The 47,495-nt window shown below is 27.3% G+C and carries 55 protein-coding genes, 1 pseudogene and 1 other annotated feature; of the genes and pseudogenes, 45 read left to right on the top strand and 11 right to left on the bottom strand.

From position 1 onward, the window contains the following. The 6 genes from ACQPVP_RS15585 to ACQPVP_RS15560 all read left to right on the top strand — a co-directional run. Window positions 1–189: hypothetical protein (locus tag ACQPVP_RS15585; protein ID WP_430851488.1), on the top strand; the 189-nt coding region annotated here is incomplete at its 5' end. Further along, window positions 176–1,294 (top strand): sensor histidine kinase, encoded by a 1,119-nt coding sequence (locus tag ACQPVP_RS15580; protein ID WP_430851486.1) that lies wholly within the window; start codon window positions 176–178, stop codon window positions 1,292–1,294. The genes ACQPVP_RS15585 and ACQPVP_RS15580, both read left to right, overlap by 14 nt. Before the next feature lie 8 nt (window positions 1,295–1,302). Then, entirely contained in the window at window positions 1,303–1,941 is a 639-nt protein-coding gene (locus ACQPVP_RS15575; protein WP_430851484.1) for a response regulator transcription factor, read from the top strand. Window positions 1,942–2,037: 96 nt separating this feature from the next. After that, complete coding sequence (locus tag ACQPVP_RS15570; protein ID WP_430851482.1) at window positions 2,038–2,973, top strand: ABC transporter ATP-binding protein; 936 nt, start codon at window positions 2,038–2,040, stop codon at window positions 2,971–2,973. Window positions 2,974–2,987: 14 nt separating this feature from the next. Then, on the top strand, window positions 2,988–4,151 hold the full coding sequence (locus tag ACQPVP_RS15565) for an ABC transporter permease (RefSeq protein ID WP_430851480.1): 1,164 nt from the start codon (window positions 2,988–2,990) through the stop codon (window positions 4,149–4,151). Beyond that, a complete protein-coding gene (locus ACQPVP_RS15560) occupies window positions 4,126–5,271 on the top strand; it encodes an ABC transporter permease (RefSeq protein ID WP_430851478.1) in 1,146 nt (381 codons plus the stop codon). The genes ACQPVP_RS15565 and ACQPVP_RS15560 overlap by 26 nt, the downstream gene beginning before the upstream one ends. A 142-nt stretch (window positions 5,272–5,413) precedes the next feature. Here the strand turns inward: ACQPVP_RS15560 and ACQPVP_RS15555 are convergent, their stop codons facing one another. Then, window positions 5,414–6,874: a flotillin family protein gene (locus ACQPVP_RS15555; protein WP_430841324.1), complete on the bottom strand. Its 1,461-nt coding sequence runs from the start codon at window positions 6,872–6,874 to the stop codon at window positions 5,414–5,416. Between the two features lie 197 nt (window positions 6,875–7,071). On the opposite strand from ACQPVP_RS15555, the gene ACQPVP_RS15550 reads away from it, so the two are divergent. From ACQPVP_RS15550 to ACQPVP_RS15540, 3 genes are all read left to right on the top strand, one after another. Continuing rightward, entirely contained in the window at window positions 7,072–7,245 is a 174-nt protein-coding gene (locus tag ACQPVP_RS15550; RefSeq protein WP_430841323.1) for a DUF6019 family protein, read from the top strand. 6 nt (window positions 7,246–7,251) lie between these two features. Further along, window positions 7,252–7,845, top strand: a complete 594-nt coding sequence (gene lepB / locus ACQPVP_RS15545) for a signal peptidase I (protein WP_430851476.1) — start codon at window positions 7,252–7,254, stop codon at window positions 7,843–7,845. A 150-nt stretch (window positions 7,846–7,995) separates the two neighbouring features. After that, complete coding sequence (locus ACQPVP_RS15540; RefSeq protein WP_430851474.1) at window positions 7,996–8,787, top strand: lipid II flippase Amj family protein; 792 nt, start codon at window positions 7,996–7,998, stop codon at window positions 8,785–8,787. Between the two features lie 43 nt (window positions 8,788–8,830). On the opposite strand, the gene ACQPVP_RS15535 is transcribed toward ACQPVP_RS15540, so the two are convergent. Next, entirely contained in the window at window positions 8,831–10,141 is a 1,311-nt protein-coding gene (locus tag ACQPVP_RS15535; protein WP_430851472.1) for an aspartate kinase, read from the bottom strand. A gap of 138 nt (window positions 10,142–10,279) precedes the next feature. Between ACQPVP_RS15535 and ACQPVP_RS15530 the strand changes: the two genes are divergently transcribed. The 4 genes from ACQPVP_RS15530 to ACQPVP_RS15515 all read left to right on the top strand — a co-directional run bounded on the left by ACQPVP_RS15530 (window position 10,280) and on the right by ACQPVP_RS15515 (window position 20,479). Beyond that, window positions 10,280–11,191, top strand: coding sequence for a M15 family metallopeptidase (locus tag ACQPVP_RS15530; RefSeq protein WP_430841317.1), 912 nt, complete (start codon window positions 10,280–10,282; stop codon window positions 11,189–11,191). 207 nt (window positions 11,192–11,398) lie between these two features. Beyond that, window positions 11,399–13,519: an anaerobic ribonucleoside-triphosphate reductase gene (nrdD, locus tag ACQPVP_RS15525; protein WP_430851470.1), complete on the top strand. Its 2,121-nt coding sequence runs from the start codon at window positions 11,399–11,401 to the stop codon at window positions 13,517–13,519. A gap of 11 nt (window positions 13,520–13,530) precedes the next feature. After that, window positions 13,531–14,031 (top strand): anaerobic ribonucleoside-triphosphate reductase activating protein, encoded by a 501-nt coding sequence (nrdG, locus tag ACQPVP_RS15520; protein ID WP_430851468.1) that lies wholly within the window; start codon window positions 13,531–13,533, stop codon window positions 14,029–14,031. 598 nt (window positions 14,032–14,629) lie between these two features. Next, window positions 14,630–20,479, top strand: coding sequence for a 5'-nucleotidase C-terminal domain-containing protein (locus tag ACQPVP_RS15515; RefSeq protein WP_430851466.1), 5,850 nt, complete (start codon window positions 14,630–14,632; stop codon window positions 20,477–20,479). Between the two features lie 121 nt (window positions 20,480–20,600). On the opposite strand, the gene ytaF is transcribed toward ACQPVP_RS15515, so the two are convergent. Next, entirely contained in the window at window positions 20,601–21,224 is a 624-nt protein-coding gene (ytaF, locus tag ACQPVP_RS15510) for a sporulation membrane protein YtaF (RefSeq protein WP_430851464.1), read from the bottom strand. Between the two features lie 158 nt (window positions 21,225–21,382). Between ytaF and ACQPVP_RS15505 the strand changes: the two genes are divergently transcribed. The 5 genes from ACQPVP_RS15505 to ACQPVP_RS15485 all read left to right on the top strand — a co-directional run bounded on the left by ACQPVP_RS15505 (window position 21,383) and on the right by ACQPVP_RS15485 (window position 25,477). Further along, window positions 21,383–21,652, top strand: coding sequence for a DUF1292 domain-containing protein (locus tag ACQPVP_RS15505; protein WP_430841311.1), 270 nt, complete (start codon window positions 21,383–21,385; stop codon window positions 21,650–21,652). Between the two features lie 12 nt (window positions 21,653–21,664). Next, window positions 21,665–22,063: a hypothetical protein gene (locus ACQPVP_RS15500; protein ID WP_430841310.1), complete on the top strand. Its 399-nt coding sequence runs from the start codon at window positions 21,665–21,667 to the stop codon at window positions 22,061–22,063. An 846-nt stretch (window positions 22,064–22,909) separates the two neighbouring features. Further along, window positions 22,910–23,101, top strand: a complete 192-nt coding sequence (locus ACQPVP_RS15495) for a DUF896 domain-containing protein (RefSeq protein WP_430841309.1) — start codon at window positions 22,910–22,912, stop codon at window positions 23,099–23,101. Window positions 23,102–23,114: 13 nt separating this feature from the next. Next, window positions 23,115–24,023, top strand: coding sequence for an HPr(Ser) kinase/phosphatase (gene hprK / locus ACQPVP_RS15490; RefSeq protein ID WP_430851462.1), 909 nt, complete (start codon window positions 23,115–23,117; stop codon window positions 24,021–24,023). A 56-nt stretch (window positions 24,024–24,079) separates the two neighbouring features. Beyond that, entirely contained in the window at window positions 24,080–25,477 is a 1,398-nt protein-coding gene (locus tag ACQPVP_RS15485; protein WP_430851460.1) for an aminopeptidase, read from the top strand. A gap of 130 nt (window positions 25,478–25,607) precedes the next feature. Here the strand turns inward: ACQPVP_RS15485 and ACQPVP_RS15480 are convergent, their stop codons facing one another. Both ACQPVP_RS15480 and ACQPVP_RS15475 read right to left on the bottom strand, forming a co-directional pair. After that, entirely contained in the window at window positions 25,608–25,853 is a 246-nt protein-coding gene (locus ACQPVP_RS15480) for a spore coat protein (protein ID WP_430851458.1), read from the bottom strand. A 15-nt stretch (window positions 25,854–25,868) separates the two neighbouring features. Beyond that, window positions 25,869–26,042: a hypothetical protein gene (locus tag ACQPVP_RS15475; RefSeq protein ID WP_430851456.1), complete on the bottom strand. Its 174-nt coding sequence runs from the start codon at window positions 26,040–26,042 to the stop codon at window positions 25,869–25,871. A 108-nt stretch (window positions 26,043–26,150) separates the two neighbouring features. Continuing rightward, window positions 26,151–26,372: a binding site (T-box leader), on the top strand. A gap of 171 nt (window positions 26,373–26,543) precedes the next feature. On the opposite strand from ACQPVP_RS15475, the gene aspS reads away from it, so the two are divergent. The 6 genes from aspS to ACQPVP_RS15445 all read left to right on the top strand — a co-directional run bounded on the left by aspS (window position 26,544) and on the right by ACQPVP_RS15445 (window position 30,872). Then, entirely contained in the window at window positions 26,544–27,830 is a 1,287-nt protein-coding gene (gene aspS / locus ACQPVP_RS15470) for an aspartate--tRNA(Asn) ligase (protein ID WP_430851455.1), read from the top strand. Between the two features lie 178 nt (window positions 27,831–28,008). Beyond that, window positions 28,009–28,185 (top strand): hypothetical protein, encoded by a 177-nt coding sequence (locus ACQPVP_RS15465; RefSeq protein WP_430851453.1) that lies wholly within the window; start codon window positions 28,009–28,011, stop codon window positions 28,183–28,185. Window positions 28,186–28,251: 66 nt separating this feature from the next. After that, complete coding sequence (locus ACQPVP_RS15460; protein WP_430851451.1) at window positions 28,252–28,365, top strand: RNA polymerase sigma factor; 114 nt, start codon at window positions 28,252–28,254, stop codon at window positions 28,363–28,365. 16 nt (window positions 28,366–28,381) lie between these two features. After that, window positions 28,382–28,555: a zf-HC2 domain-containing protein gene (locus ACQPVP_RS15455; RefSeq protein ID WP_430851449.1), complete on the top strand. Its 174-nt coding sequence runs from the start codon at window positions 28,382–28,384 to the stop codon at window positions 28,553–28,555. Between the two features lie 481 nt (window positions 28,556–29,036). Continuing rightward, on the top strand, window positions 29,037–29,558 hold the full coding sequence (locus ACQPVP_RS15450; protein WP_430851447.1) for a GNAT family N-acetyltransferase: 522 nt from the start codon (window positions 29,037–29,039) through the stop codon (window positions 29,556–29,558). 102 nt (window positions 29,559–29,660) lie between these two features. Further along, window positions 29,661–30,872 (top strand): MFS transporter, encoded by a 1,212-nt coding sequence (locus tag ACQPVP_RS15445; protein ID WP_430851445.1) that lies wholly within the window; start codon window positions 29,661–29,663, stop codon window positions 30,870–30,872. A gap of 79 nt (window positions 30,873–30,951) precedes the next feature. On the opposite strand, the gene ACQPVP_RS15440 is transcribed toward ACQPVP_RS15445, so the two are convergent. After that, complete coding sequence (locus ACQPVP_RS15440) at window positions 30,952–31,824, bottom strand: LysR family transcriptional regulator (protein WP_430851443.1); 873 nt, start codon at window positions 31,822–31,824, stop codon at window positions 30,952–30,954. Between the two features lie 247 nt (window positions 31,825–32,071). Between ACQPVP_RS15440 and ACQPVP_RS15435 the strand changes: the two genes are divergently transcribed. Next, window positions 32,072–35,008: a glycoside hydrolase family 3 N-terminal domain-containing protein gene (locus ACQPVP_RS15435; RefSeq protein ID WP_430851441.1), complete on the top strand. Its 2,937-nt coding sequence runs from the start codon at window positions 32,072–32,074 to the stop codon at window positions 35,006–35,008. 62 nt (window positions 35,009–35,070) lie between these two features. On the opposite strand, the pseudogene ACQPVP_RS15430 reads toward ACQPVP_RS15435, so the two are convergent. From ACQPVP_RS15430 to ACQPVP_RS15415, 4 genes and pseudogenes are all read right to left on the bottom strand, one after another. Then, window positions 35,071–35,454: pseudogene (locus ACQPVP_RS15430) on the bottom strand (manganese catalase family protein); the annotation flags it as partial. 22 nt (window positions 35,455–35,476) lie between these two features. Beyond that, window positions 35,477–37,009: a recombinase family protein gene (locus ACQPVP_RS15425; protein WP_430851439.1), complete on the bottom strand. Its 1,533-nt coding sequence runs from the start codon at window positions 37,007–37,009 to the stop codon at window positions 35,477–35,479. Between the two features lie 27 nt (window positions 37,010–37,036). Further along, window positions 37,037–37,495, bottom strand: coding sequence for an ImmA/IrrE family metallo-endopeptidase (locus ACQPVP_RS15420; RefSeq protein WP_430851437.1), 459 nt, complete (start codon window positions 37,493–37,495; stop codon window positions 37,037–37,039). A 19-nt stretch (window positions 37,496–37,514) separates the two neighbouring features. Next, window positions 37,515–38,042 carry a helix-turn-helix domain-containing protein gene (locus tag ACQPVP_RS15415; protein WP_430851435.1) on the bottom strand — a complete coding sequence of 176 codons (528 nt, stop codon included), beginning with the start codon at window positions 38,040–38,042 and terminating at the stop codon, window positions 37,515–37,517. Between the two features lie 166 nt (window positions 38,043–38,208). On the opposite strand from ACQPVP_RS15415, the gene ACQPVP_RS15410 reads away from it, so the two are divergent. The 6 genes from ACQPVP_RS15410 to ACQPVP_RS15385 all read left to right on the top strand — a co-directional run bounded on the left by ACQPVP_RS15410 (window position 38,209) and on the right by ACQPVP_RS15385 (window position 40,074). After that, window positions 38,209–38,451, top strand: coding sequence for a DUF739 family protein (locus ACQPVP_RS15410; protein WP_430851433.1), 243 nt, complete (start codon window positions 38,209–38,211; stop codon window positions 38,449–38,451). Between the two features lie 71 nt (window positions 38,452–38,522). Then, window positions 38,523–38,726, top strand: a complete 204-nt coding sequence (locus ACQPVP_RS15405; RefSeq protein ID WP_430851431.1) for a hypothetical protein — start codon at window positions 38,523–38,525, stop codon at window positions 38,724–38,726. A 105-nt stretch (window positions 38,727–38,831) separates the two neighbouring features. Continuing rightward, window positions 38,832–39,029, top strand: coding sequence for a hypothetical protein (locus tag ACQPVP_RS15400; RefSeq protein WP_430851429.1), 198 nt, complete (start codon window positions 38,832–38,834; stop codon window positions 39,027–39,029). A gap of 20 nt (window positions 39,030–39,049) precedes the next feature. Further along, the gene (locus ACQPVP_RS15395; RefSeq protein ID WP_430851427.1) at window positions 39,050–39,232 is read left to right on the top strand and encodes a hypothetical protein; all 183 of its coding nucleotides are present in this window, start codon (window positions 39,050–39,052) and stop codon (window positions 39,230–39,232) included. Between the two features lie 163 nt (window positions 39,233–39,395). Further along, the gene (locus ACQPVP_RS15390; RefSeq protein ID WP_430851425.1) at window positions 39,396–39,818 is read left to right on the top strand and encodes a hypothetical protein; all 423 of its coding nucleotides are present in this window, start codon (window positions 39,396–39,398) and stop codon (window positions 39,816–39,818) included. Continuing rightward, window positions 39,811–40,074, top strand: a complete 264-nt coding sequence (locus ACQPVP_RS15385; RefSeq protein ID WP_430851423.1) for a hypothetical protein — start codon at window positions 39,811–39,813, stop codon at window positions 40,072–40,074. Before ACQPVP_RS15390 ends, ACQPVP_RS15385 begins: the two co-directional genes overlap by 8 nt. Here the strand turns inward: ACQPVP_RS15385 and ACQPVP_RS15380 are convergent. Continuing rightward, window positions 40,063–40,248, bottom strand: coding sequence for a hypothetical protein (locus ACQPVP_RS15380; RefSeq protein ID WP_430851421.1), 186 nt, complete (start codon window positions 40,246–40,248; stop codon window positions 40,063–40,065). The genes ACQPVP_RS15385 and ACQPVP_RS15380 overlap by 12 nt on opposite strands. Window positions 40,249–40,331: 83 nt before the next feature. On the opposite strand from ACQPVP_RS15380, the gene ACQPVP_RS15375 reads away from it, so the two are divergent. From ACQPVP_RS15375 to ACQPVP_RS15310, 14 genes are all read left to right on the top strand, one after another. After that, complete coding sequence (locus ACQPVP_RS15375; protein ID WP_430851419.1) at window positions 40,332–40,487, top strand: hypothetical protein; 156 nt, start codon at window positions 40,332–40,334, stop codon at window positions 40,485–40,487. Window positions 40,488–40,491: 4 nt separating this feature from the next. Continuing rightward, complete coding sequence (locus ACQPVP_RS15370) at window positions 40,492–40,653, top strand: DUF6906 family protein (RefSeq protein WP_430851417.1); 162 nt, start codon at window positions 40,492–40,494, stop codon at window positions 40,651–40,653. A 351-nt stretch (window positions 40,654–41,004) separates the two neighbouring features. After that, window positions 41,005–41,856 carry a rolling circle replication-associated protein gene (locus ACQPVP_RS15365; protein WP_430851415.1) on the top strand — a complete coding sequence of 284 codons (852 nt, stop codon included), beginning with the start codon at window positions 41,005–41,007 and terminating at the stop codon, window positions 41,854–41,856. An 11-nt stretch (window positions 41,857–41,867) separates the two neighbouring features. After that, window positions 41,868–42,167 (top strand): hypothetical protein, encoded by a 300-nt coding sequence (locus ACQPVP_RS15360; protein ID WP_430851413.1) that lies wholly within the window; start codon window positions 41,868–41,870, stop codon window positions 42,165–42,167. A gap of 20 nt (window positions 42,168–42,187) precedes the next feature. Next, window positions 42,188–42,703 carry a Holliday junction resolvase RecU gene (locus ACQPVP_RS15355; RefSeq protein WP_430851411.1) on the top strand — a complete coding sequence of 172 codons (516 nt, stop codon included), beginning with the start codon at window positions 42,188–42,190 and terminating at the stop codon, window positions 42,701–42,703. Between the two features lie 233 nt (window positions 42,704–42,936). After that, window positions 42,937–43,119, top strand: coding sequence for a PspC domain-containing protein (locus ACQPVP_RS15350; RefSeq protein ID WP_430851409.1), 183 nt, complete (start codon window positions 42,937–42,939; stop codon window positions 43,117–43,119). Window positions 43,120–43,245: 126 nt separating this feature from the next. Beyond that, entirely contained in the window at window positions 43,246–43,452 is a 207-nt protein-coding gene (locus ACQPVP_RS15345) for a hypothetical protein (protein WP_430851407.1), read from the top strand. Window positions 43,453–43,498: 46 nt separating this feature from the next. Next, a complete protein-coding gene (locus ACQPVP_RS15340) occupies window positions 43,499–44,257 on the top strand; it encodes a ParA family protein (protein WP_430851405.1) in 759 nt (252 codons plus the stop codon). Window positions 44,258–44,325: 68 nt separating this feature from the next. After that, window positions 44,326–45,492, top strand: a complete 1,167-nt coding sequence (locus ACQPVP_RS15335; protein WP_430851403.1) for a ParB/RepB/Spo0J family partition protein — start codon at window positions 44,326–44,328, stop codon at window positions 45,490–45,492. Window positions 45,493–45,641: 149 nt separating this feature from the next. After that, window positions 45,642–45,782 carry a hypothetical protein gene (locus ACQPVP_RS15330; protein WP_430851401.1) on the top strand — a complete coding sequence of 47 codons (141 nt, stop codon included), beginning with the start codon at window positions 45,642–45,644 and terminating at the stop codon, window positions 45,780–45,782. Between the two features lie 49 nt (window positions 45,783–45,831). Then, entirely contained in the window at window positions 45,832–46,014 is a 183-nt protein-coding gene (locus ACQPVP_RS15325) for a hypothetical protein (RefSeq protein ID WP_430851399.1), read from the top strand. A gap of 29 nt (window positions 46,015–46,043) precedes the next feature. Then, window positions 46,044–46,319, top strand: coding sequence for a hypothetical protein (locus ACQPVP_RS15320; protein WP_430851398.1), 276 nt, complete (start codon window positions 46,044–46,046; stop codon window positions 46,317–46,319). Between the two features lie 83 nt (window positions 46,320–46,402). Further along, window positions 46,403–46,603: a hypothetical protein gene (locus ACQPVP_RS15315; protein WP_430851396.1), complete on the top strand. Its 201-nt coding sequence runs from the start codon at window positions 46,403–46,405 to the stop codon at window positions 46,601–46,603. Beyond that, entirely contained in the window at window positions 46,596–47,183 is a 588-nt protein-coding gene (locus ACQPVP_RS15310; protein WP_430851395.1) for a hypothetical protein, read from the top strand. Before ACQPVP_RS15315 ends, ACQPVP_RS15310 begins: the two co-directional genes overlap by 8 nt. The last annotated feature ends 312 nt before the right edge of the window (window positions 47,184–47,495 follow it).

Below are 47,495 nucleotides of genomic sequence, written 5' to 3'. Positions count from 1 at the left end.
AATCTTAAATTTTATCCACAACTAATAATAGAAAAACCCTCTGTTTTTAAACAGGGGGTTTTTCAACAAACTGAAAAAACTCCCTCAGGGAGTTTTTTTAAAATTAATTATTTAAGTAATTTTGAACAAATTATATCAAAAATGTTTCATTTTTCATTCTTAATTATTGGTGGGGGTGTTAATAATTAAAAGTTATAATTTATTTATATTACTTAAGTTAATAATAAGTATTTATATAGCGTGGACAAGTATAGAAAATGATAGTACTAACTATATAGTGGTTATATTTATTCTACTATATATTATAGCTATATTTATTAAAGGTATGGTTAGAAAATATAATATATTATTCAAATTATTTTCTATAATTGAAGCTGTTATTGCTATTATATTTGCTACTAATTATTTAAGCTTAGCATCATTATTGATTAGTATTTTAATAGTAGAATTTTCCATAAAAGAAATAAAAAATAAATATATAGGATTATTTTTATCTGTTCTGCCATTAATTTTTCTATTAAAAGATAATAACTTTATAGATGCTGCAATAATTTTAGTAATTATGATCATTTTTATATCTATTTATGAAGCTCAATTAAATAAACTTAAAAAATTAGATGAAATACAAGAAGAGCAAAGAAGGATAATATATAGTTTACAGAAAAAGTTAGTTGATGAACATGATATACAAGAGCAAATTCTTTATACAGCAAGATTAGAAGAAAGAAATAAAATTTCTGCAAGACTTCATGATAAAATAGGTCATACTATTTCTGGTACATTACTCCAATTAGAAGCAAGTAAATTTATTTTAGAAAATGATAAAGAAAAAGGGATTTCTATGTTAAATTCTTGTACAGAAAATCTAAGGAATGGTATGGAAGAAATAAGGATGACTTTAAGAAATATAAAACCAAAGGAAGAAGAATTAGGCATTAATAGGATTAAAAAAATATTGGATGAAAAAATAAAAGATACTAATATAAAAGGAAAAGTAGTATATAGTGGTGATTTAGAGAATGTTAGTACAGGCCTATGGATAGTATTTATACATATTATAACTGAGCTAACCACAAATTCTATCAAATATTCAAATGGAGATTTAATAGAAGTTAAAATAGAAATATTAAATAAGATTATAAAGTTAGAGGTTAAAGATAATGGATTAGGATGCAAAAAAGTTAAAAAGAGTATAGGCTTAAGGAATATTGAAGAAAGTGTAAGTAATCTAAAGGGTAAATTAATAATTGATAGTGATGATGGTTTTAAAGTTATTGTTTTAATTCCATATTAGGAGGAAATATGAGTATAAAATTAGTAATTGCTGATGATGATGCTTTAATTAGAGAAAGTTTAAAAATTATTTTATCTTATGATAAAGAAATAGAAGTTGTAGATACATTTGAAAATGGTAAGGACTTAGTTGGATTTTTATTAAAAAAAAATATTGATATAGCTTTAGTAGATGTTAGAATGCCTCTATTAAATGGTGTAAAAGCAACTTTGGAAATATCAAAAAATACAAATACAAAGGTAATAATTTTAACTACCTTCGATGAAGATGAGTACATAAGAGAAGGAATAAAAAATGGTGCTAAAGGATATTTATTAAAAAATACTAACCCAGATAAAATAATAGAAACTATAAAGCTTGTAAATAAAGGTATAGCTGTTATACAAGAAGAAATATTAAGCAAGATTAGTAGTAATCTTATGGCATCAGTAAATAGAAAAGAACAGCTTGATAAAAGCCTTTTTACAGAAAGGGAATTAGACGTAATGGAGGCAATTTCAGAAGGATTAAACAATAAGGAAATAGGGAAAAAACTATTTATTTCAGAGGGAACAGTTAAAAATTATATAACATCTATATTACAAAAAACAGATTTAACTCATAGAACTCAAATTGCAATTTATTATATAAAAAAGATGGATATGTAATATATGACTATTGTCATATATAAAAGATGACCTTTGCTAGATTTCTAGTAGAGGTTTTTTTTATATAATAAAATTAGTAAAAATGGAGGGTATATTATGAAAGTTATAGAAATTAAAGATTTAGTAAAAAAGTATGATGACAACATTGCTGTAGACAATATTAGTTTATCTATAGAAGAAGGAGAGATATACGGAATCTTAGGACCAAATGGAGCAGGTAAAAGTACAGCTATTAGTTTAATTTGCTCATTACTATTTCCTAATTCAGGAGAAATTAAAATATTAGGACAAGATATAAGAAAAAATTTGAAAAGTATAAAAAGGAATATAGGATTAGTTCCACAAAACATTGCACTTTATAGAAATTTTACAGCTTATGAAAATGTTAAGTTCTTTGGAGAGTTATATGGGTTAAGAGGAAAAAAGCTTAATGAAGCAATTGATAATGCTTTAGAATTTACAGAGCTTTTGGATGTTAAAAAGAAAAAGGCAGAAGAATTTTCAGGAGGTATGTTAAGAAGATTAAATATAGCTTGTGCAATAGTTCATAGTCCTAAAATATTAATTATGGATGAACCAACAGTAGGAATAGATCCACAATCAAGAAATAATATTATGCAAGCAGTTAAAAAGTTGAATAAAAAAGGAGTAACTATAATTTATACTACTCACTATATGGAAGAGGCAGAAAGCTTATGTACAAAAATTGCAATAGTAGATAACGGGAAAATTATAGTTGAGGGGACTAAAGATGAATTAAAAGATATAGTTAGTGATAAAAAGATACTTAATATTGGCGTAGATAATATTTATAATGTTAATTTAGAATTATTAAGAAATGTTGAAGGAGTTATAGATATCTCTATTGATAATAATAATGTTGTGATTACTTCTTCTAAGGATGTAAATAACTTAAGTAAGATAATTAAAGAAATATCGAATGAAGATTTAAAAATAAATGATTTAGCCTTTAAAGAAATAACATTAGAAACAGTATTTTTATCATTAACAGGAAAAAAAATAAGAGATTAGAGGGAGAGGTTATTATGATTGCAATTATAAAAGCAACTATATTAAATTGTATTAGAGATAAAAAAAATCTTATTTTCATGATATTTTTTCCTTTATTTCTTGTATTTATAATAGGAAGCACCTTATCTTCTTATTTTGATAATATGAATAGCAATGTAGCTATAGAAAATTTACTAATTTATTATATTGATGAAAGTGACAGTAAAACTAGTGAAGTTTTTAATACCTTTATTAATATAGTTAAAGAAAGTAAGGATATTGGTAATGTAGAATTAAAAGAAATAACTGATATTGATGAAGGAAAAAAAGAAGTAAGAACTAATAGAGCAATATTATTACATTTAAAAGATAATACTATAGAAATGTATTCTAATGATAACGTACCGATAAGATCATCTATTGTTTTTCAAATATTAGAAAGCATTTCTGATAGATATAATGCAATATCAGAGGTCTATACTATTAATCCATTAAAATCAGAAGAAATAATTAAATATGAGAATAATGAAAATTTCATTGAAGAAGAGGATATACCTTATGATCAAAGTCCAAGTTCTATGGACTATTATGGAGTTGCAGAAATAGGACTTATGATGTTTTATTTCATTAATTATCCTCTTTTTAATTTAAAACAGGATAAAAGAGAGAATATTAAAGATAGGATAAAGCTATCTGGAATATCCACCCGAAGATATTATTTATCATCTTTTATGGGTTTCTTTATATTTTCTTATGGAGTTTCTTTAATAACTTATATCTTAAGCAAAATATTGTTTAATGTTAATTATGGAGATAATTTATTTATAATGCCACTAGCAATGATACCTTTTTTAATTCTTGTAAATGGATTAGGAACTATGATGCCTATGATATTTAAGGATGATAAAGTATCAGTAACAATATTACAGAATATAATTATTCCAGTTTTATGTTTTTTAGGTGGCGGATATATTGCATTATATGGAGAGATGGATGGAGTATTTAATTTAGTAACTAAGATATCACCATTAAGATGGTTTAATAGTAGTATTTTTAGATATATATACTCTGGGGACAAGAGTTTATTAATAAGTTGGCTTATATTTGGAGTCATTGCTTTAGTTGTTATATTAATATTAATTTATATAATAACAAGAAGGGAGGATAAGTGTAGTGAAAAATATATTAGTATTAATTAAGAATAATTTACGAGTTGATATCTTAAAAGATCCTTTTAGATTTTTAATTGGGTTACTTGCTCCTGTATTGATTCTTTATATCATGCTTATGATAATTAACACAAATTCTGGTTATATAAATATAGGAGTAATAGATAATGATAATAGTAAAACTAGTAATCTTATTATAGATTCTTTAAAAAGTAAAGCTGGATATAATGTAAATGAAATTAAGAAAGAAGATAGTAAGAACTTATTTTCAGAAAAGTCTATAAATGTAGCTATAGAAATTAAAGATGGATTTGAAAATGAAGTTATTAATGGCGATGTAAGTAAAATAAAGGTTACCGCTATTAAAGATGACGGAATTGGAAATTTAATTAAAGATCTTCTTAATATGGAGATGATTAATATTAGAGAAATTGCATTAGCAAGCAATAATAATGAAGAAGTATACTATAAATCTATAGATAATTATAATAATAGTATTTATGTTAATATAAATAAAGAAAGTTTAAATGATTTACATTCATATTATACTTCAAGCCAAATTTTCATTGGTTTTCTAATTATGTTTATGTTAATAAGGGGAATGAGGACAGCCTATAGAATTTTTGATGAAAAAGATGAAAATATTTATATGAGAATATTTATGGCGCCAGTTAGGACTTCAGAGTATTATTTAGCCGGAATAATAAGTGGCTATATATCTATTTTAATTCAAGCAGCATTAGGAATTATAAGTATAAATATTCTTAATGTACAAACAGGATTAAAAAATATAGAGTTATTTATAATCCTTGCATTAGTAGGATTAGTTTCAATAAGTCTTGCTTTATGTTGTAGTTCTTTTGCAAAAAATAAATCAGAAGCTGCTAATATATTTAATTTTGCAAATATTTTACTTCCTATGCTTGGAGGGGCTTTTGTTCCAATTGAAATAATGCCACCTTTAGTGGAAAAAATATCTTATTTTACTCCTGTAAGGTGGGCAATGCAATCTATATCAGATATCCAACAAGGACATGATTTTAGTGGAACGTATAAATATTTATTTATACTATTCTTATTTTCAGTAACCTTTTTTGTTATAGCTGCTTATAGAACAGTAAAAGAAGAAAAGAAAATAATGATAAACTAGGGTACTACTATAATTAATAATTAAAAATAAATAATGAATAATTGAGGAAAAAACTCCTTAGAAAGGAGTTTTTAAAATAAAATCTTGATGTAATTTAAAAAAAAAATTACATCAAGATTTGGTAATGTACACTTACTAAATATTAATTGTCTACATTGGTGCTTTCAGCATCAATTATATCAGCTTTAGGCTCTAATGTATTTGAAGCTGACTCTTTATTTACAAAATCGTTTATTACTTTGGATAAATCAACTCCTGTTAAGTCTTTTAATACTTCAAAACCATTAGCAGCTACATCGGTTACTATTTTAGAAACCTTTGAAGCACCTTGATTTCCACCATTATCTATAACAGTTAATTTGTCTATTTGATCTAATGGGCTTGCAATTTCCTTCATTACATCTGGTAATCTATTTACTATCATTTCAACTATTGCAGCTTCTCCATATTTAGCCATAGCTTCTGCTAATTTATCTTTAGCCTCTGCTTCTGCAAGACCTCTTGCTTTAATAGCTTCTGCTTCTGCTAATCCCTTCGCTCTTATAGCCGCTGCATCTGCTTCTGCTTGTATTTTTTTAGCCTCCGCTTCTGCAATTGCTTTAACTTTTATGGTTTCAGCTTCAGCCTCTGCTAGCTTTATAGCTTGTATTTTATTAGCTTCAGCAGCAACTTCTACTTCATATTTTTTAGCATCTGCTGGCTTTTTTACTTCAGCTATTAATTTTTTTTCCACAACTATAGCTTCTTTTTCAGCAAGTGCTGCTTGTTGTTCTGCTAATAATGCATTATTTTCAGCCTCTTGTAATTTATAAGCAACGTCAGCATTAGCCTTTGCCTTATCTTGTTCTGCTCTAAAGGATTCTAACTTTAATTTTTTATCTCTTTCACTTTGAGCAATTTCAGTTTCTGCTTCAAGTTTTGCTTTTTGACCTTCTCTTGTTGCTACTGCAGTTTTTATTTCAGTATCTCTTTTTCTTTCAGCTTCTGCTATGTCAGCTTCAGATTTAGCAGCTGCAATTTGTGGCTTGGCTCTATTTTCTAAGTAGCCTCCTTGAGTACTAATTTTTAATATTGTATAAGAAATTAATACTAAACCCATTGAACCAAGTTCATTTCTAATATCATCTTCAATTCTTTGCTCAAAGGATGCTCTATCTTCATTAATTTGCTCTACAGTCAATGTAGATACTATTCCTCTAAGTTTACCTTCTAATATTTGTTCAACAATTGTTCTTATTACATTAACTGTATTTTTTTCACCACCACTACAAAATTGCTCAACGGCTTTTAGTACATTTTCAGTATCATTTTTAACTTTAATAACGGCAGTACCAACAATATTAACAAATATACCTTGTTTTGCTGGAGCTTCATTTACGTCTGTTGTCATTGATATATTTTCTAGTGAAATTGTAGAAGAGGTTTCTAGAATAGGAATCATTAAACCCCCTCTACCTAATAAAACTCTTTTTTTCAATCCTGTGATTACCATAGCTTTATCAGCAGGCACCCTTCTCCAAAATGAAAGAAAGAGTATTATTACTATAAGTACTAAGATTATTATAGGTAGTACATTGATTATTTTGTCTAGCAAATCACTCATTATTATTTACCTCCTAAATTTTAATATATACAGTAATATTTTAACATAAAATTACAGTAAAAGTAAAAGATATAAATGCTAATTTTTTTATATTATGATATAATTATTGTAAATTAATGGATAAGACAAAATAAAAAAGAAATATCAAGTATTATTTAGATGATATTAAAAATGAATAAAGATTAGGGGGAATAAGTATGGATATAATTCTTGTTTTATTGTATTTAACAGTGCCTATTTTTATATTATATTTTATAATTAAATTTGCAGTGAAAAATGCAATGAAAGAAAGTTTAGAAGAATTAGAAAAAAGCATTAAGAAATCTGTAAAAGTAGTTTTAAATGAAAGAGACTTTGATAGAGAGGAGTAAATTTTTATGGGGAATAGAGTATTAAGAGAGTTTAGAAGTATTGCTATAACAATAACAGGAAGTATAATACTATTGTCATTAATTAATACAAAGGTTTTTGCAATGGCAAAGGTTCAGCAAAAATCTATGGAAAATACACTTTATAGTGATGAGAAGCTTTTAGTAGATAAGATAAGCTATAATTTTACTGACCCTAAGAGAGGATATATAATTATCTTTCTAAAAGATGAAGAAAAAGGTAATATTTTAGAAGAAAGTTATACGTATTTAAAGGAGGTTATTTCATTAAATAATATTACAGATAGTAGAATTAGATATGTTAAAAGAGTAATAGGTATACCAGGAGATGAAATTAATATAGAATATGGTAATGTATATGTAAATGGAGAAATGTTATATGAAGATTATATAAAAGGGGAAACTTATAGTAGAGATATAAAATTTCCATTAATAGTGAGAGAAAATGAATTATTTGTATTAGGTGATAATAGAGAAGTAAGCAAAGATAGTAGAGATTTTGGAACTATTAAAATAGAGCAAGTAGAAGGACGAGCGATATTTAGAGTTTCATCCTTAGAAAGATTTGGGGTGTTAAAATAGATAAAAAATGCATCTTTTAACTTTATATAATTCATAAATTATTGCAAATATATTACGATTTGTAAACTATATTTAAGTAGTCAAATTATTTAGGTATAATTAGTATTACTATATTTTTGAATATAAATGAAAATTTATAAAGGAGTTTATATGGATAAACAAATTGTAATAGTATTAATACTAAATTTTATAATTTCAATAATTGGAACTCTTGCTTATTCTGTAAGGTTAGTAGGTGTTAGAACAGGTAAAATAGCTGTAACCTTCGCTGTTTTTAATGTTCTTATGTTAGTATCTAGAACAGCTGTTACTTTTCAAAGCCCGTTACTAACTAAATTTGTTGAAAGTAATTCTAGTAGCAATGATTTAATAAGAATTTTTAATTTAATTATAGTAATATCAGGTATAGCTTCTGTTGTAGGAGCCTTTCTAATACCTACATTTCAAAAAATGTTTAGTAAAGCTGTAAATCATTTTTCTATTGAAAGATCAATACCAAAGTTAATTCTTCATAGTTTCTCAAAAACTGGTGTTAAATATATTAGGAATAGTATAGCAATTCCAGTAAAAGAAAGCTTAACGAGTATTAATTTTAAAAATCTTCCTAAAAGGATTCTATTTTATAATTTTATATCAGTAGCTATAATTACCGCTGGAGCTTTTGCACCAATATATGCTGGAAGTATAGCACCTGAGCTTAGAGCAACTTGCTTATCACTTTCACCAATTATTAATGGTACTGCAACTATATTAACTTCAATTTTTATTGATCCACATTTGTCTATAATGACTGATGATGTTATTGATGGAAAGTGTAGTGAAGAAGAATTTAGAGGATGTGTAATTGCAATGGTTGGTAGTAAGGTTGTTGGAACATTTATGGCATTATTTATTTTTGTTCCAGCTTCATATTTAATAGCCTTTGTAGCAAATTACATATAATTAAAAATAGAGTACTGAAAAATTTTCAGTACTCTATTTTTAATTATATAAATGCATTATATATTGAATTTATTCCTTTTTCAAAATCATCATTTTCAATACCAATTAGAATATTTATTTCACTAGAACCTTGATCTATCATTCTAATATTAATATCTGCTTCGCTTAATGAATTAAAAACTTTAGCAGCAATACCTTTATTAGAAGACATACCATTACCTACAGTAGCAATAAGAGCCATGTTAGGATGTACAACAATAGAATCAGGATTACATGTCCTCTTTATCTCTTCTACTAGAATTTCAATTTTATTTTTTAGTTGAGCATCAGAAATAACTACACAAACTGTATCTATACCAGAAGGCATGTTTTCAAAGGAAATACAGTTTTGCTCTAATATAGATAATACTTTTCTACAGAAACCAAGTTCTGAGTTCATCATAGCTTTTTCTATGGAAATAACAGTGAAATCTTTTTTTCCTGCAATTCCTTTAATAGGATTCTTGAAATCAGGTTCCATATCTTTAACAATTAAAGTTCCTGGATCCAGTGGCATATTAGTATTTTTAATATTAATAGGTATTCCTGCATTTCTCACTGGAAAAACAGATTCTTCATGTAAAACAGAAGCACCCATATAGGAAAGTTCTCTTAACTCTCTATAAGTAATTTTTCTGATTTGCATGGGATTTTCAACTATTCTGGGATCAGCCATTAGAAATCCAGAAACATCTGTCCAGTTTTCATATAGGTCAGCATTTATACTAGCTGAAACTAATGCTCCAGTAATATCAGATCCACCTCTAGAGAAAGTAATTATATTACCAGTAGGATCAGAGCCATAAAATCCAGGAATAACAGCTTTTTTACCATCAATAAGAACTTTCTTTAGTGCTGAATATGTAGCATCAGTATCTATGCAACCATATTTATTAAATAAAATAACCTCTTTAGCATCTATAAACTCAAAATCAAGATAATCTGCAAGAATAATACCATTCAGATATTCGCCCCTACTTGCAGCATAGTCTTTAGATGCACCATTCTCTAAGTCTGATTTTATCTTATTTAAATAAGAATCAATATTTAAAGAAAGGTTAAGTTCTAATACTATATCCTTATATCTATTAGCTATTAGATTAAACACATCATCTAATGGAATACTAGATTCTATATGTGCTTGGCAAAGATATAAAAGGTCTGTGATTTTAAAATCCTTAGGATTTCTCTTTCCCGGTGCTGAAGGAACAACTATTTTTCTGCCATCATTGGCTAAAATAATTTCCTTTACCTTTCTAAATTGACTAGCATCAGCTAAAGAACTCCCCCCAAATTTTGTTACAATCATATTCAATTTTAAGCCCCCTTAAAAAATATATTTACTATATATTAGCAATAATTTTAAAAAATCTCAAATATAAATTTAAAATTATTTGAGTAGGATAAATTTTTTTAGGAATAATAAAATATAAATTTATATGTAGGTGATAATATGAGATATAAAGGATTTGTTATATTTACATTGTTTTTATTTAATATAATAACTATTAAACCTAAGGCTATAGATGAAAAAGATTCCTTATACATAGATAATTGTAAAAGGGATTTATTAGTTTTGATGATGGCTTATAGTGATGAGATAAGAGATATAGAGGTATCTGAAGATAACTACATATATCTGGTATTAAATAATAACAAAAAGATAATATATGATGATAAAAAAGAAAAAAACAAAAATGCAAAAATATTGGATGCAGATATTCAAGATACATTAGAAGATATATATCCTTTAGATAGTATAAACTCTGTATTAGAAGGAATGGATCCAGGGAGAGGAAGGTCATATACATTCCTTAATAGTATTTATGGAGGTAATCAAAATGAAATAGAGAAAAATCTAGACTTTTTCTCAACATATTGTGGAAATATAATGTTTAATAAAAAAGCTAAAGCAGGTGAAGCCTTAAAAAACGCTTTAAATGAAGCAAAAGAATTAGCAGATAAGGATAATAGAGTTAATAATTATATTTTCCCTATAAGTGGCAGTTATAATTATAGAGTTATTCAAGATACAGGAAGACTAAGCCCTCATGCTTATGGAATAGCCATTGATTTAAATAGAAATGATTCAGATTATTGGAAGTGGGTGGATAAATCTAAGGGAAGTAAAAGAATAGAGGAATATCCTAAGGAGTTAGTAAAAGTATTTGAGAATAATGGATTTATATGGGGAGGAAAGTGGGAGCATTTTGATATTTTACATTTTGAATATAGACCTGAAATCATACTAAAAAGTAAATTTTTTGGTGATACATCAAAGTCTAACAACAAGAAGTGGTATGAAGGCGCACCTTTAAATGATGAAATAGAAAATATAATAAATATTATAAATAGTAAACTATAATTTATTATAAAAAAGTAATTTTAAAAATTAGATATAGCTATAAAACAAAAGTAAATTAAGATAAGTGTAAATTCATAAAGATTCTTCAAGAAAATCACAGGTTGAAAAAATGCAAATAAAAAATTTTTGTTGTATAATTTAGAAATGCAATTATGAAGATATATTATAATTCAATTTTTAAAATTATTAAGGGGAGTGGATAAGTTAATGAAGGTTATAAAGAGAGATGGAAGTATTGTGGATTTTGATAAGGGAAAAATAAGATCAGCTATTACAAAAGCTATGAAAAATGGAAGTGGAATTTATTTAGGTGACATTGCAAAACTTATAGCCAATGATGCTGAAAAATATTTTAGTAAAGAAGGAGAAACTCCGACAATACATAAAATTGAATCATATGTTTATGATAGATTAGTTCATTATGGGCAAGCAGTTACTGCAAAATCGTATGAAGGATATAGAGCAGTACAAGAATTTAAAAGAAATACGAATACCACAGATAAAAGTATTTTAAGTCTTTTAAATAAAACTAATGAAGATGTAATTAAGGAGAATTCAAATAAAAATTCTGCTATAGCTGCAACTCAAAGAGATTTAATAGCTGGTGAAGTATCTAAAGATATATCTAGAAGAAGATTAATCCCAGCACATATAGTTCAAGCTCATGACGAGGGAATAATTCACTGGCATGATATGGATTATACACTTTCCCCAATTTTTAATTGTTGTTTGATTAACCTTGAAGATATGCTTGAAAATGGAACTGTTATTAATGATAAATTAGTAGAATCCCCAAAATCATTTGGAACAGCTTGTACGGTTACAACACAAATAATAGCTCAGGTTTCAAGTAACCAATATGGTGGACAAAGTATAACAGTAAAACATTTAGCAAAATATTTAAAAATTACAGAAGAAAAGGCATTTAGACATTATTTAGAGCTTTTAGGAGATGAAAATTTAGCAAAAAAACTTGCTTATGATATCAAAATGAAAGAGCTTAAAGATGGTGTTCAAACTATTAGATACCAATTATCTACTTTACAAACAACTAATGGCCAATCCCCCTTCTCAACTATTTATTTAGAAATAGAAGAAGGTCATCCTTATGAAGAAGAAATGGCTTTAATTTGTGAAGAAATGATAAAGCAAAGATTAGAGGGAATGAAAAATTATAAAGGACAAGAAATTGGAGAAGCTTTTCCAAAACTTGTATACTTACTAGATGAGCATAATTGTTTAGAAGGCGGAAAATACGATTATATAACTAAGTTAGCAGCAAAATGTACTGCAAGAAGATTAGTTCCTGATTATCAATCAGCAAAGATAATGAGACAAAACTATGAAGGAAATGCATTTCCACCAATGGGATGTAGATCTCATTTATCACCATGGAAAGATGGAAATGAAAATTATAAATGGTACGGCAGATTCAATCAAGGAGTAGTAAGCTTAAATTTACCACAAATAGCTATTATAGCAGATGGTGATATGGAGTTATTCTGGGATATGTTAAATCAAAGATTAGAGTTATGTAAGGAAGCATTATTAACTAGACATAATATGCTTTTAGGAACTTATTCAGACGTTTCACCTATACATTGGCAACATGGTGCTATTGCTAGGTTAGAGAAGGGTGAAAAGATTGATAAGTTATTAAAGGGTGGTTATTCAACTTTATCATTAGGATATGTTGGTATTCATGAAATGGTTCAAGCAATGATTGGAGAATCTCATACTAGCGAAAATGGTGAAAAGTTTGCTTTAGAAGTTATGAATCACATGAATGATAAATGTCAAGAATGGAAAGAACAAACAGGATTAGGATTTAGCTTATATGGTACACCTGCAGAAAATTTAATATATAGATTCTGTAAACTAGATAAAGCAAGATTTGGAATAATACCAAATGTAACTGATAAATTATATTATACTAATTCTTATCATGTTCATGTTTGTGAAGAAATAGATGCCTTTAGTAAATTAAAATTTGAATCTCAATTCCATGGTATTAGTTTAGGTGGATGTATATCTTATGTAGAAGTGCCTGATATGAGTAAGAATTTAGATGCTGTTGAACAAATAATTAATTTTATATATCATAATATTCAATATGCAGAAATTAATACAAAGCCAGATATATGTTATAAATGTGGATATACTGGAGAAATTAAACTTGATGATGATTTAACTTGGTATTGTCCATCTTGTGGAAATAGAGATGAATCAGAAATGCAAGTTATGAGAAGAACCTGTGGATATATAGGTACGAATTTTTGGAATAAAGGTAGAACTGCAGAAATAGGAGATAGAGTATTACATTTATAAGGATGATTTAAATGAATTATGCAAAAATTAGAAAATTTGATGTAAGTAATGGACCAGGAGTTAGAACAACCTTATTTGTTAGTGGATGCACTAACAATTGTGAAGGATGCTTTAATAAAGATTTACAAGACTTTAATTATGGTGAAATATGGAATGAAGAAGTGGAAAATGATTTTATAAAACAAGTAAAAAGTCCTAACATAGTTGGAGTTAATATTTTAGGTGGAGAACCCATGGACCAAATCAAAGATAATGTATTATATAATTTATTAAAAAGAATAAAAGAGGAAACTAATAAAAGTATATGGATATGGTCAGGGTATCTTTATGAAGATATTATAGCTAATAAAGAAAGAAGCAATATTCTATCTTATGCAGATGTTTTGGTAGATGGAAGATTTGAACTAGATAAAAGAAATATTTCTTTGAAATATAGAGGTTCAAGCAATCAAAGGGTTATTGATATAGCTAAAAGTAAAAAATATAATAAAGTTATGGAAATTGAGATATAATATTAATGATTGGTAAAAGAATTTAATTAATAATGTAAAAGTATTTATATAATTTGTTTTTGAAAACTCCTAAGGGAGTTTTCTTTATTTCAAATTTAAAATATATAACTGTACACAAATATAAAATAATTGGATTATATATATGATTTTGTAATTTTATACAAAAAATAAAAGATATTGTAGCAAATAATACAGAATATTATAGTAACTGGGCATATAGTTCTACAGATACTAAAATGCAAAACCACCAGCTGAGCTGGTGGATTTTTATTTTTTCTAAGAAATTATAAAAATTTATTGTTTTAAAATAAATAAAAGTAGAAGTGTTTAACAAACACTACTTGTTTTTACATAATTTTCAATATTTAAGTGTTAAAATGAAGTTGATAAGATCAATTAGTTTAAATATTTCTTAATAGTTTTAACAAAAATAAAACCTTAAATTAACATATTTAATAATTATTAACTGAAATATAACTTATAAATCAACTTTTTATTGATAAAATTAGATTATAAAGTATTAAGGAGGTGTAAGGATAGAATTTAATTAATATTTATTATGAGTTATTAATATTTACTAAGCTTAAGGGGGAAAAAAATGAAAAAGCTTTTAAAAAGAAAATTGTTAAGCGGATTTTTAGCATTTGCTATGATGCTAGGATTAATAACAGTTCCTGTTAAGGAAGTTAAAGCTGAAGTAGCTACTTATGTTGTAATAAGTGAAGTATATGGAGGTGGAGGTAATGGTGGTGCAACTTATAAAAATGATTTTATAGAGTTATATAATCCAACAGATACCGATATTAATTTAACAGGATGGAAAGTTCAGTATTCAGCTAAAGCAGGCGGTTTTAGTGATCAAAATAATACTGAAATAAATGGTGTAATTAAGGGAAATGGATACTTCTTAATACAAGAAGCAAAAGGTTCTAATGGTAATGTTGATCTACCAACACCTGATGTAATTGGAAATATAGCAATGAGTGGTACTGACTGTAAAGTAAGACTTATTGATAATAATGGTAATGTAATAGATTTGGTTGGAATTGGAACAGCTAACGAAGCAGAAGGTAATAAAACTGCTAAAGGAATGAGTAACAGTAAAAGTGTCCAACGTAAAGATAATGATGGCAAAGATAATGGAATTACTAATGGATGGGATACTAATAATAACGAAGAGGATTTTTATTCTAAGGAGCCAACACCTAGAAATTCAGAATATTCAAGTGAAAGTGTAGAGCTAATTTCTTTAAAGGCTGATGAGAATATTAACTTAGAAGTTAGTGAAGTTAAACTTTTATTAGTTTCATATGAGCCAGAAAATACCACTGAAAAAGATGTGAAGTTTGAAAGTTTAAATGAAGAAATAGCAACTGTTGATAATGACGGTAATGTTACTGGTATTAAAGAAGGAGAAACTACAATAAAGGTAACATCAACTGCAAAAGAAAATATATCTGCAGAAATTAAGATAACTGTAGATAAGGCAGTAGATAAAAAAGGTCCTGAAATAACTAATATTTACCCAGCATCTGGACAAAATATCGGAAGTTTAAGGAAACCTGAAATTAAAGCAACTATAGTTGATGAATCAGGGGTTAATAAGGATTCTTTAAAATTATATTTAGATGGTAATCTTGTGATTTCTGAAATCAAAGATGATGTAATTACCTATCAAGTTGATAAAGAATTAGAAGATGGAAAACATACAATTAAAGTTGAAATTCAAGATCTTTTAGGAAATTTAGCAGAAAAAGAATGGAGATTTACTGTAGGAGAGGTAACTAAGAATTTGTATTTTGGTCAGTTACATTCTCATACTAACTTATCAGATGGAACAGGAACTGTAGATGAAGCATATCAATATGCAGAAAATATTGCAAATGTTGACTTTTTAGCAATAACAGACCATTCAAATTGGTTTGATAATGATACAAAGGCTAATATTACAGATGGATCAGCTAGTACAAAATGGAATACTGGAAAAGCTGCAGCAGATAAATATACTAAAAATGGTGAATTTGTTGCAATTTATGGATATGAAATGACTTGGTCTGGATCTACAGGTGGATATGGACACATAAATACTTTTAATACTGAAGGTTTTGAAACTAGAAGTAATAGTAAAATGGATTTACAATCTTACTACAATGTATTAAAAACACAATCTCAATCATTAGCACAATTTAATCATCCTGGAAAAACATTTGGAGATTTTAGTGATTTTGCATATTATGATGAAGCTATAGATAATGTAATTAATTTAATTGAAGTAGGAAATGGAGAAGGAGAAATTGGAAGTTCTGGGTATTTTCAATCTTATGAATATTATACTAGAGCACTAGATAAAGGATGGCATTTAGCCCCAACTAATAACCAAGATAATCATAAAGGAAAATGGGGAAATGCAAATACAGGAAGAACTGTTATAGAGGCTTCTGAGCTTACAAGGGAATCAATTTATGATGCAATAAGAGAAAAGAGAGTTTATGCAACAGAAGATGAAAATCTAAAAATTTCTTATGAAGTAAATGGAAATACTATGGGTTCAATATTACCTGATACTGATAATTTGAATTTTGAAGTTAATATTGAAGATATAGATGAAGGCGATAATATAAAGAATATATCTATTATAGGTGATGGTGGAAAAGTAATACAATCTATAGATAATGTTAATTCTAATAATAAGGAATGGAAATTCTCTTTGGATGAATCAACTAGCTCATATTATTATGTAAGAGTAGAACAAGTAGATAAAGATATAGCTGTAACTGCACCAGTATGGGTTGGAGAAAAAGAAAACTTCGGAATTTCTACAGTTGATAAAGATAGAGATGTTATCTTATCTGGAGAAACATTTAATATTAATACTAATATTTATAACAATGAAGGAAATTCAGTAAATAACATTAAAGTTGAATATTTCAAAAATGCTGAAGAAGAATCTTTTAAATCAGATACAATTGAATCAATAGAAGCAGGTAAAACATTTACTGCAGAGTTACCATATAGTTTTGATAAACCTGGTGATTATTCATTTACAGTAAAGGTATCTGCAACAATAAATGGAGTTTTGAAGGAATTTAAATCTTCAATTACCATAGAGGTACTTGGCGAAAATGAAGTATCAAAAGTTGTTATAGATGGATCACATCAAAATCAATATGTTACTGGTGATTATAAAGATAAAATTACTACTTTAACTGCGTTAATGGGACAAAATAATATAAAGGCGATAATTAATACTGAAAAATTAACTGATAAAGTATTGGAAGGTGCTTCATTATTAATTTTGTCAGATCCACAGAGTGTAGAAAAGAATGATTACGGATTATCTCCTCAAAAGTATAGTGAAGATGAATTAGATGCTATTGCTAGATTTGCTAAAAATGGAGGCAATATAATAATCACTTCCAAGGCAGATTATGGTGATGCTAAAGATGATTATGGAAATGCAGCACAAGGAAATGCTGTTCTTAATGCAATTGGATCGAAAATTAGGTTTAACGATGATCAAGCTACTGATGATGTTAATAATGGTGGACAGTCATATAGGTTATACTTTAATAATTATAATACTGAAAATTCATGGTTAACTGGAATTGATACTAGCAAAAATTATAGCTTTTATAGTGGTTCTACATTAATAATACCACAGGATATGTCAAATATAGATGTGTTAGTAAAAGGCCATGAAACTACCTATGGAAATGATGCTGATAATCAAGGGGATAATGAAGTAGTAGAAAAAGGCGATGTGGCGGCTTTAGCAGTAGAAACCTTAAGTAATGGTACAAAAGTATTTGTTTCAGGTGCAACATTCTTCTCAAATTTTGAAATGGATGGATTAGATTATTCTAATTATCAAATAACAGAAAAGCTTATAAAGGAATTAGCTCCTTTACCAGAAATACCTGTAAGTAAAATTGAAGATGCGAGAATAGATGCAGATAATAATAATATTCCAGATAAATTTGGCGAAACAGTAGTTGTAGAAGGGTATGTAACATCAGCTTCTAATACTGCAGCACCTGGAAATTCATTCTTTGACGTAATATATATTCAAGATGACACAGCAGGTTTAACAGTATTTGGAGTTTCTGGTTTAGATATTAAGCTTGGACAAAAGGTTAGAATTAAAGGAAAGGTTTCATCTTATTTAAATGATGCGCAAATATCAATAAAGAATGAAAATACAGATGTAAAAATAATAGATGAAAATATAAAATTAAAAGCTCCAATTAAACTTTCTACTAATGATAGTATGTTAGAGGAAAAAGAAGGTCTTTTAGTTAGTGTAGAAGGAAAGGTTACTAGAATTGAAGGACAAAATATTTTTGTGGATGATGGTTCTGGAGAATCAAGAGTATATGTTGAGGGATATGTAAGAAGTAGCGAAAACCCTGGAGTAAATGATGAGTGGAAATCTAGAGTTAGTGTTGGAGATACTATTTCAGCAATAGGACTTGCATCAGAAGATCCAGAAGGACATAGATTAAGAGTTAGAGATTCAGCAGAAATAGTATTATTAAATGATAAAGATTTAGAAATTACATTATTCCATACAAATGATAGTCATGGAAGAGTTATAAAAGATAGTAGTATTATTGGTATAGATGTAATATCTGCAATAAAGAAAAGCACAGCAAATTCACTTCTTTTAGATGCAGGGGATACACTTCATGGATTACCATTTGCAACCTTAAATAAGGGTGAAGATATTGTTTCTTTAATGAAGTTAGCAGGATATGATGCTATGGCACCTGGAAACCATGACTTTAATTATGGATATGAAAGGTTATTGGAATTAAGAGATATAGCAGCTCAAGGTGATAATGAATTTTCTATAATTTCATCAAATGTAATGAAAGGAAATGAATCTTTACTTGATTCTAATATAATAAAGGAAGTTCAAGGAGTTAAGATTGGTATATTTGGATTATCAACACCAGAAACTGCTTATAAGACTAATCCAAATAATGTTATAGGAATTGATTTTACTGATCCAGTTGAATCTGCTAAAAAGCAAGTTGAAGAATTAAAGAAAAATGGTGCAGATATAATAGTTGCATTAGCTCATATCGGTATAGATGAATCTAGCGAAGTAGTATCTACTATGGTTGCAGATCAAGTTGATGGAATAGATGTAATAATAGATGGACATAGTCATAGTGAATTATCAGAAGGAATTACTACTGAAAATGGAACTTTAATCGCAAGTACTGGTGAATATGAAAATAATTTAGGAAAAGTAGTACTTACTATTGATAAGGATTCAAATAAGATAGTTAATAAAGTAGCTAGTTTAATTTCAAAATCTGAAACTACTGAAATTCAAGCTGATGAGGCAGTAACAAATAAAATTACAGAAATAAACAATGAACAAAGTGATATTTTATCTAAGGTTGTTGGTAATTCTAAAGTTCATTTAGAGGGATCTAGGGAATTCTCAAGAACTCAAGAAACAAACCTTGGAAATTTAATAACTGATGCAATGTTAAATGAAACAGGAGCAGAAATTGCTATTACTAATGGTGGAGGAATTCGTGACAGTATAGATGAAGGAGAAATTACCAAAGGTGAAATTATAAAAGTTCTACCATTTGGAAACTATATAGTAACAAAAGCTTTAACAGGAGCACAAATTAAAGAAGTTTTAGAACATGGAGTTAAGGCTTATCCATCAACTGCAGGACACTTCCCTCAGGTTGCCGGAATAAACTTTGTATTTGATGAAACAAAAGAAGCTGGAAGTAGGATAGTTGGGATTACCATAAATGGAAAGCCTATAGAAATGGATAAAATATATGTAGTTGCAACTAATGATTTTATGGCAGCTGGAGGAGATGAATATCCTCATTTTGCTAATGTTCCTACAATAAATGAATATAAGTCATTAGAAGAAGCTTTAGAAACTTATATTAATAAATTAGGGGATATAGATTATTCTATTCAAGGAAGAATTAAAGTAGCTAAGAATACAGCACCAAACATAGTTGCTAATGATGTAATTATAAATGTTAGTGATAAATTCGATCCGTTAAAAGATGTAACAGCAATTGATAATGAAGATGGGGATATAACTAGTTGGATTAAACTTATTGAAAATACTGTTGATTTAGAGAAAGCTGGGGAGTATAAACTTGTTTATGAAGTGGCAGATAGTCAAAATGAAGTAACTAGATTAGAAGTAAAAGTTACTGTAAAAGAATCTCAAGAAATTGAGAAGCCAGATGATAATAAACCAGGTGAAATCAAACCAGATACTTCAAATCCAAGTGATGATAAAACAGAAGAATCTAAGCAGGAATCAGGGAATAATGATAAATTACCAGCAACAGGAGGAAATAATCCAATTTATTTATTCTTAATATCTATGATAATAATAGGAGCTGGTACAAATTTAGCTGTAAAGAGAAAAAATAAAGAAGTAATAAATAAATAATAAAAAAGGTGTAGGGATTTTTATAATTATAAGGTCCTTACACCTTTTTTACTATTTAAAAATTTTAAAAAAGTTAAATTTGCAGATAAATTTAAAATGCATAGATATAATTAATTATTTACTAAAATACTCTTAAGAAAGCTAAAATAATCAACATTAACCCTGATAACCATGAAAGGTTTAAATTTGTACTTTCAACAAATTTCCTTCCAATATATGAACCTAGCAAAATAAGTGTTAAACCTATAAAAATTGAAAAAATAAATACTTGAATATAATTAATTGTTAAGAGACTACTACCAAAACCTACAGCTAAACTATCTAAGGATAAGGCAAAAGCTAAGTACATTGCTTCTTTTGAAGTCAATATATTAGATTTGTCAAAGTCAGCTTTAGTTTCATCAGCATAGACTTGTAGCACAAAATTAAAATCAAATAATTTAAATTTAAAAGGAGATAATTTTTTGGATTTTTTATTAATATACGATTTTAATAATCCCTCAAATAATCTATATATTCCCAACAAAAATAATATAATAAAGCTAATAATTTTTGCTATGTTCAATGAAATGTAACCTTTAATCAAGCCTCCAACTATTAAAGAAATTCCAAGCATGGTAGATGAAATTATGTCTACTATCAATGCGGAACTAAATGGTATTTTGATTTTACTTGTCCCATATGAAATACTTGCTAGGAATGAATCTATTGATACAGATAAAACTAATAATAATGTTTCTAGCATAAATAATCCTCTGAAAATACATTGATACTTTATAATATTGAAATAAAGACATAAAGTTACATTAAATAATTTTATATATAAAAAAATACTTAAAGTACTAGAAAAAAATATGTTTTATATATAAAATATAATGGACAATTAACATGAAGGAGAATAATATGGATAAAAAGGATTTAAATATAAGTGAAGAAGAAAAGGTAATAATGAGCTTTTTAGATGAAAATGGGGAAAAAGTTGATTTTGAAGCAGTAGCAAAGGTTTACTTAAAAGAAGTAGAATATTTACTTTTAGCACCAGTGGATGAAGAAAGTGAAGATGTATACGTATTTAGAGTAGATGAAGTTGATGGAAAAGAAGAACTAAATTTAGTTGAAGATGATAAAGAATTCCTTGCTGTAAAAAAGGAATATAAAAAACTATTATATTAATTGGAGGTTATTATGGAGAGCAATAAAATAATAGAAATACTAGAAGAAAATAATTTAACTGAAATTGAAGAATTAAAAAATGAAGATGGAGTTTGTCTTGTTAAATTTTTCTTAGATTTTGATGAAGATGTATTAAGTGCTGCAAGAAGCTATTCAAATGAAGAAAGTGATTATGAAGAGGAAAGCAACGAGTGGTATAAGGAATACTTTATTCCATACCTTTATGATTATGGAAATGATGAAGTTGTTGATATAATTGAAGAAATAGTTGAGGAGTTAGATATTGCTGGAGAAGTTATGGCTTTTCAAATGAATTCAACTAGTTATGAATTTATGCAGTTTATGGCTTTATTTACTGATGAAGACCAAGATTTAACTATAGAAGACGTAGCAAAAGAATATATATGTTAAAAATTCACTTTTTATAAAAAACATTCTATTGCATTAGTATAAAACTATGATATAATAAAATCATAATAAATCCTGAGATGTGCGCTTAGCTTATAATATTCAACCTACATAGAATATACGGGATTTGCAACAACTAAGAGTATGTCGGGCTCCAGTAATTCGCATTAATGTGGCAGGAGAGGACAGATAGTTTAGTGAGCTTAACCCACCTGCGAGGAGCAGGTATGAATATATAGGTGACCGGCATGTTGGGAATATATATGTATTTAATACCTCAAGATATGAGGTATTTTTTTATTAAAAAAATAATGATAGAATTTTTAAAAGTGATTAATAGAAAGAGCATACATAATAAGAGAATAGTAAAGTGATTAAGCAACCTTTTTTAATTGGTTGCTATATAAGTTTTTTCTTGAATATCTATTATAGATACTTTTTTGGGATTTGCTAATTAACTTGTCCAAGTCTTGAGAAATATATATAATTATTCTATTACTAGGAGAAAGGTATCTTAATAAAAAATTAAGTAGAGCCTTTTTAAACAATATTTTCTTTTTATATTTTTTTGTCATATCAAACACCACCATCTATTTACAAAATATTTCTTCTTGTAACAATATTATACCAAAAAGTGTAAATATGTAAAACAAAACTGTAAAACAAAAAACTACAAAATATAGTAAATTTTTACTTGAAAAAATTGTATTTTGTTGAAATAAGAAAAAAAGTCTTATTTTAAGAGATGGTGTAAATAATTACAGATGTCGAAATTATATAAGTTGATATTAGATAAAAATGAAGGTAAAATATATAGAAAGAGTGATTTTAAGAAAGGATGAACTAAAGATGGATTATGAAAATATGAAAATTGATGATGTAATTAAGAGAATTAATGAACTTTACAAAAAAAGTAAAGAAGAAGGTTTAAATGAAAGTGAAAAGGAAGAACAACAAAAATTAAGAAGAAGATATATTGATAGTGTAAAAAATAATTTTAGAGCTCAATTAGAGACGGTAGAACTTAAAAAAAGAAATTAAAGGGTGATAAATTTTGTCAGTTACAGTTGAAAAATTAATTAAAGATTTTGATTTAGAAGTCTTATCAGAGGGTGAAAAAGACATAGAGGTTGCAGTTAATGATATAAATAGACCAGGGTTACAATTAGCGGGATTTTACAATTACTTTGCACCTGAAAGAATTCAAGTTATAGGAAAAGCTGAATGGAGTTTTTTAGAAACTATGGGAATCGAGCTTAGAAAAAAAAGAATAGATAAATATTTCAGCTTTAATTTAAAGTGCTTAATTATAACTAGAGATTTAGAACCACAAGAAGAGTTATTGAAGGCTGCATTAAAAAATAAAGTTTGGCTACTTAGAACTAACTTTGTAACAACTAAGTTTATGAGTAAATTAACTATATATCTTGCTGGCCAGCTAGCTCCGGAAACTAGACTTCATGGAGTGTTAGTAGATGTATCAGGAATTGGGATATTAATAACCGGAGAAAGTGGAATTGGGAAAAGTGAAACAGCTCTTGAACTTATAAAAAGGGGTCATAGATTAGTAACTGATGATGCTGTAGATATAAGAGAAGTAGATGGTGAGCTTATAGGAAAGTCTCCAAGAATTACAATTGGAATGTTAGAGGTAAGAGGTATAGGAATTATAGATGTTGCATCCCTTTATGGATTAAGCTCTGTGCTTCCTGAAAAAGACATACAACTTCTTATGCATTTTGAACATTGGAAGGATGACGGAGATTATGATAGACTAGGATTAAATGATGAGCGTCAAGATATACTGGGGGTTAAAGTTAAAAAGTTAAGGATTCCAGTAAGACCAGGTAGAAATATTGCAGTAATTATAGAAGCTGCTGCTGTTAATTATAGACATTCTCTTATGTCTGAAGTAACTCCAGTAGATATAATTGAAAGCAGAATGGATAAGATAATAGAATAAAACAAAATATAAATATAGAAAATAAAAAATATAAAATATAAAATATGGAGGATAATATGGGTAAGAATGAAGAAAAGAAAAGTCCTTGGTTAAAATATCAAGGAGAAAAAAGAGAAGAGTTATTTGATTTTTGTAAGGGATATATAGATTATATGTCACTATGCAAAACAGAAAGAGAATGTGTATTAACTAGTATAGACATGGCAACAGCTCTTGGATTTAGGGATTTAGAAGAGGTTATAGAAAATAAAGAAATCTTAAAGCCTGGTGATAAGGTTTATTTAAACAATAAGGATAAGTCTTTAGCCTTATTCATAATTGGTGAAGAGCCAATGGAAAAGGGGCTAAGAATTATAGGTTCACATGTTGACTCACCAAGATTAGATTTAAAACAAAATCCATTATATGAAGATACAGATTTAGCTATGATGGAAACTCACTATTATGGTGGAGTTAAAAAATATCAATGGGTTACACTTCCATTAGCATTACATGGAGTTGTAGTTAAGAAAGATGGAACTAAGATAGATGTAGTAATTGGAGAAGATGATACAGATCCAGTAGTAGGAATTTCAGATTTATTAATACATTTATCACAAGATCAACTTCAAAAGAAGGCTAATGTGGTAATTGAAGGTGAAGATTTAAATATATTAGTTGGAAGTATTCCATTAGAAGGTGAAGAAAAAGATGCTGTTAAAGCTAATATTCTAAACATATTAAAAGAAAAATATGATTTTGATGAAGAAGACTTTATTTCTGCTGAAATCGAAGTTGTACCAGCTGGAAGAGCTAGAGAATATGGTTTAGATAGAAGTATGGTAATGGCTTATGGTCAAGACGATAGAGTATGTGCTTATACATCTTTAATGGCAATGTTAGATGTAGATAAAACTAAGTATACTAGTGTAGTATTATTAGTTGATAAAGAAGAAGTTGGTAGTAATGGTGCTACAGGAATGCACTCAAGATTCTTTGAAAATGCAGTGGCAGAAGTTATGGATAGACTTGGAGAGTATTCAAGTTTAGCCTTAAGAAGAACTTTATCAAATTCTAAGATGCTATCTTCAGATGTATCAGCAGCATTTGATCCTAATTATCCATCTGTAATGGAAAGAAAAAACTCTGCTTACTTTGGAAAAGGCCTAGTATTTAATAAATATACTGGAGCTAGAGGTAAGTCAGGATGTAATGATGCAAATCCAGAATATATTGCATGGCTTAGAAATATAATGGATAAGAATGATGTTGTATATCAAACTGCTGAACTTGGAAAAGTAGATCAAGGCGGTGGTGGAACTATAGCTTATATATTAGCAGAATATAATATGGAAGTTATAGATTGTGGAGTAGCATTACAAAACATGCATGCACCTTGGGAAATAGCAAGTAAATTAGATATTTATGAAGCTATGAAGGGGTACAAAGCCTTTTTATTAGAAGATGAAGAGTAGATAAATTTGTATAATTACAATTTTACTTTTTAAGTATTACTGGAAATTTTATTTCCAGTAATACTTTTTTACATGTAGAAAAGTATAAAAATAGTATTATATAAATAAATTTTATAATTTTCTTGATATTTTATTGAAAAGTAAACTTTTGTTTTGCTTGGTCAATTTTTTGTTGCTCTACTTGTTCTACTGGATACCATCCTTTGGCTTCCATCTTCTTATAAACTTCATGTTGAATCTTTAAAGTTTCATGTAATAAATCATGAAACACTTGATGAATATTTTCTGTAGAAGCTTCAGTAGTAGCATGTAGATATAGGTCAGTTGCACCCTTAGTTAATTGAAGGATGTTTTCAAATAAACATTTATCATCCATGTATAATCCCTCCTTTTAAAGTAATGAAAATAGTTTGCCGAATAATTCTTTATGTTTAGCCTCATATTGAGCAATTAATGTTTTTAATTCGGCATCTTGTAGTTTAGTTGCTGTTTCTTTACAGATAGTTTCCATAAATTTTTCGTGTCCTAATCCATCAGTAATATATAATAATTCTTTTGATGTCATATTACTCACCTCCAATCTTAGTATGTATTAATGGATAAAAATATATTCTACACAATATTTTTAAATCTATATTGACAAATCTTACAAAAAGGAATATTATAAATAAAAGTAAATTCAAAGAAGGGAAGAGTAGATATATATTTTAATTCTTAGCGAGTGAAGGATGGTGAAAGCTTCATAATTAGGTAGTATCGAAAGACATCCTGGAGAAGCTTATCTGAAATATAGTAGGGTAAGACGTGTTCTAGCGTTAATAGATTTAAGATAGTTTTAATATATTATATTAGACTAAATTAGGATGGTACCGTGAACTAAACCTTCACTCCTATAAAGGAGTGAAGGATTTTTTAAATTTGGGCCCAATTATAGTTCCTGTATACTCTAATAAGTTTATATAATATTTAAAACTAAAAAGGGTGGTACCGCGTCTTTTCGCCCCTTAGGCATTATTGCTTAAGGGGATTTTTGTTTTTTAATGTTTATATAAAGAGAGGAGACAATATGGAAAGAATTATAGTAAGAAATATTAATGAATATATAAATAAAAAAATTAAATTAGAGGGATGGATATATAGAATAAGAAAATTAAAAGAAATAACTTTTTTAGTTATTAGAGATAGATCTGGTTTAGTACAATGTGTAATAGACAATAAAAATATAAATTTAAATAATATTAAACTAGAGTCCGTAGTAAGTGTTATAGGAGAAGTAAAAGAAAGTAAAAATTCTTTAAATTCCTTTGAAATTCTAGCTGAAAATATTGAGGTTATTAGTGAGGCTTTTGAACTTCCAATAGAAATTAATAAAAAAGAATATAATGTAAACTTAGAAACTACCCTAAACAATAGGTTATTAAGTTTGAGACATGAGAAAATAAATTCTATTTTTAAAATACAAAATATAATAGTCCAAAGCTTTAGAGAATTTTTAATAAAAAAAGATTTCACTGAAATTTTCACTCCTAAAATAGTGGCAGAAGGTGCTGAAGGTGGAACAGAACTATTTAAAGTTGAATATTTTGAAAAGCAAGCTTATCTTGCACAAAGTCCTCAATTCTATAAGCAAATGATGGTAGGAGCAGGGTTCGAAAGAGTTTTTGAAGTTGCCCATGTTTATAGAGCGGAAGAGCATAACACAAGTAGACATTTAAATGAGTATGTTAGTATGGACTTAGAATTTGGGTTCATTAATGATGAATATGACATAATTAATTTAGAAGAAGATCTTATAAAATATATTTTAAATTCTATAGAAGAAAAGGGAATAAAATATTTAGAGGTATTAAATGCTACACTTCCTAAAATAAATGGGAATATACCTAGGATTGAGTTAAATGAAGCAATTAGAATAATTGAAGAAAGGTATAATAAAAAGGGCTTAGAGGGAGATTTAGATCCTGAAGGAGAAAAGCTTATATGTAAGTATGCAAAAGAAGAATTAGGATGTGATTTTATATTCATAACTAACTATCCAAGAGAAAAGAGACCTATGTATGCAATGCCACTTGGAGAAGAAGGAACAAGAAGTTTTGACTTATTATTTAGAGGAGTTGAAATTACTACAGGTGGAGAAAGAATTAATGACTATAATATGTTAATAAATAATATAAAAGCGAAGGGATTAGAATCTAAAAATTATGAAAGCTATACAGAAGTCTTTAAATATGGAATGCCTAAGCATGGTGGCTTAGCAATAGGTTTAGAAAGAATTACAGCACAATTATTAGGCCTAAATAATGTTAGAGAAGCATCACTAATTCCAAGAGATAGAACTAGAATAACACCATAAGAGAAGAGTATATAAAAGATATCTATTTAATAGTTGAATGAAATAGATATCTTTTTATATTTAAGTTGTCCTAATATTTATTAAACATAAGTATTAAGATAATAGTAGATTAAAAAAGAAAAAGTATTATGGAAAAATATGTTATAATATTGTAGTTACGTTCTTTAGGGAGGTTAATATGAAAAAAGTAATATTAAGTATTATTTCAGTAACAATTTTAGTTATAGTATTAGTGATTTTTAAACTAATAAATTTACGAAGTGAATTTGAAAAATATATAAGTAGTGTAAGTGGAGGAAGTAAAATACCTACAGTAGAGAAAGATACTTATGATGCAATATATTTAAAAAATTAAAAAATATAAAATGTTTGTAACGATTTTACTTTTTTATTGTCTTATAGGTAAAGGGGGGGAAGTAATGTGTATTTTGAAGAGATATATGAGAGATATTTTAAAGAAGTTTATTGCTTTTCTCTGAAATTATGTAAAAATCAGGAATTAGCAGAAGAAATAACTCAAGAATATTTCATGTAGAATTATTGAAAAATTATTGCCATTGTATGTAGATGATATATGTAGTGAGAAAAGTAAGAAATATATTGAATCACACATATCAACATGTGAGGAATGCCATAAGAAACTGAAAGAAATGAAGTATAGTATACCAAAATATGAGATACAAAACAATATTGATGATGGAGCTATGCTAAAAAAAGTTATCTGATACTTGGAAAGCTAAAACTAAGTTAAATATTAAATCAAGTATATTCTGTATTATTATTTATGTGCTTACTATTGGAACATTATTTATTTCACAAATTGGAGAGCAAGGATATTATCGATTTGAAATAAAACATATGCTTGCTTCAAATATAGCTAATTTTATTTTCTATATGGTTTTTGGAGCTTTTATAACTTATCTTGCTTGTAGACAAAAAGGATCATCCAAAACCAATATACTTGAATTAATAATAATAGGAATACCATCTATATTAATGGCATTAAATGTTTTTATTGATTTCTATTACCACTTAGATTTCCTTCATTCATTGTAAATAATTCACTAACAATTTCAAAAATAGGATGTATTTTATTAGGATGTGAAATAGCAAGAGTAATTAAGAATAGTAAAAGTAAATAATATTATATTTTGAAAAAATGCAATAACTAGTTCCTGATATTTGTTATTAAAAGGGGGAGAGGTTGTGAGTTTTATTAATAGTGATACATTAATAATAAGATCATGGAAATTTGATTCATTTAAGGAGAAGATAGATACTATGTTTGAATTCTATGATAAATTTAATGAATTATCAAATGAAATTATATTTTTAAAAATAATACAGAAATTTGAAGGTAATGAATTAATGATACCATTTTATTATTATGATATTTATGAGAAAAAGTCTAATAAAAAGGTTGGAAAAATTAGTATAAGAATAGGTGATAATTATCATTCATATTTTAATGGACATATAGGTTATGAAATAGATAAGGAATTTAGAGGTAATTATTATTCATTATATGCATCAAAATTAGTTTTACAAGTAGCAAAAGAGTACGGAATGAGAAGAGTTTATTTAACATGTAATGAGGCAAATATAGCATCAAGGAAAATAATTGAAGCTTTAGGATGTAAGTTAATACAAATAATTGATGTACCAAAAGATTATTTTGGATGGCATGAAGGAATAGAGAAACAGTGTATATACGAATTAATATTATAATAAGCATTTATAGTATTAAAAAGTAATAAAAATGTTTTATTAGATAAGACAATTAGAAAAAATTATATTTTTAATAAAGTCAAAATATATTGGGGATTGGGATTGTATAAATTAATTAAAAGTAATTTAAATTTTAGATATTTTTACTTTGGAGGAGTTATATCTTGTATAGGGGACTATTTATATGATATAGCTGTTACTTTATTAGTTTACGATATGACAAAAAGTGTAAACTCTATTGCTTTTATGTGGATAAGTAAAGGGGCATTAAGAATATTTATTCAATATTTAGCTGGAATAATAACTGATAGATATGATAGAAGAAAAATAATACTATTTACGAATATAGCAAGTATACCAATAGCATTAATGTTTATTGCCTATCAAGATATTGGTTTATGGATTATTTATTTATGCTCATTCCTATTACAAGCATTAAATGATATAGATGTATGTAGTGAAATGGCAATTATACCTGAAATAGTAGCTGAAGAACAGTTGACAGATGCAAATACTATATTTTCGCTAACTGAAACTGTAGTTATGTTTATTTCCTTAGCCTTATCGAGTATAATATATAAAATTTTTGGAGCGAACATACTATTTATTTTGAATGCATTTAGCTTTTTGGGATCAAGTATATTTTTTGGATTAATAAAATATAAAAATAATATAAATAAGGAAAGCAACTCTAAATTAGTTCTATTTGATAAAGAAGTATTTAAAGTTATTAATATGAAATACATTGTAAAATATACCATACTAATTAGTGGGATTTTATCTATAATTAGTAGGTTATATGATGTCTATAATATAGCGATAGCAGATATTATTTTAGGAATAGGGTCAGAAGGAATAATTTTCTTTAGATATGCTATGGTAATTGGAGGATTATTAACTCCAATATTTATAAAACGTATAAAATCTAATGATGAGATAAATAAGTATTTGCTAATATCAGAATTAATAATTTGCACATTTATTATTTTACTGTTTTTAAATTCACTTATATCAGTAATAGTAGATTTAATTATATTTTCTTTAATGATATCAATACAAAGTGTTTTTTTCAGAAATATATTGCAAAAGCATGTAGATAATAAATATATTGGTAGAGTTTTTTCAATGTATAAGATATTAATAACAATAATATCTTTATTAACAGTATCAATAGTTCCATTAATAGATGGTAAAATATCAATTTCAATTATCTTTCTTTTATCAGGACTGAGTATACTTTTAATATTATTATTCTGTAAATTTAAGATAAAAAATAATATTGTAGATTTTAATTTTACTGATTTTCTAGATTGAAATAATAACTATATAAATAAAAGCTATGGCTCTTTGCATAGCTTTTATTTATATATTTCTAGATTTACTTGATTATGTTTTAATCTTTTATAAAGTTTAGGAATATTTCAATTTTAGAATCATTATTATTTTTATTCCAAGAAATTGTTGCATTAGCAATTTCATTTTCAAGAGGAATAAATACTAAGTCCTTTGATTTATAATTATCTTGAAATTTAGGTAAAATAGTTATACCAAGTTCAGATTTAACCATTAATAAGGATGTTTCTATTGAATCTACATTATATTTAATATTTGGTGAAAAGCCGTAAGGTAAAAAATTAGAAACTATGATGTCAAAAGCAAAAGGAGAAATCGAACGACTAATAAATATAAAATCCTCATCTTGTAATTCAGTTCTATTAATTACATTTCTAGAAGCAAATTTATGACCACTATAGAGAACAGCACATAGTGGACAAGTTGAAAGTACTTTATTCTCTATAAATGAATATTTACTTGTAGAAAAATCATATCCAAAAACAAAATCTATTAAGTTGTTTTGTAATTTTTTGTAAAGTTCATCTATATTACCTCTAATTATATTTAAATTAATTCCATGGTATTTAATTTTAAAATCTGACAATAATTTAGGTAAGTTTATATTTTCATATCCTTCAAAAAAACCAATATTAATTGTTCCAATATATCCTGAAGATGCTAGATAAGCTTTATTTATAGCTGTATTTAAATTTTTTAATAGTGATTTTGTTTCTAAATAAAAAACATCTCCAGAAGATGTTAATTTTACAGAATGTTTATTTCTAATAAATAATTTAAACCCTAATGTATCTTCAAGATTTTTTATTTGTTGACTTATAGCAGTTTGAGATAAATAATGTTCTTTAGCTGCATTTGTAAAGCTAAGATGCTCAGCTACTGAAATGAAATATTGAAGTTGCTTAATATTCATATAAATTTTACCCCCTATTAAATTTCTAAAAATATAAGCTAATTGATATTGTAATAAGTTTTTCTTATAAGGTTATTCAAAATTTATGTTGGAAAGTAGGACATGAATTTATTATAATTTAATTGGTAAATGTTTACAATTAATTAAGTGAACTATTTTATAAAAGTAATAGTGTTTATTTTACTTAATTAATAGCAAATACTAGGGTAAATAATATTTTATTTAGAAAGAATTAGGGGGAGAGTTAATGAAAAGAAATCTTATTAAAGCTCTGACGATAGTAGCAATAGTGGCTATAACTAGCACTACGTTTTTAAATCCAATAACAATTAATGCGGATACAAGCTTTACAGAAGAATATTTACTATATAAGGGAGAAGATACAGGTATAAGAATAGTAACCAATGAAGATGGAGTAGAAATTGGGTATTCAAAGGATTCAGGAGTAACTATCTTAGTTGAAGATGGAAAAGCCTTTAAGGACTTAGATAAAGATGGTGAATTAGATGTTTACGAGGATTGGAGATTAACAGTTGATGAAAGAGCTAAAGATTTAGCTACCAAAATGAGTGTTGAAGAAATAGCAGGACTTATGCTATACAGTGCTCATCAATCTATTCCAGCTGGTGGATGGACTGGTGGAACTTATGATGGGAATCCTTATGAAGAAGGAGTTACTGATCCTGCGAGATTAAGTGATCAACAAAAAAGTTTTATAGAAAATGATAATTTAAGACATGTTCTTATTACTACAGTTAAAAGTCCAGAAGTAGCAGCTAGATGGAATAATAATGGACAAAGTTTTGCAGAAAGCTTAGGTTTAGGGATTCCACTTAACAATAGTTCTGATCCTCGTCATAGTACAGATTCGAGTGCAGAATATAATGCAGGTTCTGGCGGAATTATTTCTATGTGGCCTTCATCAATTGGAATGGCAGCAACTTTTGATCCAAGTTTAGTAGAAGAATTTGGACAAGTTGCATCTAAGGAATATCGTGCCTTAGGTATTGCAACGGCTTTATCTCCACAAATAGATTTAGCTACTGATCCACGTTGGAGTCGTGTATCCGGAACCTTTGGTGAAAGCACATTATTATCAACAGATATGGCTCGTGCATATGTTGATGGGTTCCAAACTACTAAAGGAGCAAGTGGATGGGGAGAAGAGAGTGTAAATGCAATGGTTAAGCATTGGCCAGGTGGAGGAACAGGAGAGGCTGGAAGAGATGCTCACTATGGATTTGGGAAATATGCAGTTTATCCAGGAAATAATTTTGGTGAGCATATGTTGCCATTTACAGAAGGTGCATTTAATTTAAATGGTGGAACTAGTGAGGCATCAGCAGTTATGCCATATTATACAATTTCTTATAATCAAGATCCAACAGGAGGAAATGTAGGTAATTCATATAGTAAATATATTATTACAGACTTATTAAGAGAAAAGTATGGATATGATGGAGTAGTGTGTACAGATTGGGGTATAACAAAGGATGATTTAGGTATGGATGTATTTGGAGCAACTCCATGGGGAGTTGAAGATTTAACTACTGCAGAAAAGTTCTATTTACTACTTCAAACTGGAATAGATCAATTTGGTGGAGTTAATACTTCAGAAGGAATATTAGCAGGGTATGAATTAGGCGTAAAGGATAAAGGTGAAGGAGCAATGAGAACTCGTATGGAACAATCCGCTGTACGTCTATTAAGAAATATATTTCAAACAGGGTTATTTGAAAATCCATATTTAGATGTAGAAGAATCTGTTGAAACTGTAGGTAATGCAGAATTTATGGAAGCTGGATATGAAGCTCAATTAAAATCTGTAGTAATGCTAAAAAATAAAGAAAATGTATTACCATTGAATGGTAATGGTGATGAAAAGTTAACAGTATATATTCCACAAAAATATATACCAGAAACGACTGATAGATTTGGTAATGTAACTCCAGCATCATGGGTAGATGCAGTTAATATGAATATTGCTCAAAAATATTTCAATATTGCAACTAATCCAAGCGAAGCTGATGCGGCACTTGTATTTGTGGATGATCCAGATCCAGGTTTAGGATATAGTGCTGTAGATAAATCAAATGGAGGAAATGGATTTTTACCACTAACATTACAATATGGAGAATATAAAGCTGAATATGCTAGAGAGATAAGTATTGCTGGTGATTCAAGACCTACTGATGTATTGAATAGAACTTATAAGGATAAAGTAGTTACAGCAAATAATACAAAATCATTAGATATAATTCTTGAGACTAAAAAATCTATGGGAGATAAGCCTGTTATAACTTGTATTAATATGAGTAATCCAATGGTATTTAGCGAATTTGAATCAGAAGTTGATGGAATAGTATTAGGATTCGGTATTCAAGACCAAGCATTCTTAGAGATTTTATCAGGTGTGGTTGAGCCATCAGGATTATTACCATTACAAATGCCAGCAAGTATGAAAGTTGTTGAAGAACAGTCAGAGGATCTAGCATTTGATATGGAGTGTCATGTTGACTCAGAAGGAAATGTATATGACTTTGCTTTTGGTTTAAACTGGAGTGGAGTAATTAATGACGATCGTGTTGAAATGTATGCAAATAAAACTGAAACTGATGAAGATAAAGCAAACAAAGAGGCAGCAGAGAAAGTAGCTAATTTAATAGCAGCTTTACCAGAATATATAACCCTTAATGATGAGTTGGCAATAATTGAAGCAAGAACTGCTTATAATGAATTAACTGATGTTCAAAAGGCTCTTGTAAAAAATTATGATTTTTTAGTTAAGGCTGAAAAAGATTTAGCAAATCTTAAGGAAATTACAGCTACAGAAAAAGCAGATCAAGAAGCAGCTCAAAAGGTTATTAATGCTATAAAAGAAATTCCTACAAATATTACAGTAAATGACGAAGAAAAAATTAAGGAAGTAAGAATAGCTTATGATTCTTTAACAGAAAAACAAAAGTTATTAGTAACTAATTACAATGATTTAGTTTCAGCAGAAAAGAAATTAGCTGATTTGAATAAGCAAAATAGTGGTACAATAAATAACAATAAAGGGAATTCTACAACTAGTGGAAAATTACCTTATACAGGTGCAGTAGTTGGCAGTGGAGTAATGGCATTACTAGGTGTAATAACAATTGGCATTGGTACAGCAATTATCAAGAAGAAAAAGAAGTAATTACTAATAGGAAAAAGCATATACTGTATTAACAGTGTATGCTTTTATATTAACACTAAATATTACTTACAAAAATCGATTAGTTTAGTATTATCTTGTACGTCTACTAAAGCTTCACCAAATCTTTGGAAATGGACAACTTCTCTTTCTCTTAGAAATCCTAATATATTTTTTATTTCAACATCGTCAGTTAAATTAATTAACCATTCATAAGTAGCTCGAGCCTTTTGCTCAGCGGCCATATCTTCAGTTAAATCAGCAATTATATCGCCTTTACATTGTATATAAGTTGCGGTCCAAGGATTTCCTGTAGCATCGGTATAGAATAATCCTTTACCGTGATCTACATAGTGTCCATCTAGTCCAGCAGCAGTAATTTCATCAATTGAAGCATTTTCCATTATTTGATGTACCATTGTAGCCATAATTTCAACATGAGCAAGTTCTATTGAACATTTAAGATGTATGTTAAAGGAATAGCTCTAATTCAAGGATAAATTTGTCTTGTGCATCCTTGTTCCATCTGCTTCCTGCTTCATCTTTAAGATAATAAGCTTTATTTATAATTGTTTTAAGAAGTTTATTTTTTTCTTCTACATTAAGTGCATCATAAGTTTTTAAGCAATTTTCTATTTTAGGAATAGCTTGAATTATTTTATCAACTTTATTATTTTCATTTAATTTTATTAATTCTTCTTTTTGCTTATTTAGTCCTTCTATTTGTTCATTTATAGAAGAAGATCTATCTCTAAAAAGATCTAATGAATAAACACCAGTTTCTAATAACTCACAAGCCTTTATATGCTGCTTTTTTAATTTTTCTATTTCTTTATCTAATTTCTTTATTTGAGAATCATAATTTTTTTTATGCTTAATATGTTCTTCCTCATAATTTTCAAGGTAATGATAATACTTATTTAATGTATTTTGTAATGAGTCTAATAATTTCTTTTCAACTAAATATATATAGCTTGAAACATTATCGCAATAATGATTTTTACAAAGTAGAGTATCAGGAATATTTTTTAATGGACGTCTTATCATATTTGTACCACATTTTTTACAAACAACTATTCCAGCAAGAGGATTTTGAAGAACTTTATCTTTATGAACTTTTTTAGAGGAATTTGCTTTAAGAAGTTCTTGAGTTCTATAAAAAGTTAATTCATCAATTATGGGATCGTGTTTTCCTTTACTTTCAATATAGTCATTATTTATTGGTCTTGTTTTGTTTATTAAATTATTATCTAATTGTTTTACAGTAGCTCTTCTACCCCAAGTGAGAATACCTATATAAACTTTATTAATTAAAATATTTCTAACCATAGCAGGAGTCCAAGGCTTACTAGTTCTCGATTTAATTTTTAATTCATTTAATTTATAAGATAGATTAGAAGTACCAAGACCATCTAAGAATAATTCAAAAATTAACTTAACATTTTCAGCTTCATCATTAGGTATTAGTTTATAACCTTTTTCCCCTTTAAGTTTTTCTTTATCATATCCATAAGGAGTAACAGATCCTACATAATTACCTTCCTTGCAAGATTGAATTCTACCAGTTTGAATACGACGACTAATTGCTTTGTATTCACGTCGAGACATAAAAAGCCCAAACTCTAGAAATTCATTATCATATTCATTATTAGTATCATATGTTTTATTGGGAGTAATTATAAGTGTATTAGTTAATTGAAAAGCCTGTGCAATAACACCTTGGTCTATAGTGTTACCCCTAGCAAGTCTTTCAATTTCCATTACTAAAACAGCTTTATAATAACCAGATTCAATCTTTCTTAAAAGCGTTTGAATTACAGGTCTATCTTGGATAGTTTCACCAGAAACAACTTCCTCATATATATCTTCCTCATATATCGGAATTTGCTTAGATTTAGCAAAGTCTAATAAAATTTTGCGATGTCTTTTTAAAACATCATAATCTTGATTTTCTAAATCTTTTCTTGATTTTCTAAGATATATTGCAAAAATATCATTGTCCATATTATCACCTCAATATTATAAAATTATTTAATATCCAATAACATTTAAAGAGTCAAATGTTAGTAAATGTGTTTTACCAACATAATATACACCATATTTAGATTTATAATGTTCGATAGATTGAAGTAGAAAATCTTTTGTAACATTTAATTTTTCTGCTAAGTCATAAATATTATCAATTCCAGATAGAATAGCAGCAATTATATCTTCAGGAGATATAAGTTTTTCATAACTCCATCTGCGAGCAATTGATTCTTGTTTTCTATTATTAAAATTACTTTGATTAGTTATATCACCAACGGTAAGGTTAAAGTGTCCTAATTCTTCAGCTAAGACACAAAACCTCTCATATTCATTAACCCTATTATTTATAATAATTAAATTACCTATGCACTTCCCAAAAGGTTTATCTATACCCAAATCACTTTCTATAACTTTAATACCATGAGAATATGCAAGGGATATTAAATTCTCATAATTATTCATTTGTACTCCGTATATTGTATTAATATTTATCTAAATTATTTAATATTTCATTTATCTTTTCATTAACTATAGCTTTTTCTTCATCAGTAAGATTATCATCATGGCAAGCTATAGGCATTAAATGTTCTTTACCTGATTCCTCCCATATTTGTTTTTCTTTTTTAGGAAGTTCAATAATTTTTTTATTTTCCTCTATATATTTAGGGGTTTCAATTAAATCATTACTATATTCAATTAGCTTTAATTTACCTAATTCATTTAATTTATTAAAGTTATTTAATAATAAATTTTCTCTATCGTTTAAATCTATATTCATATTATTAGTAGATATTTCTCTTTCCATAGGAACATCATGCCCCATCAGCCAAGCTTCATTAACATCTAAAGCTTGAGCTATTTTGTAAATATTTCTTTGCTTTGGTTCATAAGCACCAGAAATATAAGTACTTATAGAGGATTTCCCTATTTTAGTTTTTTCAACCAAATCAGCTTGCTTCATATTACGTATTGCAAGTCCTTGCTTTATTCTATTTGCTATTGTTTCCATAAATAAACACCTCGCTTATATATAACTATACCAAAAATGTTCAGAAAACACAACAAAAAACATTATTTTGAATAAAAAAAGTTCAGAAAAATGAAAGGTAAGTATTGACAATGAAAAATGATGGTGTTAATATTAGTTCAGAAACACGAACGGAGGAGGTAATAAAATGGCTTTTGATTATAGTAGACTAAGAGGAAGAATAAAAGAAATATTTGGAACGCAAGATAATTTCGCTAAGGCTTTAGGAATAGGAAGAGTATCTTTAAGTCAAAGGCTTAATAATTATTTAGATTTTTCTCAACAAGAAATAAATAAAGCATATATATTATTAAACTTATCTAAAGAAGAGATACCAAAATATTTTTTTACAGCAAAAGTTCAGAAAAACGAACAAAACAAAATGCACTAAATCATTTAGTGAGAAATTTAAAAGGACAAGTTTATTAATACTTGCATAGGATAAAGCAGGGGGTGGGATTAATGAAAGGACAAACTTTTAAACTTGGTAATACAACAATAATAATTAGAGAGACTACTCCAAAAGAAGAGGATATTAGAAGATGCTACGACGTATGCAATGAATTGTTTAGGGGTAGACCAGAGTGCTTTTATACAAGAGAAGAAACAAAAGAGCTAAATAGACTATTAGCTGAAGAAAAGAAAAATAAAGAATTAAATATGTAACTTTAAATCAATTGTTATTTAAAAAGAGGGTTTACATTAATGATAAATAGGCTAAAAAGCCTAATAAAGTAAATTACATAACTGAAGTTAAGGAGAGAATAATATATGAAACAAATACCATTAAACGTTAGACAAGCAGTAACAAAGACTGTAGAAAATTTAATTGAAGAGCATAAAGAAGTAGATGTTTTAAAAGTTGCTACTACTTTAGAAGATAAGTATGGAATTAAATTTTATAACTTAGGAGTGCTGCAGGATTTAATTAAAAAAGTATTAGACGAAATAGTCTTTATATATGTTTAAGTAGAAAGAAGGATGAATTTATGAGCAATACATTATTAGAAAGATTCAAAAGAAAGTATGAAGATGGGACAAGCTTTAAGGTAGGTAAACATAAAGTTGATAAGGATGGAAATTTAAAAGTTGTAATAGTAAATGCGGTAGGAAAAGAACAATTTAGATTAACTGTTAAAGAATATCCAAGTGGAGAGATTTATTGGGAATAAATTAAGGATGATTATTATGATAGGTGAATTAGTATGTATCTCAATACCATATAAAACCTTTAAGGAAAAAATAAGGATAACCAAGAAATATCAAAAATATAATATCAAAATTTATAAAAATTTTATATTAGTCATTATGAAGAATTTATAGGGAGGAATGTAAGTGGATAGACAAAGAAAAATAGAGATTTTAAAACAAGAGAAAATAACTCTTGAATTACTTGCAGGAGTAACAACAGATGATAAGAGAAAAAAAGAGCTTAAAGAAAGGGTACAAGCTTATGAATTTGCTCTTAATGAAATAGAATGTACTCAGCCAAAAGTAAGAATTAATGAATTTTTAGATAGAAATAAGAATTGGGTAATCAATGTATTAGTAAATGATGAATTAATAGCAAATGAAAATATTGAATTTATAAGTAATAGACCTAATAAGGATGTTAGAGTAGTAGAGCTATTAATTAAAGAGGAAGCAGGAAATACAAATTCTAATAAGTTTTTAACTAAGCAAGAAAAATTAATTTTAAGCATGAAAAAAGGAATTAAAAAACTTAGTAGAGAGTTGGGGGTACTTATACATGAATAGAGAAGAAGTTATTAAACAATTAAAAGATTTAATTGAAGATAGGAAAGCTTTTTGTGCAGGAGATTATGATCCTATATTTGATAAAGATATAGAAGCTTTAAAGTATGCAATAAGAGAGTTAGAAAAAACTGCTCTTGAAGTACCAGTTCGAGAGCAGTATATAACATTAAAAATTGATTCTAAGGAAATTGCTAATGTTGTTATTTCTGAGTTTAGGAAACAACAAAAGCAATCAAATGTAACATTAGTCGTTTAACCATTTGTGGTATTCCTTAAGAAGTCTCATTGTTAAAGAAAAGTTATAAGAACGTTCAAATTCTATTTCACCTAATTGATGATTTGTATTATCAAGTTTATTTATTATTTCATTAGAAATTTCTTTAACTTTTTCTTGATTCATTGTAGATTGAAAATCCTTGAAGTTTTTCATAAATCCCACCCCCTTTTAATAAGAAAATCAACATAATTTTACTATATATGGGGTAATTAAATCAAAAAGAAAGGAATAGAAAAGTGAGTAACCATATAAATCTTAAAGAAATGCTGAATGAAGCAATAGAGCTGTGGGGAACAGGTGACATAGTAACTAAAATGTTAAGCCAAAGATTAGATAAAGAAGTAAATAAAGTTCAAAAATTAAAATATGAAGAATATAAGAAGGGAGCATAAGAAAGTGAAAAATCCTAAGAAACCAACATATAGTCAAAGAAAAGAATTATTGAAGTTAGGATATGATCCTAGAGAACATATGATAATAGCAGCACCACCACATGAATTTACTTTATTGCATATTCCAAGTGGAAAAATTATTACTGAAATAGCGAGAATAAAATGATATGCAGTAATTGCAAAGATAGCACAAGTAATTCATGGGTGCATTGTAAAAAGGGGATTATAGTATGTAATAAGTGTTGCATTAATTGTAAGTATATGGATAGCAAGACAAGCCTTTTTATATGCAATTATAAGAGAAAATAAAAACACATTACTTAAACCCGAAAATAAGTAATGTGTTCACAAAAAAAACAGTTAGATTAAATATCTTTATATTTAGTCTATATCATAAACCAAGGTATGTCAAATACCTTATTATTTTTTTAATTTTTTCAGGCTTTTACCGAGCTTGTAATGAGTATTATTATCTCGGACATATTAATTTAAAACATAGATAGAATGAGGGTTATATATGAATAAGACTAAAGTAAAGAGATTATATGAAAATTATGATTATGAAGCAGAATATGATAAACAAATAAAAAACTTAGAGAGTTATGAAGATTTAAGAATAAATAGTAATTATGTTTATGTAGTTAAAACAATAGTAAGTGGAGAAATGGTAGAGAAAGAAATATATCCTGTTTGGAAATGTAAAGGGGATATGCCAAGAGGAGATAAGAGAAAGAAGTCTAGAAAAGCTCAAGAAAATTTGAATAATAAAAATAAAATTAAGTGGGCTATAAGATTAATTAACACTAACTTTAATAATGGAGATTTATATATAACCCTAACTCATAGAGGAAAAGCACCAGATAAAGAAAGAGCTAAGAAAGATGTTGAAAATTACTTAAAAAGAATAAGACGTTGGTGGAATAAAAATAAACCAGGTGAAGAGTTTAAATATATCCATGTAATTGATTTTGTAGATGATCCTGAAAAAAGTAAAAGAACTAAAATACATCATCACTTAATAATGTCTGGAATGGATAGAGATATAGCAGAAGAAAAATGGGGATTAGGAACTGCAAATGCTAATAGATTACAAGCAGATGAATTAAAGTTTGAAAAAGTAGCTAGATATATAGCTTCTCAAAGTAAAACTAGAATAGGATATTCTAAAAATTTAAAAAAGCCAATAGTTACTATAAATAGAACAACATTAACAAGAAGAAAGGTAGAAAAGATAGCTATTAATGAAAATATACAAAAAGAATTTTTTGAAAATAAATTTAAAAATCTTTCTTTCATAGATTGTAAGACTTATATATCTGATGAATTTTCAGGAATATATATTTATACAAAAATGAGAAAACGGAAATGAGGTGAAAAGAAGTGAATATAGAAGCTGATTTGAAAATTTGTAAAGAGATAGCAGAACAATATAGGAGAATGACATCAGGCGATACAGAAGGTGCATTTAAGTTAAGTCAATTGGCTATAGGAATGTATGATAGGCTTACAGAATTGAGATTAGATGTAAGTATAGCAGATAAGAAGGAATTAGATGGATACAACAAATCTGATTTAAAAGAATATTTAAGAAGTAAGATGAAATTAATGGAATATATACATGTAGAAAGTAGAGCTATATTTCTAAGTGGAGTTTCAGATAAAAAATTTAGTAGATATTAAAGATAAATAGAGGTGATAGTATGGCATACAATTTTGAGATGGCTAACAAAGGGAGAGCCTTTGAAGAAGAGGTTATAAGAGCCAATACATATTATAAAAATACAGGACAAGCATTAATACAGAAGATAAGTACACCATGGAATGTAGTTAGAAGAGGGAAACAGATTATATCAGCATTTCCACAAGGAGAAAGTACGCTAGACTTTAGAGGAACTGTAAAAGGTGGACTAAGTATATCTTTTGATTGTAAAGAAAGTGAAGATGAAAAAGGATTGCCTTTAAAGCATATCCAGGATCATCAAATAGATTATATAAGAACTGCCTTAGAAATTGGAGAGACAAGTTTTATATTATGTTCCATGAAGAAACTAAATAAAGTATTTTTCATTCAAGGAGCAATAGTAATCGAATATTGGGATAGATGGAAAGCGAATAAAGGTAAAAGAGGATATAACTATATTCCAATACTGGACATGAAAGAAATATTTTATGGTGAAAATGCTAATTTAGACTATCTTAAAATATTAGAAAAATAATATAAGAGGTGTGTATTTAAGAATGATGAGAATAGTATCTATATGGTTAATAGGTATATTTATTTACTGGTGGTTTGTGTATAGGTCTACTAGTGGAGATAAAGAATGATTTGATACTATTGCGAACTAATTAACAGAAACGGATCTTTGAAAATTGAATAGTACGGTATTTACATATATGCTATAATTAACTCATAATAAGATTAATATTTTCAGTAAAGGGGTGGAGATATATGAGTAAAATGGTATACAAATCAAATGCAAATAAGATTATATTAGGTGTGTGTGGAGGAATTGCTGAATATTACGGATTTAATGCAGGGGTATTAAGAATTTTATTTTTAATTTTTTCACCTATTACATTTTGGCTTTATATTGTATTGATAATTCGTATGCCTTCTAATAATTTATTGTAAATATAATTAAATAAGAATTTTAAACTATAATGCACAAAAAATTAAATATTAATGATTAAAAATACCGTGTTATTCAAATGAATATACGGTATTTTTTATTTCGCAATTCAAAACTAGGAGGAAACTATGGAGAGGGAGAAAGTAAAAGAACTAATAAAAGGATATAAAGAGAATGGCTTTCCGTATGTAGATATAGAGTTAAAAGATGAAAGATTCTTTCAAATATCATTTAAAGTTGATAATTATAAATTTGGAAGTCAATTTTTAAAAATAAGAAATAAGGATTTGCTAATTTATATAAGATATTCATCTATAAAAACAATAGCAATATAAGATAGTAATCAAAATAAAGTTTTAAGAGAGTGAGGACTAATGAGATATGAAGAAAATATCAATTATTAATTTAAAGGGTGGAGTAGCTAAAACAATGTCAGCTATAAATATAGCTCATATATTAGCCACAGTACATAAGAAGAGAGTTTTAATAATAGATCTAGACAAGCAAGGTAATACAACTAAGTTATTCAATAAACATAATACAGAAGAATATAGTATAGCAGATCTTATTACAGATAGATGTAGTATAGATGAAGTAATAGTGAAAACAGACTATGAAAATTTAGATTTAATACCAGCTAATATGGATTTAATAGAAGCTAACTTTAAAGTAATGCTAGATGTATCTATACCACAACAATTTAGATTAAAAAAGCATTTAGATGAAATAGAAGAATATTATGATTATTGTATAATAGACAATCCACCAGATATTAATGCAAGTGTTATAAATGGACTAGTTGCAAGTGATGATGTACTAATACCAATTAAAATAGATAAATTTGCATTTGATGGAATGAAAGAGCTTATAAAGCAAATAGAGAATGCTAAAGTAAGTAATTCTAACTTAAAGCTTAAAGGATGCTTTGTAACAATGTTCAATAAAAATGATGTTAATATCCAAGGTGAAGAGTTATTAAAAGCCAGTGAAGAATATAAGATTTTTAATACACATATTAGAAGAACCGTAAAGGCAGATGAGAGTACATTTGCTAATGCTCCTATTTTAGAATATAGCAAAAGATGTGGTGCTGCTAAAGATTATATAGCTTTAGTGGAAGAATATTTAAGTAAAGAGTAAATAAAAATGTGTCCAATTCGGACACAAATACTTATATTTAAGAAGTTATATTAAAAGGGGGAAAGTATATGGCATTTAATATGATGGACTTATTAAATAATAATTCAAGAGGAAAACAAGATAAAGAAGAAAGCATACCTAAATTTAGAACAATTCAAATTAACATAGATGATTTAATACCTTCAAGTAATAATTTCTATTCTGTAGAAGAGGATGGAATAAAAGAATTAAAAGATAGTATAGAGCTTTTAGGTTTACAACAAAATTTAGTTGTAAAAAAGATAAATAATGGCAAATATGAAATAATAGCAGGACACAGAAGATATATCTCAATGAAAAAGTTATATGAAGAAGGAAATTTAAATTTCAAATATATTCCTTGTAAGGTAGAAGAGGAAGACAACCTAAAAAATGAACTAAGTCTTATAATAACAAACTCTACTACTAGAGAGCTTACAGATTGGGAAAAAATACACCAAGCAAATAAGATTAAAGAGCTATTAATTGAGTATAAAAAGAGAGAAAAGATACCAGGAAGAGTAAGAGATATTATAGCAAATATTCTTAATGTATCAGCAACTCAAATAGCAAGAATGGAAAGTGTATCAAATAATCTTATAAGTGATTTTAAGGAAGAATTAAAAGAAGATAAAGTTAAAATATCAGTAGCTTACGAGATTTCTAAATTACCAGAAGAAAAACAAAAAGAGATATATAAAGAGCATGAAGATAAAAGGAATATAACAATAAAAGATATAAAGAAAAAGTCAGAAGATGAAGAAGCAATAGAGGTTTTAGAAGGACAAGTTACAGTTGAAGAAGCTTTAAATATAAGCAAAGAAGATTTAAAAGTGAATCAAGAAAAGGAATTAATAATACATGATTCTGAAGGAAATATTTTAAGTACAGCAATAGTAGACAAAGATACTGGAGAAGTCTTAGAAGAAAAGATAAATAAGAATAATAAGATTAATTACAAAAATAAATTATTTATAGATTTTGATAAAGCTAATGAAGATGGAAACCTAAGAAATAAGGTATCTGATATAGCAAGAGAATATGAGGAAGTAATAACTAAATATAAAAATGGAGATATGATAATTAATTTTATATCAAATTCAATTTATGAAAATGAAATTGAATTACTTGTTACTAAAGAAGGAATAGAAATTAAAGCTGTAGATCATGAAGATTGTATAGAGTTATACAACAAAATTATATTAATAGCACATTAAAGTTAAAATCAAAGACTTTGTAAAATGGGATTACAAACAGTATCAAGAAGGTGCAATTTTATCAAAGGATCTTTGTTAGTCTAGGGGGAGTAAATCCCCCAATTAAAATACAAAATGATATTATTTCGAAGGAAAAGGAGTTAGATAATATGGTGAAAATAAAATTTGAATGTGTAATAGCAGGAAATGAGTTTAGTGGAAGCTTTGTTACAGATGATGAAAATGGAGCAAGTTTTATATTATCAAAACATAAAGAAGAAATAATAAAAGATGTCATGGGTGAAGTTTAGAAATAAAAAGCTATTCATGTGAGATATTAAGTAATTAGGAGATGTAGAAATGAAATTAAAAGATTTATTAGAAGTAATAAAAACTTGGGATAAGATACAGTTATCACAGTATGATGGAGAAAGTTTTTATCCTACTTATGGAGATGTAGATAGATTTAAAGAATATTTTGTAAGGGAAATAACATCTATAAAAAAAAGTGTTTTAAGAGTATCAATTAGAGAAAGTGAATAATTCGTAATTCAAATAAAGGAGAGATGATTATGGAATTAGAAAATAATATTGAAAGAGAGATAACTCAAGAGGAAATTTACAGCATAATGGGAATACCAGCTAAAGTTATGGATGAAATATGTGATTTATTCTTAGAAGTAGCTAAAATTTTTAAAAAAGCAGCAGAAGAGTTTTTAAAAGTATGTGAAAAAATAATTAATAGAATAGATATAGAGAAATATAAGAAGCTTATTAAATATGAAAAAAGAGTTAGAAATAGGAATAAACTTTACGCTAAAAGAAAGAGGAAATATGGGAAGGGTTAGGTGATTAGAAAAGAAGCTTCTTAAGCATTACATTAAATTGCTTGAGAATAAGAAAAATTGGAGCTATATAAGGAAGTAGTTTTATGTTTAAGTTTACTTATGAAGAATGTAAAGCAACATTTAATAAGATTTATAAAAGTGGTAAAGCTCCACTTAACCAAAGTTATTATTGTAGTAGATTTACTGAAATACACAATATTATTCCTAGTAAACATAAAGAAATAATAGAGCATTATAAAAGATTTGTAAAAGAGATAAATTTAAGAGGTGACAACAATGAGTAAAGATAAAAGCAATTTAGATATAATAAATGAGAATGTAAGACAAACTATAGAGAAGACGATTGATTCTAAAAGTATATATATAGCAGATAAAGTTATAGAAAAGCTAAATAATTCTAATAAGATTAAAATAGAAATGCCATATTATAAAAGAGTGGAGTTATTATTATATAATTATGAGAATTTAAAGGAAGCAGTAAAGCAAAAAGAGGAAGCTATAAAGGAATTAGAACAATACGGATTGCCTCAGAAGTCAAAGAGTATAGTAATGTATAGTTCAGCAGGAGGAAACAGTCAAGCTGACAGATATACAGAGCTTAAGGAAAAGTACAAAATGGAAAAGTTAGAAACTCAAAGAGATCTTAAGAGAATAGATAATGCATTAGATAAAATAAGAGATGATAAATATTTTGATATTATACAGTATAAATATCTAAATGAAGATGAAGAGAGAATTAATACAGATGAAGAGTTAGCACAAAAATTTGATAAAGAGAGAATAACAATAATAAGAAATAGGAAGAGGTTAATAAACAAGTTAGTAACAATACTATTCCCAACTAGTATAAGTGAAGTTATGTAGAAAATGTTACAATACATGTTACTTTATATGATATTGCAAGTATAAGTATTACGTAGTAATATGGTATCAAGGAAATTAAATTAATAAGTTTCATAAATTCTCAATACCCTTTTATACCATGAAAGCACTTAGCATAATAAATGTTAGGTGTTTTTTTATTTTAATAAAAAGTGAGGTGATGAATATGGGTAAGGTAAAGAAAAGACAATATGTATTTCTAAGTAATTGGATAGGGCAAGATCTAAAGTGTGCTTGTTTATTCCATAATCCTTTATGTGAGAATCATAAGAAGTGTGAAGAGATAGAACTTAC

Origin of the sequence: Clostridium nigeriense (assembly GCF_050585265.1) — a bacterium.
Classification (GTDB): Bacteria; Bacillota; Clostridia; order Clostridiales; family Clostridiaceae; genus Clostridium; species Clostridium nigeriense_B.
This window is presented reverse-complemented; position numbering and strand designations above follow the sequence as displayed.

Bases quoted from the DNA above. Each gene is read 5' to 3' on its own strand.
- ACQPVP_RS15540 (WP_430851474.1), top strand. From the start codon at position 7,996: ATGGATAAACAAATTGTAATAGTATTAATACTAAATTTTATAATTTCA.
- ACQPVP_RS15575 (WP_430851484.1), top strand. From the start codon at position 1,303: ATGAGTATAAAATTAGTAATTGCTGATGATGATGCTTTAATTAGAGAA.
- aspS (WP_430851455.1), top strand. From the start codon at position 26,544: ATGGAAAGAATTATAGTAAGAAATATTAATGAATATATAAATAAAAAA.
- ACQPVP_RS15310 (WP_430851395.1), top strand. From the start codon at position 46,596: ATGAGTAAAGATAAAAGCAATTTAGATATAATAAATGAGAATGTAAGA.
- ytaF (WP_430851464.1), bottom strand. From the start codon at position 21,224: ATGCTAGAAACATTATTATTAGTTTTATCTGTATCAATAGATTCATTC.
- ACQPVP_RS15385 (WP_430851423.1), top strand. From the start codon at position 39,811: ATGAATAGAGAAGAAGTTATTAAACAATTAAAAGATTTAATTGAAGAT.
- ACQPVP_RS15355 (WP_430851411.1), top strand. From the start codon at position 42,188: ATGGCATACAATTTTGAGATGGCTAACAAAGGGAGAGCCTTTGAAGAA.
- ACQPVP_RS15495 (WP_430841309.1), top strand. From the start codon at position 22,910: ATGGATTATGAAAATATGAAAATTGATGATGTAATTAAGAGAATTAAT.
- ACQPVP_RS15350 (WP_430851409.1), top strand. From the start codon at position 42,937: ATGAGTAAAATGGTATACAAATCAAATGCAAATAAGATTATATTAGGT.
- ACQPVP_RS15415 (WP_430851435.1), bottom strand. From the start codon at position 38,042: ATGGAAACAATAGCAAATAGAATAAAGCAAGGACTTGCAATACGTAAT.
- ACQPVP_RS15410 (WP_430851433.1), top strand. From the start codon at position 38,209: ATGGCTTTTGATTATAGTAGACTAAGAGGAAGAATAAAAGAAATATTT.
- ACQPVP_RS15505 (WP_430841311.1), top strand. From the start codon at position 21,383: ATGGATAAAAAGGATTTAAATATAAGTGAAGAAGAAAAGGTAATAATG.
- ACQPVP_RS15325 (WP_430851399.1), top strand. From the start codon at position 45,832: ATGAAATTAAAAGATTTATTAGAAGTAATAAAAACTTGGGATAAGATA.
- ACQPVP_RS15365 (WP_430851415.1), top strand. From the start codon at position 41,005: ATGAATAAGACTAAAGTAAAGAGATTATATGAAAATTATGATTATGAA.
- ACQPVP_RS15555 (WP_430841324.1), bottom strand. From the start codon at position 6,874: ATGAGTGATTTGCTAGACAAAATAATCAATGTACTACCTATAATAATC.
- ACQPVP_RS15345 (WP_430851407.1), top strand. From the start codon at position 43,246: ATGGAGAGGGAGAAAGTAAAAGAACTAATAAAAGGATATAAAGAGAAT.
- ACQPVP_RS15515 (WP_430851466.1), top strand. From the start codon at position 14,630: ATGAAAAAGCTTTTAAAAAGAAAATTGTTAAGCGGATTTTTAGCATTT.
- ACQPVP_RS15335 (WP_430851403.1), top strand. From the start codon at position 44,326: ATGGCATTTAATATGATGGACTTATTAAATAATAATTCAAGAGGAAAA.
- ACQPVP_RS15550 (WP_430841323.1), top strand. From the start codon at position 7,072: ATGGATATAATTCTTGTTTTATTGTATTTAACAGTGCCTATTTTTATA.
- ACQPVP_RS15380 (WP_430851421.1), bottom strand. From the start codon at position 40,248: ATGAAAAACTTCAAGGATTTTCAATCTACAATGAATCAAGAAAAAGTT.
- nrdG (WP_430851468.1), top strand. From the start codon at position 13,531: ATGAATTATGCAAAAATTAGAAAATTTGATGTAAGTAATGGACCAGGA.
- ACQPVP_RS15500 (WP_430841310.1), top strand. From the start codon at position 21,665: ATGGAGAGCAATAAAATAATAGAAATACTAGAAGAAAATAATTTAACT.
- nrdD (WP_430851470.1), top strand. From the start codon at position 11,399: ATGAAGGTTATAAAGAGAGATGGAAGTATTGTGGATTTTGATAAGGGA.
- ACQPVP_RS15340 (WP_430851405.1), top strand. From the start codon at position 43,499: ATGAAGAAAATATCAATTATTAATTTAAAGGGTGGAGTAGCTAAAACA.
- ACQPVP_RS15435 (WP_430851441.1), top strand. From the start codon at position 32,072: ATGAAAAGAAATCTTATTAAAGCTCTGACGATAGTAGCAATAGTGGCT.
- ACQPVP_RS15485 (WP_430851460.1), top strand. From the start codon at position 24,080: ATGGGTAAGAATGAAGAAAAGAAAAGTCCTTGGTTAAAATATCAAGGA.
- ACQPVP_RS15405 (WP_430851431.1), top strand. From the start codon at position 38,523: ATGAAAGGACAAACTTTTAAACTTGGTAATACAACAATAATAATTAGA.
- ACQPVP_RS15425 (WP_430851439.1), bottom strand. From the start codon at position 37,009: ATGGACAATGATATTTTTGCAATATATCTTAGAAAATCAAGAAAAGAT.
- ACQPVP_RS15475 (WP_430851456.1), bottom strand. From the start codon at position 26,042: ATGACATCAAAAGAATTATTATATATTACTGATGGATTAGGACACGAA.
- ACQPVP_RS15530 (WP_430841317.1), top strand. From the start codon at position 10,280: ATGAGATATAAAGGATTTGTTATATTTACATTGTTTTTATTTAATATA.
- lepB (WP_430851476.1), top strand. From the start codon at position 7,252: ATGGGGAATAGAGTATTAAGAGAGTTTAGAAGTATTGCTATAACAATA.
- ACQPVP_RS15565 (WP_430851480.1), top strand. From the start codon at position 2,988: ATGATTGCAATTATAAAAGCAACTATATTAAATTGTATTAGAGATAAA.
- ACQPVP_RS15480 (WP_430851458.1), bottom strand. From the start codon at position 25,853: ATGGATGATAAATGTTTATTTGAAAACATCCTTCAATTAACTAAGGGT.
- ACQPVP_RS15465 (WP_430851453.1), top strand. From the start codon at position 28,009: ATGAAAAAAGTAATATTAAGTATTATTTCAGTAACAATTTTAGTTATA.
- ACQPVP_RS15440 (WP_430851443.1), bottom strand. From the start codon at position 31,824: ATGAATATTAAGCAACTTCAATATTTCATTTCAGTAGCTGAGCATCTT.
- ACQPVP_RS15315 (WP_430851396.1), top strand. From the start codon at position 46,403: ATGTTTAAGTTTACTTATGAAGAATGTAAAGCAACATTTAATAAGATT.
- ACQPVP_RS15395 (WP_430851427.1), top strand. From the start codon at position 39,050: ATGAGCAATACATTATTAGAAAGATTCAAAAGAAAGTATGAAGATGGG.
- ACQPVP_RS15420 (WP_430851437.1), bottom strand. From the start codon at position 37,495: ATGAATAATTATGAGAATTTAATATCCCTTGCATATTCTCATGGTATT.
- ACQPVP_RS15320 (WP_430851398.1), top strand. From the start codon at position 46,044: ATGGAATTAGAAAATAATATTGAAAGAGAGATAACTCAAGAGGAAATT.
- ACQPVP_RS15570 (WP_430851482.1), top strand. From the start codon at position 2,038: ATGAAAGTTATAGAAATTAAAGATTTAGTAAAAAAGTATGATGACAAC.
- ACQPVP_RS15330 (WP_430851401.1), top strand. From the start codon at position 45,642: ATGGTGAAAATAAAATTTGAATGTGTAATAGCAGGAAATGAGTTTAGT.
- ACQPVP_RS15400 (WP_430851429.1), top strand. From the start codon at position 38,832: ATGAAACAAATACCATTAAACGTTAGACAAGCAGTAACAAAGACTGTA.